Here is a 57,671-nt window from a genome sequence, read left to right as displayed (position 1 = left end):
GACGCGATAATCATGAAAGCGGTAGTCAATACCTTGAGCCTCCAACCAGCGTCTGGCTTTTTTAATCGTGTCGCAATTCTTAATGCCGTAAAGGGTGATCATTTGAATCCTTATTGACGTAATTTGAATATTTATTCTTTTATTCTGTGACAATGAATAATACATATTGTCATTCAATCGTTATAGAAAAATATAACATTGTTGAACAACAGTGAATAATGATTCCTGAAAGTTCCAAAAATACCGTATAACTAAAAATCAGAATCAGCCTGTTTGCATCAGCCTGTTTTTCCATCAGAATTGCAAAAGTAGTAGATGATGTATGAATATTTCAAAATATTGCAGTAAGTCACATAAAATTTATGGATATAGCGCATAGTGATCACATAAACCCCAAACACTGGAGGAATCAATCACAACCATCGGTTAAATTGCCTTCTTTTAAAGATGATGATTTCGTAGAATACCCATAATAATAAGAGAGGTTGTTATGATTGAACGTGAACTGGGGAACTGGAAAGACTTTATCGAAGTGATGCTTCGTAAATAATTTTCTGGAAGAAATTCATATCCTGTAAAGGATAAAAAAAGGCGACTCAACGTAAGTCGCCTTTTTTGTGTCCGATTATTCTGGGCGTGGCTTCAATGGGAAGCGTCTTCGCACCAGCACAAAGAACAGGGGAACGAAGTAAATCGCCAGGATAGTAGCTGAAATCATCCCGCCCATTACGCCTGTCCCCACCGCATGTTGACCGCCAGAACCAGCGCCACTGCTGATGGTCATCGGCAGCACCCCGAAGATAAACGCCAGTGAAGTCATCAGAATCGGGCGTAAACGTTGGCGGCAGGCGTGGAGCGTAGCGTCGAGCAGATCGTGCCCTTTCTCGTTCATCTCATTGGCGAATTCAACAATCAATATTGCGTTCTTCGCCGATAGCCCGATAACGGTAAGTAACCCGACCTGGAAATACACGTCGTTTTCCAGACCGCGCATCCAGGTTGCCAGTAGCGCGCCAATGACCCCCAGCGGTACAACCAGCATGACGGAGAAAGGAACAGACCAGCTTTCGTACAGGGCCGCCAGACACAGGAATACCACCAGCAGAGAAATGGCATACAGGGCGGGAGCCTGAGAACCTGACAGCCGTTCCTGATAAGACATCGCAGTCCATTCGAGGCCAAACCCAGTCGGCAACTGGTGCACCAGCGATTCCATTATGTCCATTGCCGTACCGGTGCTGACACCGGGCGCAGCTTCGCCGACAATCTCGACCGCGGAGTACCCGTTATAGCGTTCCAGACGCGGTGAACCGGTCTCCCAGCGCGATGTGGCAAAGGCCGAGAAAGGCACCATGCCGCCGCTATTGTTGCGGACGTACCACAGGTTGATGTCGTCCGGGAGCATGCGATATTTTGCTGCCGCCTGCACGTAAACCTTCTTCACGCGGCCCCGGTCCATAAAGTCATTGACGTAGCTGGAGCCCCAGGCCGTTTGCAATGTGTCGTTGATATCGTCGATGGAAACGCCCAGCGCCTGGGCTTTGCGCTGATCGATATCAATTTGCAACTGCGGGCTGTCGTCCAGACCGTTATGACGAACGCGGGTCAGGGACGTGTCTTTCCCGGCCAGCTCAATGAGTTTGTCGCGCGCGGCCATTAACGCATCATGGCCCGCACCGGCGTGATCCTGCAGCTCCATATCGAAACCGGCAGAGCTTCCGAGGCCGCTGATAGCCGGAGGGCTGCTGGCGAAGACGCGGGCTTCTTTAATCTTATTAAAGGCTTTGGTCGCACGTTCGATGATGGCGAAAGAGGTTCCGGTAGTGGTGTCGCGCTCATCCCAGTCTTTTAAGCGGACAAACATACGTGCCACGTTTTGACCGTTCCCGCCAGGGCCAGAACCGACCGTGGAAAAGACTGACATAATGTTGTCTTTCTCATGGGTGAAGTAATACTTCTCCACTTCCTCAACCACTTTCAATGTTTGCTGCTGTGTGGAGCCGCTGGGCAGCTGGACCGAGGTGGTAAACATGCCGCGGTCTTCCAGCGGCAGGAAGGAGGTTGGCAGGCGCAGGAACAGGAAAACCATCCCACCGAGCAGCAGGCCGTAGATCAGTATCCAGCGCAGACTGCGGTGCAGGATCCTGGCAACGCCTTTTTCGTAGCGCTCGGCGTTGCGATTAAACATCCGGTTAAACCAGCCGAAGAAACCAGTTTGTCCGTGATGCTCGCCCTTATGCAGCGGTTTGAGCAGGGTGGCGCACAGAGCGGGGGTCAGGATCATCGCCACCAGAACAGACAGCACCATCGCGGAGACGATGGTAATCGAGAACTGGCGGTAAATTGCCCCGGTGGTGCCGCCGAAGAAGGCCATCGGGATAAACACTGCCGACAGCACCATGGCAATACCGACCAGTGCGCCCTGGATTTGCCCCATCGATTTCCGCGTCGCTTCCCGCGGCGTGAGCCCTTCCTCACTCATAATACGCTCGACGTTTTCCACGACTACAATGGCGTCATCGACCAGCAGGCCGATCGCCAGCACCATCGCAAACATCGTCAAGGTGTTAACGCTATAGCCAAAGGCATAAAGCACGGAGAAGGTACCCATCAGGACGACGGGAACGGCGATGGTGGGAATCAGCGTGGCGCGGAAGTTTTGCAGGAACAGGTACATCACGAGGAATACCAGCGCGATCGCTTCCAGCAGGGTTTTTACCACGTCGATGATTGAGGCTTTGACAAAGGAGGTGGTTTCATATGCCACCTTATATTCCAGCCCGTGTGGAAAATATTGTGACAGCTCGTTCAGACGGTTGATAACCAGCTCCGCCGTCGCCATTTCATTGGCGCCTGAAGCCAGCTTCACGCCCAGGCCGGAGGCAGGATTTCCATTAAAGCGGCTGAGGTAATCATACTTTTCAGCACCCATTTCGACCGTCGCCACATCGCCCAGTTTAACTTCTGAGCCATCCTGGTTGACGCGTAGCGTAATGGCGCGGAATTCATCCGGAGTCTGTAGTAGCGACTGGGCGTTGATCGTCGCGTTCAGCGCCTGCTTGTCCACCGAAGGCGTACCGCCAAGTTGTCCGACGGCAATCTGCGCATTCTGTGACTCGATAGCGTCGGTCACATCTTTAGCGGTCATCTGGAAACTGTTCAGTTTGGCCGGGTCAAGCCAGATACGCATGGAGTACTGTGAGCCGTAAGCGTCAATATCTCCCACGCCGTTAATACGGCTGAGCGGATCCTGAATGTTACTGGCGACATAGTCGGCGATGTCCTGCTTATCCATTGAGCCATCGGTAGAGACAAAGGCGATAGTCAGAATATTGGTGTCCCCGGTCTTACGCACCGTGACCCCCTGATCCTGTACCGCCTGCGGCAGTTTACGCATTGCCGATTGCAGCTGGTTTTGCACCTGCTGGACGGCCTCGTCAGGATCGGTTCCGGCAACGAAGCTCAACGTAACCGTAGCCTGACCTGTCCCGCTGCTCTGCGATGACATGTACATCAGGTTATCGAGACCGGTCATGTTCTGCTCGATAACCTGGGTGACGGTGTTTTCCAGAGTCTGAGCCGAGGCGCCAGGATAGTTGGCGGTGACCCGCACGTTTGGCGGTGCCAGATCGGGATATTGTTCAACGGGCAGTGAAAAAATAGCCAGGGCTCCTGTCAGGCACAACAGGATAGCTAACACCCAGGCAAAAATGGGGCGATCGATGAAAAAATTCGCCATTAAAAGAGGACCTCGTGTTTCTGCGTATCGTTATGGGTATGGCTTGCTTCACTTTAGCGGCAAGGTACGGGTCAAACGTGGAGAAAAAAAGAAGATAATGTAAATTATCATGCCCGTTTACAGCATACCTTTCGTGCCAACGCCGTCAGGCCTGGATCCAGACCCGACGGCGCTTTGCGGTTCTTTACGTTAGCTCACCGTCTGATTCAGCTGAACGGAAACTGATACTCACCAGCGTGCCCCCTCCGGAGGGTTGAGAGAAGGTCAGCGTGCCGCTCAGTCTTTCCGCCCGCTCACGCATAATATTTAGTCCATAGTGCCCTGTAGGCTCATGCGGCTCGCCAATGCCGATGCCGTTATCGCGGATATAAACCGTGTGGTTGCCGTCCGGAGCCGTTACGCAGCTGACGGCAATTTCGCTCGCACTGGCATGCTTAATGGCATTCAGCACCGCTTCGCGGATGATCTGCAACAGGTGCACCTGCATTTGCGCATCCAACGCCAGGGTGGGTAACCGACAGTCGAGTGTGAGTTTAGCTGAGGTTTGATTTTGCAGCGTTTCCAGCATTTCATGTAAGGCGGAGGGTAAGTCTGCCTGCTGTAAGGTCAGACGGAAGGTGGTGAGCAGTTCGCGTAGCTGACGGTAGGCATCGTTCAGCGCCTGGGAGAAATCCGCCATAATGCTTTGCGCCGGGGCGTTATCTTCCGGAATTGAACGCTTCAGCAGCGTGAGCTGAATGCGTAAATAAGAGAGCACCTGCGCCAGTGAGTCGTGCAGTTCGCGTGCAATCGTCGCTCGCTCCTCCATTAACAACAGCTGCTGAAAATGTTTTTGTGCCTGGTTGAAGTACAACCCGCGTCCCAACATCGAGGAGACGCTGTTGAGCAGCGGAGTAGAAGCATTGATGTTGGGACTTTGCCAGTGCAGTTCGCCGTAGACGGTTTCCTGCATGGTGACCGGCAGGATCTGCATCGGCAGCTCGGGGCTTTTAGCCCCTTCGCTAATCCGCCAGTTATCACCGACGGTGAGCTCAAGGAAATACGCGGCGTCATGTTCGCGGACGATCTGTAAAATATGGCGGAAGCAGTGCACGTCAATCTGGCTGGTATTTAAAGCCTGGGAGCACTGATACAACACCTCCAGACGGCGATTGGCTTCGTGGAGATCGTGAGTTTTCTCGGCAACAGATGCTTCCAGCGAGCGATACAGCTTGTGTAATTCACTCGACATCTGGCTAAACGTTTTGCCCAGCAACCCCAGTTCATTGGGCAAATCTGTATCCAGCGGTGGAATATCAAACTGACCGTGTTCAATTTGCTGACTGGCCATCACCAGTTTATTCAGTGGACGCACCACCTGCTGGCGAATGCGCCGCAGGGTAAAGAAGACGAGGGTGAATATGCCGATCCCGCCCGCCAGCGAGATGCCAAATACCAGCATTACTTTACGCTCGGCATAATGCTGCAACGCCAGCACGAAGAGATCGATTTGATCGACGTAGTTGTTGATATTGGCCTGGTACCATTTTAAATCGCCGTCGACCAAGCGTGCGTTCATTTCCAGCCAGTTAGCATGCAGACGCCCATAGCGGCTTTTTACCGCTTGTGGCACATACCACGCGTTCAGATTCTGTAGTGCTGGCGAGTTTAGCGCCTGCTGGAAAAGCTGGCGGTGGGCATTAAGCTGCTGGCTCTGGCTTTGTAGATCGTAACCCAGACGGTAGCTTTGCATGCGCAATGAGCCAGCAACGTTGATGGCTTCGGCATCTCGCAAGCTGCTGGTCAGCGTGAGCAGCGCAATACCCGTTGAGAGAATTGACAACAGCACTATGTAGAAAAAAGCTTTAGCCAGACTGGCCGAGACCGGACGCTTTACCGTCACTTGTGCATCCTCACACAATACACGTCGCGCCTGAAAACAGCGTGAACAATGCGGTGTATTTGATAAATGTTAATAAAACGCCATGAAACTGGATGGTAACTGAAACACAATTTCATATGCGATGAAATAAATTGATCTGCCACAGGTTCTGGATAAATAGTTGTGCTTCCTGGGCAAATGAACATTGCCGCTTCCTTCCGTGTCGGTTAATAACACTCTTATAAAGAATAAGGTTTTTGCAACCAAAAAAGAAGGAAGCCATGAATCGTTTTATTATGGTCAATAGCCAGCAGTGCCTGGGATGCCATGCCTGTGAGGTCGCCTGCGTCATGGCTCACAATGGCGAACAGCATGTCCTGGACCAACGGCATTTTCAGCCCCGAATTACCGTCATTAAGCATCAGCAGCAGCGCAGCGCGGTGACCTGTCACCACTGCGAAGATGCACCCTGCGCCAGAAGTTGCCCAAACGGGGCAATTAGCCATGATAACGACAGCGTTCAGGTGAACCCGCAAAAGTGCATTGGCTGTAAATCGTGCGTCGTTGCCTGTCCTTTCGGCACGATGCAGATCGTACTCACTCCCGTCGCCAAAGGGAAGGTGAAAGCCACGGCGCACAAATGCGATCTGTGCCAGGGGCGTGAACAGGGGCCCGCCTGCGTAGAGAACTGTCCGGCGCAGGCGTTACAACTGGTGACGGAAAATTCGCTTACCGGTCTGTCAAAAGCGCGCAGGCTGCGTACCGCAAGTCTGGAAAGCCAGCCATGGCATACCAGCACTACCGATTTTGTTCCACATATCATCACCAAACGTGAGCAAATGCAGGCGACGCCTGCGCGTGGTGAACCGGATAAACTGGCGATTGAGGCCCGGAAAACCAGCTTTGAAGAGATCTATCTGCCGTTTCGTACGGCGCAGGCGGAGCGCGAAGCCTCTCGCTGCCTGAAATGCGGCGACCACAGTATCTGCGAATGGACCTGTCCGTTGCATAACCATATTCCGCAGTGGATTGAACTGGTCAAAGCCGGGAATATCGACGCGGCGGTTGAGCTTTCACACCAAACCAACTGCCTGCCGGAGGTGACCGGACGTGTATGCCCGCAGGATCGACTCTGCGAAGGGGCATGCACGGTGCGTAGCGAGCATGGCGCAGTCACCATCGGTAATATTGAGCGTTACATCTCCGATCGGGCGCTGAGTAAAGGATGGCGACCGGACTTAAGCCATGTGCAGAAAGTGGACAAGCGTGTTGCCATCATCGGTGCGGGTCCGGCGGGTCTGGCCTGTGCGGATGTGCTTGCGCGCAGCGGCGTCAGCGCCACCGTTTACGATCGCCATCCTGAAATTGGCGGTTTGCTGACGTTCGGTATTCCGGCCTTCAAGCTGGACAAATCGCTGCTGGCGCGTCGCCGTGAAATCTTCAGCGCCATGGGCATCCATTTTGAACTTAACTGCGAAGTGGGTAAGGATGTCGCGCTTGAAAAGCTGCTGGAGGATTACGATGCCGTGTTCGTGGGCGTAGGAACCTATCGTTCCATGAAAGCGGACCTGCCAAATGAAGACGCGCCAGGCGTATATGATGCGCTGCCGTTCCTGATTGCCAACACCAAGCAGGTGATGGGGCTGGAGGAACTGCCTGAAGAGCCGTTTATCAATACCGCAGGATTGAACGTGGTTGTGCTGGGCGGAGGCGATACGGCAATGGACTGCGTGCGAACCGCGCTGCGTCATGGCGCAAGCCAGGTGACCTGCGCTTATCGCCGTGATGAGGCCAACATGCCCGGCTCGAAAAAAGAGGTGAAGAACGCCCGGGAAGAGGGGGCAAACTTCGAGTTTAACGTTCAGCCGGTTGAGCTGGTGTTGCATGCCGATGGGCGAGTCAGCGGCGTGCGTTTCTTACGTACCCAACTTGGTGAACCTGATGCGCAGGGCCGTCGTCGCCCGGTTCCCATCGCCGGGAGTGAGTTTGTCATGCCCGCAGATGCGGTGATCATGGCGTTTGGCTTTCACCCACACGGCATGCCGTGGCTGGAGTCGCATGGCGTTAAGGTCGATAACTGGGGGCGTATTGCCGCCGATGTTGAAAGCGCATACCGTTATCAAACCAGTAACCCGAAAATCTTTGCCGGTGGCGACGCGGTACGCGGTGCAGACCTGGTGGTGACGGCCATGGCGGAAGGGCGGCATGCTGCCCAGGGGATTGTCGACTGGCTGGGTGTAAAATCAGTCAAATCTCATTAGCCTAAGGTCAAGACAAACCCGGTTTCACGGCGTAGTATTATTTCTCACTTCTTGCTGTGGAGCCGGTATGTCGCAAAAAATTACCCTCATCAAAGATAAAGTCCTCTCCGATAACTACTTCATCCTGCGCAATATCACCTATGACCTGACCCGTAGCACTGGGGAGGTGATTCGCCATAAACGCGAGGTTTACGATCGCGGTAACGGCGCCACAATCTTGCTGTATAACCCGGAGAAGAAAACGGTGGTGTTAATCCGCCAGTTCCGCGTCGCCACCTGGGTCAACGGTAATGAAGATGGTCAACTGATTGAAACCTGCGCCGGGCTGTTGGATAACGACGAACCGGAAGCGTGCATTCGCAAAGAGGCCATTGAAGAAACCGGCTTTGAAGTGGGCGAGGTGCGAAAACTGTTTGAGTTATACATGTCGCCGGGCGGCGTGACGGAAATAATCCACTTCTTCATCGCACAATACAGTGACAGCCAGCGAGCAAATGCCGGCGGCGGTGTGGAAGATGAAGATATTGAAGTTCTGGAACTGCCGTTCACCCAGGCGCTGAAAATGATCAAAACGGGTGAGATCCGTGACGGTAAAACGGTGCTATTGCTGAACTATTTGCAGTCATCGCATCTCATGGACTAATGCACGGAATTTATATTTCTTTACAAATTTACGGCCAATCCGACAATTCTTATTGAGCCACATCAGTCGCGCAAGGAAGATACCGCTTAGGCTGTGTGTTTTGACTTCGGGGTTGTACCGCCCATGCGCTATCGCGTTATTCTCCTTTTCCTGCTCGGGTTGCTACCAGCCCGTTTGCTGTGGGCTGCGCCCGCGCAACAGGCGTTTTCTGACTGGCAGGTGACGTGTAATAACCAAAATTTTTGCGTGGCGCGCAATACCGGAGAGCACCACGGCCTGGTCATGACCTTGAGCCGCAGCGCCGGGGCACATACCGACGCCGTATTGCGTATTGAGCTGGGCGGGCTGGAGTCTTCTAACGTCAAAGAGAACGATATTGCGCCGCGTCTGCTGTTGGATGGTGCGCCGCTCTCGCTGAGCGGCGAACACTGGCGTGTTACCCCCAGGCAGCTGACGACCGATGATCCCGCCACCATTAGCGCATTTTTACAAACAGTACAGGACGCGAAGGCGATTACCCTGCAAAAAGGTGCGCAAAACCTGTCGTTGGTCGGGCTAAAAGCCGCATTGTTGTTTATCGACGCCCAGCAAAAACGCGTGGGGAGTGAAACCGCATGGATCGAAAAAGGCGACGAGCCACCGCTCAGTGTACCTCCGGCCCCCGCGCTGAAAGGTGTAGCAGTCATTAATCCAACGCCAACGCCTCTCACACAGCAGGAGCGCAGTGAACTGCTGGACTATGGTAACTGGCGAATCAACGGTATTCGCTGCTCTATCGATCCGCTGCGTCGCGAGATGCGCGTCACGGCCCTAACGGATGATAAAGCGCTGCTGATGATTGGCTGTGAGGCCGGGGCGTATAACACTATCGATCTGGCGTGGGTGGTTTCACGTACTACTCCGTTGACTTCACGCGCGGTACGTTTAAGCCTGCCTTTTAAAACGGAGGCGGAAAGTCGCGATATGGAGCTGACCAACGCTACGTTTGACGAGAAGTCGCGGGAGCTGGTTACCCTCGCTAAAGGACGAGGGTTGGCAGATTGCGGTATCCAGACCCGCTGGCGCTACGACGGGCAACGTTTTCGCCTGGTGCGCTATGCCCAGGAGCCAAGTTGTGATAACTGGCATGGGCCAGATGCCTGGCCCACGCTGTGGATCACGCGTTAAGCACCTTGTGCGCTTTGTTGACGATGTTATCTACCGTAAAGCCAAAGAACGGGAACAGCTTGTCCGCCGGAGCCGACTCCCCATAACCCGTCATCCCAACAATCGCCCCTTTCAGTCCGACGTATTTGTACCAGTAGTCGGCAACCCCTGCTTCTACCGCCACGCGCGCGCTGACGTTTGCTGGCAGGACCGATTCCCGGTACGCCTCATCCTGGGCGTCGAAGATATCGGTTGAGGGCAGAGACACCACCCGCACGTTACGACCTTCGCCGGTCAGTTTTTCCGCCGCCAGCAGCGTAATTTCCATTTCTGAACCGGTAGCAATCAAAATAATATCTGGCTTACCGCCGCCATCCTTCAGCACATAGCCGCCGCGGGCAATTTGCTGCACCTGCTCAGGCGTGCGCTCAACTTGCGCCAGATTCTGCCGCGAGAGGATCAGCGCCGTTGGCCCGTCATGGCGTTCGACTGCCAGCTTCCAGCCTACCGCCGCCTCAACCTGATCGCATGGTCGCCAGGTGCTGAAATTAGGCGTCAGACGCAGGCTGGCGAGCTGTTCAACGGCCTGGTGCGTAGGACCATCTTCCCCCAGGCCAATCGAGTCGTGGGTATAAACCATGATTTGTCGGGCTTTCATCAGCGCCGCCATGCGCGCGGCATTACGGGCATATTCGACAAACATCAGGAACGTAGCGGTGTACGGTATGAAGCCCCCATGGTGCGCGATACCGTTGGCAATCGCGGTCATGCCAAATTCACGCACGCCGTAGTGGATGTAGTTTCCTGCATGATCCTCTTTAAGAGAGGAGGAGCCTTTCCAGATGGTCAGGTTGCTGGGCGCCAGATCCGCCGATCCGCCAAGCAGCTCAGGCAGTACAGGCCCGTAGGCGTTAAGGGTATTTTGCGAGGCCTTACGGGTGGCGATTTTGGCCGGATTGGCCTGCAGCTCGGTAATATATTTCTGGGTTGTTGCCTCCCACTCCTTCGGCAGTCCACCGCTCATCCGGCGAGAAAACTCTGCCGCCAGTTCCGGGTAGGCTTGTTGGTAAGCTGCGAATTTCTCCTTCCAGCCCTGTTGCGCTTTTTCGCCTTTCTCACGTGCGTCCCACGCCCGGTAAATCTCTTTGGGGATCTCAAAAGCCGGATGATGCCACCCCAGTTTCTGCCGGGTCAGCGCCACCTCTTCTTCGCCCAGCGCAGCGCCGTGCGCTTCCTCTTTTCCGGCTTTATTTGGTGATCCAAAACCAATCACCGTACGGCAGATAATCAGCGACGGTTTATCGGTAACAGCCTGCGCTTCCTGAATGGCTTTTTTCACCGCCTCAGGGTCATGACCGTCAATCTCGTGCACCACATGCCAGTGATAAGCCTCAAAGCGTTTTGCAGTATCGTCGGTAAACCAGCCATCGGTTTCACCGTCAATCGAGATGCCGTTGTGATCGTAGAAGCCGATGAGTTTGCCAAGCCCCAGCGTGCCCGCCAGCGAACAAGCCTCGTGTGAAATACCCTCCATCAGACAGCCGTCGCCCATAAAGACCCAGGTAAAGTGGTCAACAATCTCATGGTCCGGCTGGTTAAACTGTGCTGCCAGCGTGCGCTCGGCAATGGCCATGCCGACGGCGTTGGCTAACCCCTGGCCCAGCGGTCCGGTGGTGGTTTCCACGCCCGGCGTGTAGCCAATTTCCGGGTGACCTGGCGTTTTCGAATGGAGCTGACGGAAGTTCTTTAATTCTTCGATCGACAGGTCGTAACCGGAAAGATGCAACAGGCTGTAAAGCAGCATTGAGGCGTGGCCGTTGGACAGAATAAACCGGTCACGATCGTACCAGGTGGGATCGGTCGGGTTATGGCGTAGAAAATCGTTCCACAGCACTTCGGCGATATCGGCCATCCCCATTGGTGCTCCAGGGTGGCCGGAGTTAGCTTTTTGGACGGCATCCATACTTAGCGCACGAATGGCATTGGCAAGCTCTTTACGGGTCATAGGAAATACTCCTTGAAAAGTAAAGTGTTAGATGCGTGTTGTGATTCACACTTTTGGGAAAATTGTGGGCGTTGTCAGCAAAAAGCATAGCAGACAAGCATGGTATTGCTGGATTAAGCAGGTAACATGGCTGTTATAAATTGATAACAAATTCTTTCTTTGAATGGTGAGAGTTTGGGGACCTTCAAAGTTTGTGCCGTTGACTGAGGTGATAATGTGCGGCTCAGTAGAATGGTTACCCGCGCCACTTTTTTGATAGATACGTGAAAGGAACAACAAGATGGATGACCAGTTAAAACAAAGCGCTCTCGATTTCCACGAATTTCCGGTACCCGGTAAAATCCAGGTTTCTCCGACCAAGCCTCTGGCAACGCAGCGCGACCTGGCGCTGGCCTATTCGCCGGGCGTGGCTGCGCCGTGTCTTGAAATTGAAAAGGACCCGCTGGCGGCCTACAAATACACCGCGCGCGGCAACCTGGTTGCGGTTATTTCCAACGGTACAGCGGTGCTGGGTCTCGGCAACATTGGCGCGTTGGCCGGCAAACCGGTGATGGAAGGTAAAGGCGTTCTGTTTAAGAAATTCGCCGGGATCGATGTGTTCGACATTGAAGTCGATGAACTCGATCCGGATAAATTTATCAATGTGGTTGCGGCCCTGGAACCCACGTTTGGCGGTATCAACCTCGAAGATATTAAAGCGCCGGAGTGCTTCTACATTGAGCAAAAATTGCGCGAACGCATGAATATTCCGGTCTTCCACGATGACCAGCACGGTACGGCAATCATCAGTACTGCTGCAATTTTGAACGGTCTGCGGGTGGTAGAGAAAAATATCTCTGACGTGCGCATGGTGGTGTCTGGCGCAGGCGCGGCGGCGATTGCCTGTATGAACCTGCTGGTAGCGCTGGGTATGCAGAAACACAATATTGTGGTCTGTGACTCCAAAGGTGTGATTTACAAAGACCGCGAACCGAACATGGCGGAAACCAAAGCGGCTTACGCTGTGGTGGATGACGGTAAGCGTACGCTGGATGATGTCATTGATGGCGCAGATATTTTCCTCGGCTGCTCGGGCCCGAAAGTGCTGACCCAGGAAATGGTTAAGAAGATGGCGCGTGCGCCAATGATTCTGGCACTCGCCAACCCGGAACCGGAAATCCTGCCGCCGCTGGCAAAAGAGGTGCGTTCCGACGCCATCATCTGTACCGGGCGTTCAGACTACCCGAACCAGGTTAACAACGTCCTGTGCTTCCCGTTCATCTTCCGCGGTGCGCTGGATGTCGGTGCGACGGCCATTAACGAAGAGATGAAACTGGCGGCGGTACACGCCATTGCTGAGCTGGCGCATGCCGAGCAGAGTGAAGTGGTGGCCTCTGCTTATGGCGATCAGGACCTGAGCTTCGGCCCGGAATATATCATTCCGAAACCGTTCGACCCGCGTCTGATCGTCAAAATTGCCCCTGCGGTGGCGAAAGCGGCGATGGACTCCGGCGTGGCAACGCGTCCGATAGCCGACTTTGACGCTTACATCGATAAGCTGACCGAATTCGTCTACAAAACCAACCTGTTCATGAAGCCGATTTTCTCCCTGGCACGCAAAGCGCCGAAGCGCGTGGTGCTGACCGAAGGGGAAGAGGCGCGCGTACTGCATGCTACTCAGGAGCTGATTACTTTAGGGCTGGCAAAACCGATCCTGATCGGTCGTCCAAGCGTTATTGAAATGCGTATCCAGAAACTGGGGCTGCAGATCAAAGCGGGCGTCGATTTTGAAATCGTCAACAATGAGTCCGATCCGCGCTTTAAAGAGTACTGGAGCGAGTACTACCAGATTATGAAGCGTCGTGGGATTACCCAGGAGCAGGCGCAGCGTGCGGTGATCGCCAACACCACGGTGATCGGCGCAATCATGGTACAGCGTGGCGAAGCGGATGCGATGATCTGCGGTACGATTGGCGACTACCATGAGCACTTCAGCGTGGTGAAAGAGGTGTTTGGTCATCGTGATGGCGTGCATACTGCCGGAGCGATGAACGCCTTGCTGCTGCCAAGTGGTAACACCTTTATCGCCGATACTTACGTCAACGACGATCCTACGCCTGAGCAACTGGCTGAAATCGCCGTGATGGCGGCAGAGACCGTGCGTCGCTTTGGTATTGAACCGAAGGTAGCGTTGCTCTCGCACTCCAACTTTGGTTCCTCTGACTGCCCGTCGGCCAGCAAAATGCGCGAAGCGCTGGAGCTGATTAAGGCGCGTGCGCCAGAGTTGATGATTGACGGCGAAATGCACGGCGATGCTGCGCTGGTGGAAAGCATCCGTAATGACCGCATGCCGGACAGTCCGTTGAAAGGCTCTGCAAATATTCTGGTGATGCCGAATATGGAAGCGGCCCGTATTAGTTACAACTTACTACGCGTTTCCAGTTCTGAAGGCGTAACGGTGGGCCCGGTGCTTATGGGGGTTGCGAAACCTGTTCATGTATTAACGCCGATCGCCTCTGTTCGTCGTATCGTTAATATGGTGGCGCTGGCGGTTGTAGAAGCTCAAACACAGCCGCTGTAATTTCACTTTAATTTATTTCCGGCGCGGGTTTCTCCCGCGCCTTTTTATTTTCCCTTTCTTAGTGATCTACTTCACCTTTTAAACCTGGTTGCCGAATTTTGTTATTTACTCTGACAAAAAATTGCCACGATGAGGGCAGTTTTAGCGGAGGCGGTGAGCAATGGAAAAAGAACGCATTATTCAGGAATTTGTGCCGGGGAAACAGGTCACGCTGGCGCATCTCATTGCGCACCCCGGCGAGGAATTAGCGAAAAAGATCGGCGTTCCCGAAGCGGGCGCTATCGGCATCATGACGCTGACGCCAGGCGAAACCGCGATGATTGCCGGTGACTTAGCCATGAAGGCGGCGGATGTACATATCGGCTTTCTCGATAGATTCAGCGGCGCACTGGTGATCTACGGCTCGGTAGGCGCAGTAGAAGAAGCGTTATTACAGACGGTAAGCGGTCTGGGTCGATTATTAAATTTCACTTTGTGTAACCTGACAAAAAGTTAATCAGAGGCGGCGATGAAACGTATTGCGTTTGTCGGTACGGTGGGGGCGGGGAAAACAACGCTCTTTAATGCGCTACAGGGGAATTATTCCCTCGCCAGAAAAACACAGGCCGTGGAGTTTAATGAAAATGGCGATATCGATACGCCAGGGGAATATTTTAGCCATCCGCGCTGGTATCACGCCTTAATTACCACGCTGCAGGATGTCGATACGTTGATTTATATACACGCGGCAAATGATAAAGAAAGTCGCTTACCTGCCGGGCTGTTGGATATCGGCGCCAGTAAACGACAAATCGCCGTTATCAGTAAAACGGACATGCCGGATGCCGACGTCGCCGCAACGCGACAACTACTTCGTGGGATGGGGTTTCAGGAGCCGATTTTTGAGCTCAATAGCCATGACCCGCGCAGCGTGCAGCACCTGGTGGATTATCTGACTGAGCTCAGCCAAAAGGAGGAAAGGGCAGGTGAAAAAACTCATCACAGCTAACGATATTCGTGCGGCCCACGCACGCGGCGAACAGGAAATGTCGGTTGTTCTGCGCGCCAGCATCATCACCCCGGAGGCGCGCGAAGTTGCGGAGCTGCTGGGCGTTACCATCAGTGAATGCGATGAATCCGCGCCAAACGCCGCAGCCGCCGCCGCTCCGGCTGCGGTGGATGATGGCAAAACGGAAAGCCAGCGTATTCGCGAAACCATCATTGCGCAGTTACCCGAAGGGCAGTTTACCGAAAGCCTGGTCGCCCAACTGATGGACAAAGTTATGAAGGAGAAGCAGTCGCTGGAGCAGGGCGGAATGCAGCCGAGCTTTAACTCGGTGACCGGCAAAGGCGGCGTCAAAGTCATCGATGGCAGCAGCGTGAAGTTTGGTCGTTTTGACGGCGCGCAGCCGCACTGTGTGGGCTTAACCGATCTGGTGACCGACCAGGACGGTAGCAGTATGGCCGCCGGGTTCATGCAGTGGGATAACGCCTTTTTCCCATGGACGCTGAACTACGACGAAATCGACATGATTCTGGAAGGCGAGCTGCACGTTCGCCACGAAGGCGAAACCATGATTGCAAAAGCCGGGGATGTAATGTTTATCCCGAAAGGTTCCAGCATCGAATTTGGTACGCCATCGACGGTGAAATTTCTGTATGTGGCCTGGCCTGCGAACTGGCAGTCCTGCTAAGGCGGATGTATGAAGGATTTCATTACCGAAGCATGGCTCAGAGCGAATCATACGCTCAGCGAAGGGGCTGAAATTCATCTCCCCGCTGACGCTCGCCTGACGCCGTCTGCCCGGGAATTACTGGAAAGCCGACATCTGCGTATTAAGTTTATTGACGAGCAGGGCAGCCTGTTTATTGATGACGAAGAACAGCAGCCGCAGCCGGTGCATGGATTAACCAGCAGTGATACGCATCCACAGGCCAGCTGCGAACTGTGCCATCAACCGGTGGCGAAGAAACCAGACACCCTGACGCATCTGACGGCGGACAAGATGGTCGCCAAAAGTGACCCTCGGCTGGGATTTCGCGCCGCGCTGGACAGCACCATCGCCCTGGCCGTGTGGTTGCAGATTGAGATGGCAGAACCATGGCAGCCGTGGCTGGCGGATATCCGCTCGCGCCTGGGCAATACTATGCGCGCTGACGCCATGGATGAGCCGCTGGCAGCACAAGCTGTCGTGGGTTTAAGTGACGAAGATTTACACCGTCTTTCGCATCAACCGCTGCGCTATCTGGACCACGACCATCTGGTGCCTGAAGCCAGTCATGGACGTGATTGCGCACTGCTTAATCTGCTGCGTACCAAAGTCCGTGAAACGGAGACGGTGGCGGCCCAGGTGTTCATCACTCGCAGTTTTGAGGTTATGCGACCGGACATTATGCAGGCGCTCAACCGCCTTTCCAGTACGGTCTACGTGATGATGATTCTGAGCGTTGCGAAGCATCCGCTGACGGTTAACCAAATTCAACAGCGACTGGGGGAGAAGCAATGATCATTGAACGTGCTCGTCAACTCGCCCAACGCTCACCGGCACGGGTGGTGTTCCCGGATGCGCTGGATGTCCGGGTGCTGAAGGCGGCGAATTACCTGCACCAGCACGGTCTGGCACATCCCATTCTCGTCGCCAGTCCGTTTGCGCTGCGCCAGTTTGCCCTCAGTCACCGGGTGGCAATGGATGGCATTCAGGTTATCGATCCGCAAAGCAATCAGCCAATGCGCGAAGAGTTTGCGCTGCGCTGGCTGGTCCGCGCGGGAGATAAAACGCCTGCGGATGCGCTGGAAAAACTCAACGATCCGCTGATGTTCGCCGCGGCAATGGTCAGCGCGGGTAAAGCTGACGTCTGCATTGCGGGCAATCTCTCATCAACAGCGAACGTGCTGCGTGCCGGATTACGCATTATCGGGCTACAGCCTGGCTGTAAAACGCTGTCGTCAATTTTCCTGATGCTGCCGCAGTACCTTGGGCCGTCATTAGGGTTTGCCGATTGCAGCGTCGTGCCGCAGCCCACCGCCGCACAGTTGGCGGATATTGCGATTGCCAGCGCACAGACATGGCAGGCGATCACTGGTGAAGAGCCGCGCGTGGCCATGCTGTCGTTTTCAAGTAATGGCAGTGCTCGCCATCCTAACGTCGCTAACGTGCAGCAGGCGACCGAGATCGTTCGTGAGCGTGCCCCGCAGCTTACCGTGGACGGAGAACTGCAATTTGATGCCGCCTTTGTTCCGGATGTTGCTGCGCAAAAAGCGCCCGCCAGTCCGTTAAAGGGCAATGCCAATGTGATGGTCTTCCCATCGCTGGAGGCCGGCAATATTGGCTACAAAATCGCTCAGCGTCTGGGAGGGTATCGCGCAGTAGGTCCGTTGATTCAAGGGCTTGCCGCACCGCTTCACGACCTCTCTCGTGGCTGTAGCGTACAGGAAATTATCGAACTGGCGTTGGTGGCAGCAGTGCCGCGCCAGACTGACGTGAGTCGTGAAAACGCCTCGCACACACTGGTTAATACACAAAATCATTCGCGCAGCGTCGAGGCGGCAAGTGCGGGAACCTCAGGAGCTTACTTAAGTAAGTGACTGAGGTGAGCAAACGCAGCCAACAAAGAGGCGGTGTGAAGGATGAAGTGTATGTATAGGTCCCGTTCTGGACCCCTTAATGAGAGGAAAACACAATGGAAGCATTAGGAATGATTGAAACCCGGGGCCTGGTTGCACTGATTGAGGCTTCTGACGCAATGGTTAAAGCGGCACGCGTGAAACTGGTTGGCGTGAAGCAGATCGGCGGCGGTCTGGTCACTGCCATGGTTCGTGGCGACGTAGCGGCATGTAAAGCTGCAACGGACGCAGGTGCTGCGGCTGCACAGCGTATTGGCGAGCTGGTTTCCGTACACGTGATCCCACGTCCGCACGGCGATCTGGAAGAAGTGTTCCCGATCAGCTTTAAAGGCGACAGCAACGACATGTAAGTCGTCCATGTGACGCCACAGACTTCATTGCTGGCGTCACCCTCTCTCCTTTTCACATTACCTTCTGCGGAGGGTAGGGGGAGGTTTTACCTGAAATATGCCACGGAGGCGCGTATGAAACTGGCAATCGTTACAGGACAAATTGTTTGTACCGTACGCCATCAGGGGCTCGCGCACGACAAGTTGCTGATGGTGGAAATGATTGACGCCCAGGGAAATCCCGACGGGCAATGTGCTGTTGCTATCGACAGCATCGGGGCGGGAACCGGAGAGTGGGTGCTGCTGGTCAGCGGAAGCTCCGCCCGTCAGGCGCACCGGAATGAATCATCGCCTGTCGATCTGTGCGTGATTGGCATTGTCGATGAAGTGGTGGCAGGTGGTCAGGTGATCTTCCATAAATAAGGCAGAAAATCATGAATCAACAGGATATTGAACAGGTCGTGAAAGCGGTACTGCTGAAAATGAAAGACAGCAGCCAACCCGTCAGTGCCGTTCAAGAAATGGGCGTTTTTGCCTCCCTGGATGACGCAGTGGCGGCAGCAAAACTGGCCCAGCAGGGGCTGAAAAGCGTCGCCATGCGCCAACTGGCTATCACGGCTCTACGTGAGGCGGGCGAAAAGCACGCCAGAGAATTAGCGGAACTTGCCGTCACTGAAACCGGCATGGGACGCGTCGAAGATAAATTTGCCAAAAACGTGGCGCAGGCGCGCGGCACGCCGGGGGTGGAATGCCTGTCTCCACAGGTTCTGACCGGTGATAACGGTCTGACGCTGATTGAAAACGCGCCGTGGGGCGTGGTGGCCTCAGTAACCCCATCCACCAACCCGGCCGCGACCGTCATTAACAACGCCATTAGCCTGATTGCCGCTGGTAACAGCGTGGTCTTCGCACCGCATCCGGCGGCGAAAAAAGTTTCTCAGCGCGCTATCACTCTGCTTAACCAGGCGGTAGTTGCCGCAGGCGGTCCGGCAAACCTGTTGGTAACGGTTGCCAACCCGGATATCGAGACTGCCCAGCGTCTGTTCAAGTACCCAGGTATCGGCCTGCTGGTGGTGACCGGCGGTGAGGCCGTAGTGGACGCCGCGCGTAAGCACACCAACAAACGTCTGATTGCCGCTGGTGCGGGTAATCCGCCAGTGGTGGTTGATGAAACGGCTGACCTAGCACGCGCGGCGCAGTCGATAGTCAAAGGTGCATCGTTTGACAACAACATCATCTGCGCCGACGAAAAAGTGCTGATCGTGGTCGATAGCGTCGCCGATGAACTGATGCGTCTGATGGAAAGCCAGCATGCGGTGAAACTGACCGCGGCTCAGGCCGAACAGCTGCAGCCGGTGCTGCTGAAAAATATCGATGAGCGCGGTAAAGGCACAGTCAGTCGTGACTGGGTCGGACGTGATGCCGGAAAAATCGCTGCGGTGATTGGTCTGAACGTACCGGAGCAAACCCGTCTGTTGTTCGTCGAAACCTCCGCGACGCATCCGTTTGCCGTTACCGAACTGATGATGCCGGTGCTGCCGGTCGTACGGGTTACCAACGTCGATGAAGCCATTGAACTGGCGGTCAAGCTTGAAGGCGGCTGCCACCATACGGCGGCGATGCACTCACGCAATATCGACAACATGAACCGTATGGCAAACGCCATTGATACCAGCATCTTCGTTAAAAACGGACCGTGCATTGCCGGTCTTGGGCTGGGCGGTGAAGGCTGGACCACGATGACCATTACCACACCAACCGGGGAAGGGGTGACCAGTGCGCGTACGTTTGTGCGTCTGCGTCGCTGTGTGTTGGTAGACGCCTTCAGAATTGTATAAGGAGTAAATGAGATGGCGCACGACGAACAACGTTGGTTGACACCCAGACTGCTAAAAGCGGCAACGCTATGTAACCAGACGCCCGCAAAGAGCGAATCACCGCTGTGGTTGGGCATTGATTTGGGAACGTGTGATGTGGTGTCGATGGTTGTGGACAGTGACGGACAGCCGGTCGCGGTTTGCCTGGACTGGGCCGATGTCGTGCGCGATGGCATCGTCTGGGATTTCTTTGGTGCGGTGACCATCGTTCGTCGCCATCTCGATACGCTCGAACAACAGCTGGGTTGCCGCTTTACCCATGCGGCAACCTCATTTCCGCCGGGAACTGACCCACGCATCTCTATTAACGTGCTGGAGTCTGCCGGGCTTGAAGTGAGCCAGGTGCTCGACGAACCAACTGCGGTGGCGGATCTGTTGCAGCTCGATAACGCGGGCGTGGTGGATATTGGCGGTGGCACTACCGGGATTGCGATTGTTAAACAGGGCAAGGTGACCTACTCCGCCGATGAAGCAACCGGTGGGCACCATATCTCTCTGACGCTGGCCGGGAACCGTCGTATCCAGTTGGAAGAAGCCGAGCAGTACAAACGCAGCAACGGCAAAGAAATCTGGCCGGTGGTGAAGCCTGTCTACGAAAAGATGGCGGAAATCGTGGCGCACCATATTGCCGGACAGGATGTCGCTGATTTGTGGCTGGCCGGTGGTTCCTGTATGCAGCCGGGCGTTGATGAACTGTTCCGTAAGCGTTTCCCGGAACTGCAGGTGCATTTACCCCAGCACAGCCTGTTTATGACTCCGCTGGCGATTGCAAATAGCGGAAAAGAAAAAGCGGAAGGAATCTATGCAACCTGAATTGCAGACCGCGCTCTTTCAGGCATTCGATACCCTGAATCTGCAACGCGTAAAAACGTTTAGCGTTCCCCCGGTTACGTTATGTGGACTGGGAGCGCTCAGTACCTGCGGACAGGAAGCACAAACGCGCGGACTGACGCATATGTTCGTCATGGTTGACAGCTTTCTGCATCAGGCGGGGATGACCGCCGCACTGGAGCGCAGCCTGGCGATGAAAGGTGTGGCAATGACGCTGTGGCCATGTCCGGTAGGCGAGCCGTGCATTACGGACGTCTGCGCGGCAGTCGCGCAACTGCGTGAATCGAAGTGTGATGGCGTTGTGGCCTTCGGCGGTGGCTCCGTACTGGATGCCGCCAAGGCAGTGGCGTTGCTGGTGACGAATCCCACCCAGACGCTGGCTGACATGGACGAGCACAGCGCGTTACGCCCGCGTCTGCCGCTGATTGCCGTACCGACTACCGCCGGAACGGGCTCAGAAACCACGAACGTCACGGTGATTATCGACGCCGCGACCGGACTCAAAAAAGTGCTGGCCCACGCAACCTTGATGCCGGATGTGGCGATCCTTGACGCCGCATTGACGGAAGGTGTGCCTGCACACGTAACGGCGATGACCGGGATTGATGCACTGACGCACGCCGTTGAAGCGTATAGCGCGCTGAACGCGACGCCGTTTACCGACAGCCTGGCGATTGGCGCGATTGCGATGATCGGTAAATCGCTGCCGAAGGCCGTCGGCTACGGTCAGGATCTGGCGGCGCGCGAAAGCATGCTGCTGGCTTCCTGTATGGCCGGGATGGCGTTTTCCAGCGCAGGGCTGGGCCTGTGCCACGCGATGGCGCACCAGCCGGGGGCGACGTTGCACATCCCGCACGGACAGGCTAACGCCATGCTGCTTCCTACGGTAATGGGTTTCAACCGTATGGTGTGTCGTGAGCGCTTCAGCCATATCGGACGGGCGTTAACCAACAAGAAATCGGACGATCGCGATGCCATCAACGCGGTCGGTGAGTTGATTAGCGAAGTGGGCCAGACCAAACGACTCTCTGACGTTGGGGCAAAGCCCGAGCATTACAGCGCATGGGCTCACGCCGCGCTGGAGGATATTTGTATTCGCAGTAACCCACGGACCGCCACGCAGGCACAGATCATCGACCTGTACGCGGCTGCCGGGTAATGCCTGTAGGCCGGATAAGGTGCTCGCACCGCCATCCGGCAATAACACGGCGTTAATGCCGGAGGCGACGTAAACGTCTTATCCGGCCTACAAATCACAAATGACAGGGAGTAGGGGCTATGGGAATTAACGAAATCATCATGTACATCATGATGTTCTTTATGCTGATTGCCGCCGTGGACAGGATCCTGTCGCAGTTCGGCGGTTCGGCACGCTTCCTCGGTAAGTTCGGTAAGAGTATTGAGGGATCGGGCGGCCAGTTTGAAGAAGGCTTTATGGCGATGGGCGCACTGGGCCTGGCGATGGTTGGTATGACCGCGCTGGCGCCGGTACTGGCGCATGTGCTCGGGCCAGTGATTATTCCGCTGTATGAAATGTTGGGCGCGAACCCGTCGATGTTTGCCGGAACGCTGCTGGCGTGCGATATGGGCGGCTTCTTCCTGGCGAAAGAACTGGCGGGCGGCGACGTTGCGGCGTGGCTGTACTCTGGCCTGATCCTCGGGGCGATGATGGGGCCGACGCTGGTCTTCTCCATTCCGGTTGCACTGGGGATTATTGAACCGTCTGACCGCCGTTATCTGGCGCTGGGCGTGCTGGCGGGTATCGTCACCATTCCGATTGGTTGTATTGCGGGCGGTTTGATTGCGATGTACTCCGGCGTCGAAATCAACGGACAGCCGGTGGAATTCACCTTCGCGCTGATCCTGATGAATATGATCCCGGTGTTGATCGTGGCTGTGCTGGTGGCGCTGGGACTGAAATTCATCCCGGAAAAAATGATCAACGGCTTCCAGATCTTCGCGAAATTCCTGGTGGCGCTGATCACCATCGGCCTGGCAGCAGCGGTGGTTAAATTCCTGCTCGGCTGGGAGCTGATCCCAGGTCTTGATCCTATCTTCATGGCTCCGGGCGACAAGCCGGGTGAAGTGATGCGCGCCATCGAAGTTATCGGTTCTATTTCCTGCGTACTGCTCGGCGCGTACCCAATGGTGTTGCTGCTGACTCGCTGGTTTGAAAAACCACTGATGAGCGTCGGTAACCTGTTAAAAATCAATAATATTGCGGCTGCTGGTATGGTCGCGACGCTGGCGAACAACATCCCAATGTTCGGCATGATGAAGAACATGGATACCCGCGGCAAAGTGATCAACTGCGCCTTTGCGGTCTCCGCGGCCTTTGCATTGGGTGACCACTTAGGCTTCGCCGCCGCCAACATGAACGCGATGATCTTCCCGATGATTGTCGGCAAGCTGATTGGCGGTGTGACGGCGATTGGTGTGGCTATGCTGTTGGTACCGAAAGATGAAGATGTGCCAGCTGAAGTAGAAACCAACCCGGAGGCGCAATCGTGAATACTCGCCAGCTACTGAGCGTCGGTATCGATATCGGCACCACCACCACTCAGGTCATTTTCTCGCGCCTTGAGCTGGTCAACCGTGCGGCAGTGTCGCAGGTGCCGCGCTACGAATTCATCAAACGCGAAATTAGCTGGCAAAGCCCGGTGTTCTTTACCCCCGTTGATAAGAAGGGCGGGTTAAAAGAGGCCGAACTTAAGGCGCTAATCCTCGCCCAGTATCAGGCGGCGGGTATTGCGCCTGAGACTGTCGATTCCGGCGCGATCATCATCACCGGAGAAAGTGCCAAAACCCGTAATGCGCGTCCGGCGGTGATGGCGCTCTCTCAGTCTCTGGGGGACTTCGTGGTTGCCAGCGCCGGTCCGCATCTGGAATCGGTGATTGCCGGTCACGGCGCGGGGGCACAAACCCTGTCCGAGCAGAAGTTGTGCCGCGTACTGAATATCGACATCGGTGGCGGTACGTCGAACTACGTTCTGTTCGATGCCGGAAAGGTCAGCGGTTCGGCTTGCCTCAACGTCGGCGGACGACTGCTGGAAACGGACGGCCAGGGGCGAGTAGTGCATGCGCATCAGCCGGGGCAGATGATTGTTGATGACGTATTTGGTCCGGGCACTGATGCCCGAACTCTCAATGCGGCGCAGCTTGTTCAGGTAGCCCGACGGATGGCGGCGCTGATTGTGGAGGTGATCGACGGCACGTTATCACCGCTGGCACAGGCGCTGATGCAAACCGGCCTGTTACCGGCGGGCGTGAAACCGGAAGTGATTACGTTGTCCGGCGGGGTGGGCGAGTGCTACCGCAACCAACCAGCCGATCCGTTCTGTTTTTCCGACATTGGCCCGCTGTTAGCGACGGCTCTGCATGAACATCCGCGCCTGCGTGAGATGAACGTGCAGTTCCCGGCGCAAACCGTGCGCGCCACGGTGATTGGCGCCGGTGCGCATACGCTGTCGCTTTCGGGCAGCACCATCTGGCTGGAAGGTGTGGCGCTTCCGCTGCGCAATCTGCCGGTGGCGATTCCGGTTGATGAGGCTGATTTGGTGGCCGCCTGGCAACAGGCGCTAATGCAGCTCGATCTGGACCCGCAAACAGACGCTTACGTTCTGGCGCTGCCCGGTTCACTGCCGGTGCGCTACGCCGCGCTGTTAACGGTGATTGATGCGCTGCTGGCCTTCGTCGCGCGCTATCCGAATCCGCATCCCCTGCTGGTGGTAGCCGAGCAGGATTTTGGTAAGGCCCTGGGCATGCTGTTACGCCCACAGTTACAGCAACACCCGCTGGCAGTCATCGATGAGGTGGTTGTCCGGGCGGGGGACTATATCGACATTGGTACGCCTCTTTTTGGCGGATCGGTTGTGCCGGTGACGGTGAAATCACTCGCATTTCCTTCCTGAGGGAACGACTTATGAAACTAAAGACCACATTGTTCGGCAATGTTTATCAGTTTAAGGATGTTAAAGAGGTGCTGGCAAAAGCCAACGAACTGCGTTCGGGGGATGTGCTGGCAGGAGTGGCCGCAACCAGTTCGCAGGAACGCGTGGCGGCCAAGCAGGTACTGTCGGAAATGACGGTGGCGGATATCCGCAATAACCCGGTGATTTCCTATGAAGAGGACTGTGTAACGCGTCTGATTCAGGATGACGTCAACGAAACGGCCTATAACCGCATCAAAAACTGGAGCATCAGCGAGCTGCGTGAGTACGTGTTGAGCGATGAAACCTCCGTGGATGACATTGCGTTTACGCGTAAAGGGCTAACGTCGGAAGTGGTCGCCGCGGTAGCAAAAATTTGCTCCAACGCGGACCTGATCTACGGCGGTAAGAAAATGCCGGTGATCAAAAAGGCCAATACCACCATCGGTCTGCCGGGCACCTTTAGCTGCCGTTTGCAGCCGAACGACACCCGTGATGACGTGCAGAGTATTGCCGCACAAATCTACGAAGGGTTGTCCTTCGGGGCGGGCGATGCGGTGATTGGTGTAAACCCGGTAACGGATGACGTGGAAAACTTAAGCCGCGTACTGGATACCGTGTACGGCGTCATCGACAAATTCAACATCCCGACCCAGGGCTGCGTACTGGCACACGTGACTACCCAGATCGAAGCGATTCGTCGCGGTGCGCCGGGCGGGCTGATTTTCCAGAGTATCTGCGGCAGCGAGAAAGGCTTAAAAGAGTTTGGCGTTGAGCTGGCCATGCTGGATGAAGCGCGCGCAGTGGGCGCGGAGTTCAACCGTATCGCCGGGGAAAACTGCCTGTACTTCGAAACCGGGCAAGGGTCTGCGCTTTCCGCGGGCGCGAACTTCGGTGCCGATCAGGTGACGATGGAAGCGCGTAACTACGGGCTGGCGCGCCACTACGATCCGTTCCTGGTGAACACCGTGGTGGGCTTTATCGGGCCGGAGTATCTCTACAACGACCGTCAGATTATTCGTGCCGGTCTGGAAGATCACTTCATGGGCAAGCTGAGCGGCATCTCAATGGGCTGCGACTGCTGCTACACCAACCATGCTGATGCTGACCAGAACCTTAACGAAAACCTGATGATTCTGCTCGCCACCGCTGGCTGCAATTACATCATGGGCATGCCGCTCGGTGACGACATCATGCTCAACTATCAGACTACCGCCTTCCACGACACCGCGACCGTGCGTCAGCTGCTGAACCTGCGTCCGTCGCCGGAGTTTGAACGCTGGCTGGAAACCATGGGCATTATGGCAAACGGTCGCCTGACCAAACGGGCGGGCGATCCGTCACTGTTCTTCTGATGACGCGGGGATGACACACGATGGATCAAAAACAGATTGAAGAAATTGTACGCAGCGTAATGGCGTCAATGGGTGAGTCTCAACCGCAGGCTCAAGAACCGTCAGCACCAGCAAAATGCAGTACCACGCAGTGCGCCGCGCCGACCGGTGAAAGCTGTGCGATGGACTTAGGCTCAGCCGAAGCCAAAGCGTGGATTGGCGTTGAGAATCCGCACCGCGCAGAGGTATTGACCGAACTGCGCCGTAGCACCGCTGCGCGTGTATGTACCGGTCGTGCTGGTCCACGTCCGCGTACCCAGGCGCTGCTGCGTTTCCTGGCTGACCACTCGCGTTCGAAAGATACGGTATTGAAAGAAGTGCCGGAAGAGTGGGTGAAAGCTCAAGGGCTGCTGGAAGTGCGTTCGGAAATCAGCGACAAAAACCTGTATCTGACGCGTCCGGACATGGGGCGTCGTCTGAGTGCGGAAGCCATTGAAGCACTGAAATCACAGTGTGTAATGAATCCGGATGTGCAGGTGATTATTTCTGACGGCCTGTCTACCGACGCGATTACCGCTAACTACGAAGAGATCCTGCCGCCGCTGTTGTCGGGCTTAAAACAGGCTGGATTGAAGGTCGGGACGCCGTTCTTTGTTCGCTATGGGCGCGTGAAAATTGAAGATCAGATCGGCGAACTGCTGGGTGCGAAAGCGGTGATCCTGCTGGTTGGTGAACGTCCGGGCCTCGGTCAGTCGGAAAGTCTTTCTTGCTACGCCGTCTATTCGCCGCGTGTGGCGACCACCGTTGAGGCTGACCGTACCTGTATCTCGAACATTCACCAGGGCGGTACGCCACCGGTTGAAGCGGCGGCGGTGATTGTGGATTTGGCCAAGCGCATGCTGGAGCAAAAAGCATCCGGCATCAATATGACCCGTTAAGGAGGCATCATGCCAGCATTAGATTTAATTAGACCTTCAGTCACCGCGATGCGTGTGATTGCCTCGGTAAATGACGGTTTTGCCCGCGAACTTAAATTACCGCCACATATACGTAGCCTCGGACTCATCACAGCAGATTCTGATGACGTGGCGTATATTGCCGCAGACGAAGCGACAAAACAGGCAATGGTCGAAGTGGTTTATGGCCGCTCGCTGTATGCCGGTGCGGCGCACAGTCCCTCTCCAACCTCGGGCGAAGTGCTGATTATGCTCGGTGGACCAAACCCAGCTGAAGTTCGCGCAGGTCTGGACGCGATGGTGGCCAATATTGAAAGCGGGGCGGCATTCCAGTGGGCGAATGACGCAGAAGATACCGCCTTCCTGGCGCATGTGGTTTCGCGTACCGGTTCGTATCTTTCCGCGACCGCGGGATGCCGACTAGGCGATCCGATGGCGTATCTGGTGGCGCCGCCGCTGGAAGCGACATTTGGTATTGATGCCGCGCTGAAATCTGCCGATGTACAACTGGTGACCTATGTACCACCGCCGTCAGAAACCAACTATTCAGCAGCGTTTTTGACCGGTAGCCAGGCTGCTTGTAAAGCCGCATGTAACGCCTTTGCCGATGCCGTTCTGGATATTGCCCGTAATCCAATCCAGCGCGCGTAAGAGAGGTAGTGATGATCAATGCACTGGGATTACTGGAAGTGGATGGCATGGTGGCTGCCGTGGACGCGGCGGATGCCATGCTGAAAGCCGCGAACGTGCGCCTGCTTAGCCACGAAGTGCTCGATCCTGGTCGGCTGACGCTGGTGGTGGAAGGCGATCTGGCGGCATGCCGCGCAGCGCTGGATGCTGGCAGTGCAGCCGCAGCGCGTACGGGCCGTGTTATCAGCCGTAAGGAAATAGGCCGGCCGGACGATGACACCCAGTGGCTGATCGGCGGTTTTAAACGCCAGCCGAAGAAATCTGAACAGAAGCCAGAAGCGAAAACAGAAGTGAAACCAGAGAAGACGCAAGACGCCCCAGTGACGTCTGAATCCTCTGCCCAACTTCTGACGCTGTTAGCATCGGTCCGTCAAGGAATGACGGCAGGGGAAGTGGCCGCCCACTTTGGCTGGTCACTTGATGAAGCCAGAAAGGCGCTGGAACAGCTCTTTTCTGACGGAGCGTTGCGTAAACGCAGTAGTCGCTATCGCTTAAAAAATTAACCTGTCGGAGGGCCGGGGGCTTCGTTGAAGCTTCCGGCTTAAAAGATCATGAAAAAGAAACGTACTGCAAACCTGCACCATCTTTATCATGAAGCATTACCCGAAGACGTTAAACTGACGCCGAAAGTGGAGGTGGATAACGTTCACCAGCGGCGAACAACGGATGTGTATGAGCATGCTCTGACGATAACTGCCTGGCAGCAGATCTACGACCAGCTGCATCCGGGGAAATTTCATGGCGAGTTCACGGAAATCCTGCTCGACGATATTCAGGTGTTCCGTGAATACACCGGACTGGCGCTGCGTCAGTCGTGCCTTGTCTGGCCAAACTCATTTTGGTTTGGCATTCCGGCCACGCGCGGCGAGCAGGGATTTATTGGTACCCAGTGTTTGGGTAGCGCTGAAATTGCCACCCGCCCAGGCGGGACAGAGTTTGAACTGAGTACACCGGATGACTACACCATTTTGGGTGTCGTCATTTCGGAAGAGGCCATTGCCCGTCAGGCCAATTTCCTGCATAACCCGGAAAGGGTGTTGCATATGCTGCGCAATCAGTCGGCGCTGGAAGTTAAAGAACAACATAAAGCCGCGCTATGGGGCTTTGTGCAGCAGGCGCTGGCGACGTTTAGCGAAAACCCGGAAAACCTCCATCAACCTGCGGTACGTAAGGTCTTAGGCGATAATCTGCTGCTGGCGATGGGCACCATGCTGGAAGAAGCGCAGCCGATTATGACTGCGGAGAGCATCAGCCATCAGAGCTATCGTCGCTTGCTGTCGCGTGCGCGCGAATATGTGCTGGAAAATATGTCAGAGCCGCTGACCGTGCTCGACTTATGCAATCAGCTGCACGTTAGCCGCCGGACGTTGCAAAACGCCTTTCACGCGATCCTCGGTATCGGTCCGAATGCCTGGCTGAAACGTATTCGCCTGAACGCCGTGCGTCGTGAGTTGATAAGCCCGTGGTCGCAGAGTGCGACGGTGAAAGACGCCGCCATGCAGTGGGGATTCTGGCATTTAGGGCAGTTTGCCACCGACTACCAGCAGCTGTTTGCGGAGAAACCGTCGTTGACGCTGCATCAGCGTATGCGCCAGTGGGCATGATGAGATTATTGTGCCGGATGCGGCGCTAACGCGTTATATCCGGCCTACGGGTTTTGCCGTTGCTGTATGCCTGATAAGCGTAGCGCCACCAGGCAATTACACCCAGTCGCGGACCTGAATAAATTCGCTAAGGGCAGCTTCCGGGCTGTTCGCTTCCGGCTGCCAGTCATACTCCCAGCGTACCAGCGGCGGCATCGACATCAGAATCGATTCCGTGCGCCCGCCGGTTTGCAAACCGAACAACGTGCCGCGATCCCACACCAGATTAAATTCCACATAGCGCCCACGACGATAAAGCTGGAAATTACGCTCGCGCTCGCCCCAGCTCATCATTTTTCGGCGTTCGACGATGGGCAGATACGCCTCGGTGTAACCTTGACCTACTGCCTGCATAAAGGCGAAGCAGTGGTCGAAATCAGGGGTATTCAAATCATCGAAAAACAGCCCGCCAATGCCGCGCTGCTCGTTGCGGTGCTTGAGGAAGAAGTAGTCATCGCACCACTTTTTGTAACGTGGATAAACCTCGTCGCCAAACGGCTGGCACAGATCACGCGCCGTGCGATGCCAGTGAACCGCATCCTCATCAAAGCCGTAGTAGGGCGTTAAGTCAAAGCCGCCGCCAAACCACCACACGGGATCGGCCCCCGGTTTTTCCGCGATAAAAAACCGTACGTTGGCATGGCTGGTTGGAATGTAGGGATTCTGTGGATGCACCACCAGCGAGACGCCCATTGCTTCAAAACTGCGTCCGGCAAGCTCCGGGCGATGCGCGGTAGCCGAGGCCGGCATTGCATCGCCGTGGACGTGGGAGAAGTTGACGCCTGCTTGCTCGAAAATACCGCCGTTACGCAATACCCGACTGCGCCCGCCGCCGCCCGCTTCACGCTGCCAGTTATCCTCAACAAATTCGCTGCCGTCTACGGTGGATAACTGCTGACAAATCTCATCCTGCAGGCTGAGCAGGAACTGTTTTACACGCTGTGCATCGGGCTTCATGGTTAACGTTTCTTCGAGTGGGCTTTCTGGTTATCAAACCAGTGGAAATAGCTGATGATGCCATTGGCAATCGCGGTGGCGATTTTCTGACGAAACGCTGCCGTACCCAGTAATCGTTCTTCTTCCGGGTTGGTGATGAACGAGGTTTCGACCAGTACTGACGGAATTGATGGTGATTTTAGCACCACGAAGGCGGCCTGTTCCGTGCTGCGGCTGTGCAGACGGTGTACCGGCTTGATCTTCTTAAGAATATGCGAGCCTAACGTCAGGCTGTTTTTTATGGTGTCAGTTTGCACCAGATCGAACAGCACCTGCTGCAACAAATGATCTTTGTCGGTGGCCTTCTTCCCGGCGACTTCATCGGCCCGGTTTTCACGATCGGACAGATATTTCGCCATGGCGCTACTGGCGCCGCGATTGGATAAGGCAAAGACCGAAGCACCCGCAGCGCTCGGATTGGTAAAACCGTCGGCGTGGATCGACATGAACAGGTCGGCACCATGTTTGTGGGCGATCTCGACGCGATCGTAGAGCGGAATAAACGTATCGCCGGAGCGGGTCAGGCGTGCATCAATCCCCTGGTTACGAAGGATCGAGCGCACGTTTTTGGCAATTGCCAGCACCACGTGCTTTTCTTTCGACCCGTTGCGACCAATTGCGCCGGTATCAATCCCTCCGTGCCCCGGATCAAGGACAACAACGCGCTTAGCGCCGGATTTTTTCGCTTTCGGTTTGCTGTGTCCATTACTGGTCTTTAGCGCTTCTTCTTTAGCGATGGCTTGCGACATGCCTGACAGCGTCAGGGCGGCCAGCCCGGCTTTCAGCACCTGGCGGCGCGATGTGAGTGTTTTTAGTGGTTTAAAAGTGCTCATACGGCCTGAGTTGTAAAAAAAAGGTTCTAAACGTTATATCGTATCGCGTAGTCCGTTGCGACGGATCGAGATAAGAATTGTTTTACTTTTCATTTCAATACGTGACAATTCCGTATTATGCCATTTTTTCCGCCGCTTCGCGTCAGATATTGGCTAAATCAGCCGTTCGCGCCATAATCGCTTTTTAACGTCCTGAAAAGGTACCCAATACCATGGAAATACGCGTTTTTCGCCAGGAAGATTTCGAAGAGGTGATCACCCTCTGGGAGCGTTGTGATTTGCTGCGTCCATGGAACGACCCTGAAATGGACATCGAACGTAAAGTCAATCATGACGTCAGCTTGTTCCTCGTCGCTGAAGTGAACGGTGAGGTGGTCGGTACGGTGATGGGTGGATACGACGGGCATCGCGGTTCCGCCTATTACCTCGGCGTGCATCCTGAGTTTCGCGGTCGCGGTATTGCCAATGCGCTGCTCAACCGGCTGGAGAAAAAGCTCATTGCCCGCGGTTGTCCGAAGATTCAAATCATGGTGCGTGACGATAATGACGTTGTACAGGGCATGTATGAACGTCTGGGCTATGAACATGCGGATGTACTCAATCTGGGCAAACGTTTGATCGAAGATGAAGAGTACTGAGTTTCATCCGGCCGACTATGACGGTCATGGGCGTCTGCGCCTGCCTTTTCTCTTCTGGTGCGTACTGCTATTGCAGGCACGCACCTGGGTTTTGTTTGTGATTGCCGGTTCTTCCCGTGAGCAGGGCAACACCTTGCTGAATCTGTTTTATCCCGATCATGACGCATTCTGGCTGGGGTTGCTCCCCGGCGTTCCCGCCGTGTTGGCGTTTTTACTCAGCGGGCGACGCTTTGCGTTTCCGGTGATTTGGCGCTGGCTGCGCGGATTATTGATTCTCGCTCAACTGGTGCTGCTGTGCTGGCAGCCGGTGATGTGGCTGGCAGGCGATCCGCTCAACGGCGTCGGGCTGGCGCTGCTGGTGGCGGATATCGTCGCGCTGATCTGGCTGTTAACCAATCAACGTCTGCGCGCCTGTTTTTCCCTTGAGAAAGAATAACGGCACTTTTTGGGGAAACCGGACTCCAAGCAACGTTGATAAATAAGGAAGGAAGTGAAATGAAATCACTGCGTTTGACTTTATGCGCGATGCCGCTGCTACTGGCCGGGTGTTCAACGTTGTCCTCGGTGAACTGGTCTGCCGCCAATCCGTGGAACTGGTTTGGTTCTTCAACGCAGGTCACAGAGCAGGGCGTCGGAGCGTTAACGAGCGCTACGCCGCTGGATGAGAAAGCCATTGCTGATGCGCTGGACGGTGATTACCGCCTGCGTAGCGGAATGAAGACCGATAACGGTAATGTGGTGCGCTTCTATGAAGCGATGAAAGACGACAAGCTGGCGATAGTCATCAATGGCAGCCAGGGAACCATCAATCGTATTGATGTATTAGACCACGATATTTCGTCAGCCGCGGGTGTCGAAATCGGTACACCGTTTAGCGACCTTTACACTAAAGCTTTCGGTAATTGCCAAAAAGCAACCGGCGATGATAGTGCGGGCGTTGAGTGTAAAGCTGAGGGAAGTCAACATATTAGCTATATTTTTTCCGGCGAATGGAGCGGGCCTGAGGACATAATGCCGTCTGACGACACGCTGAAAGCGTGGAAAGTAAGCAAAATTATCTGGCGGCGTTAATTTGCGTCTGAACAAATCGGCTTGTTAAAAAAACAGGTAGAATAGCGCCCATCAATGCCACGATGTCGTGGCATCTTTTTTTCAGGAGGAACAATGTCTCAGGTTCAGAGTGGCATTTTGCCAGAACATTGCCGTGCGGCGATTTGGATTGAAGCCAATGTTAAAGGCGACGTTGAGGCCCTGCGTGCGGCCAGCAAAACCTTCGCCGATAAGCTGGCGACCTTTGAAGCTAAGTTCCCGGATGCGCATCTGGGCGCGGTTGTCGCTTTTGGCAACACCACCTGGCGTGCATTGAGCGGCGGCGTTGGCGCTGAAGAGTTAAAAGACTTTATCCCTTACGGTAAAGGTCTGGCACCAGCAACCCAATATGACGTGTTGATCCATATTCTCTCTTTGCGTCATGACGTGAATTTCTCCGTTGCGCAGGCGGCAATGGAAGCATTTGGCGACTGTATTGAAGTCAAAGAAGAAATCCACGGTTTCCGTTGGGTCGAAGAGCGCGATCTCAGCGGCTTTGTTGACGGTACGGAAAACCCGGCAGGTGAAGAGACGCGCCGTGAAGTTGCCGTTATCAAAGATGGTGTAGATGCCGGTGGCAGCTATGTGTTTGTGCAGCGTTGGGAACATAACCTGAAGCAGCTTAATCGCATGAGCATCCATGACCAGGAAATGATGATTGGTCGCACCAAGGAAGCCAACGAAGAGATCGACGGTGATGACCGTCCGGTCACCTCTCACCTGAGCCGTGTTGACCTCAAAGAAGACGGTAAAGGGCTGAAAATTGTGCGCCAGAGCCTGCCATACGGTACTGCCAGCGGCACGCATGGTCTCTATTTCTGCGCCTACTGCGCCCGTCTGCACAACATTGAACAACAGTTGCTGAGCATGTTTGGTGACACCGACGGTAAGCGCGACGCGATGCTGCGCTTCACCAAACCGGTAACTGGCGGCTATTACTTTGCCCCATCGCTGGACCGTTTGCTGGCACTGTAATTTTTTGTGCCAGATGGCCTGACGCCGCCATCTGGCACAAAATAGCTATCCCCCCCAAACCACACAGCGCCTGCCATGCCGATAATGCACCCGCATTGACGCTCATCCTGGATATCTCTCCCCAAGCTCAGTGCTATTACCCTGCCAGTTTATTTGTATAACAACAGTATTAATTGCAATTATTTAGAATCAATAAGCTATTAATTCCACTTTATTACTTTAAAAATTCTGAATATATCTGAATTAAACCATGGTTTAAATGTGATAAAGATCTGGTTTTTTCGTGCAATTTATAAAAAATAAAACGATTAATAAGTGTAATTAATCCCTGTATAAATTGATTTAATGGCTTCATTTGTTGACAATTAAAATGACAGTCTTGTAATCTGAAAATGACCGAAAAATAACGGAATTTTTATTTAACTATTTTGCAACAAAACTCCCTGGAGGTTTTATGTCTACAAAATTATGGGGTGGGCGCTTTGATATGCCTACAAATAAACTGGTCGAATCCTATAACGCAACAATTATGTTGGAACAGCGTCTCTGCCCTTTCGATATTCAGGGAAGTATTGCCCATGCCACTATGTTGGGCCGTCAGGGAATTATCACGCAGGATGAAGCGAATAAGATTATTGGTGGCTTAAGGCAAGTAGATAAAGAAATTAAGGAAGGGCAGTTCGTTTTTGATACCGTTGATGAAGATATTCATATGGCGATTGAGAGACGTATGACAGAAATAATCGGTCCTGTTGGTGGGAAGTTACATACAGGTCGAAGCCGTAATGACCAGACGACTGTTGATTCTAAAATGCATATGAGATCAACTATTCGAGAAATTCAGCAGGATATTATTTATCTGCAAAAAGTGATTATCAGCAAAGCTGAAAATAACATTAATGCGATTATGCCCGGCTATACACATTTACAGACCGGGCAGCCCATTCTTCTGTCGCACTGGATAATGGCATATTATTGGATGTTACGCCGTGACTGGACTCGTTTTGAAGACCTTTATCAACGCATGGGGGAATGCCCTTTAGGTTCAGCAGCCCTTGCTGGCACTACTTTCCCCATTGATCGTGATTTCACGGCTCAAGAGCTTGGTTTTGATAAGCCGACTGAAAATAGTATTGATTCTGTCAGCGATCGTGACCATATGGTTGAATTCACTGCTGCAGCTGCTATGTGCTTTATGCATCTTACCCGTTTGTCTGAAGAACTGGTTTTATTCTCAAGTCAGGATTTTAAATTTATTGAGCTTTCAGATGATTTCTGCACCGGTTCCAGCATCATGCCACAGAAGAAAAACCCCGACGTAGCCGAAAAAATGCGTGGTAAAGGTGGTCGTATGTACGGAAATCTAATGGCGATGCTGACCATTATGAAAGGCATCCCTCTCGCCTATAATACTGATATGAGTGAGGATAAAGAGCAGGTCTATGACTCGATGGATACCTTACAGACCAGTCTGAAAATTATGGCACCGATGCTCGAAAAAATGGTTATTCTCTCAGAGAATACTCGCAGCGCTGCGGCAAGAGGATTCTCAAATGCGACCGATATGGCTGACTACCTGGTTCGTAAAGGAATCCCTTTCAGGGAAGCTCACCATATTGTTGGCAGTGCCGTTAATTACTGTATAAAACATAGAAAAATGTTGGAAGAACTTACTCTGGATGAATTCCACTCATTTGATGATAAAATTGATAATGATATTTATGAGAGTATATCTCTCGAGGCCTGTATTAAATCAAGAATGTCTTATGGTGGAACTGGCACTGACGCTGTTAAAAAACAGATCGAAGTTGCTAAATCATATTTAAACTAATCCTGAGCATAATAATTAATATCTCCCGGATGCAATATCCGGGAGATGCTTAGAGGTGAAAAATGGATGCTTTATTTTTTATACAATTATTTATTGTACTCGCCTGTATTGGTATAGGCGGGCGTTATGGCGGAATGGGGCTTGGTGCTGGTGGAGGGCTTGGCGTTGCAATATTAGTTCTGGGTTTTGGGCTTAAGCCCTCCACACCATCCATTACTGCAATGTTAATTATTATTTGTGTAATTGGCGCTGTCAGCGTATTACAAGCCGCTGGTGGACTTGATTATCTTGTGCGTGTGGCTGAAAAATTACTGCGTAAAAAACCACAGGCTATTACTTTTGTTGCCCCAATATTAACTTCCATATTTACACTATTCTGTGGCACTACTTACGTTGCTTTCTCTTTGTATCCGGTTGTCGCTGAGGTTGCTGCTGAAGCAAAGGTCCGTCCGGAGCGAGCGTTATCCGCAACAGTTATTGCGGCCAGTGTCGCGGTTGCAGCCAGTCCGATGAGTGCCGCAACCGCGGGGATGCTGGCTATCCTGCATGAATATGCTGGGATTACTCTTGGGCAAATACTGACAATTGCTCTCCCTTCATTCTTTTTGGCTGCCATTGTTACCAGCTTTTCAGTTTATAAACGCGGAAAAGAGCTAGAGGATGATCCGGAATTTCAGAGGAGAGTTGCCGCTGGCGAATATGAGTTCATGCATACTGAGCAGAAAAAAGAATTCGTTGCGTCGGCTGGCGCTAAAAAAGGCGTTGTGATCTTTGCCATTGGCGTAGTACTGGTGCTTATTTTAGGTTCTTTTACTGGGTTACTCCCTTCCTGGGATGGAAAAAGACTGTCAACCCCAATGGTTATCCAAATGATCATGTTGACAGCAGCTTTGTTTATTATGATCGTCAGTAAAGTACCAAGTAGTAGCTTGAACAGTGGTTCCGTCTTTCGTGCTGGTTTGATGGGGGTGGTAGCCATTCTTGGTGTTTCATGGATGACGGCGACATTTTTTGATGCCTACCAGCCTGAACTGATTAAGGTCTTTGGTGGCATTGTAAATGGCGCTCCAATGCTTTTTGGTGTAGTTGTCTTTTTGTTCTCTCTGGTCATTATGAGCCCCGCGGCGACGGTAGCTGCCATCATGCCACTAGGTGTTACCTTAGGTATACCAGCTCCGTTTCTTATCGCTATTTTTGCCTGTACCTGTGGTGACTTCATTATCCCGGGAGCAAATCAGATCGGTTGTGTTGCATTTGACCGAACAGGTACCACAAAGATTGGACGCTTTGTTGTCAACCATAGCTATATTCGCCCGGGATTTGTCATGGTTATCTCTCAGGTCATTTTTGCTTATCTGATTGCTCAGGTTGTTCTGTAAAGTACATTCTTTAGAAAATAGCGATGGCGATATTCAAAAGTGAGTAATGGGCATCCTCTCTGAGCTCGTTCAGGGAGGATGCTATGAAGAAAAGGTATTACCACAATTAATTTGCTCTCTCGTGCTACATCAGCATTCTGGAAAAAAGGAAGCAAAAAAGGGTTGATGCTACAACGGTAACAAGGCCTGGTAGCATGTAGCTGTGATTAACCACATACTTGCCAATTCGAGTTGTTCCGGTTCGATCAAACGCCACACAGCCGATCTGTGCCCCTCCAGGAATAATGAACGATCCGCAAGTAAGCGGGAGCAGGGCGACCAGGGTCTCTGCCGGATATCCCATTAACACCCCAGCGGGGAGTAGCGCTACAGCCGTCGCTGCTGGGCTATAAATTACGGCGGAAAGGCCAAAAACAATAATGCCAAACAATACTGGATTCTGAAAACCGTGGAAGGCAGTGTTAAATAATTCGTGCCATGCCTCAAAAAAGGAGTTCATCATCCATGACAGACCAAATATGGCGACGACACCTACAAGACCTGCTTTAAAAACTGAACCTGAATCGAGTTTTGACGGAGAAATTCGGCACACCATCATAATAATACATGCTGTTGTCAGCATAACTATTTGCAGCGTGGTTGGGATACTCATACGCTCCATTCCGCTACCGTTATTCCACTGAGGACGTAATTCAGGAATTGAACCCATAAGTACGACCAGAATGATACCGGTAAGGAAAATCAGCAATCCTCTCTTTGCCTCTTTTGTCACGATATTGGCTGTTCGCTCTTCAGCTTTTACTGATTCAAACTCACCTTCAGCAACCCTGCGTTGGAATTCTGGATCATTTTTAAGCTCATGACCTCTTTTAAAGACGAACAGGCAGCCAACAATACAGCCCAGAAACGTTCCGGGAACGGTGACCAACAAGATATCTAACGCAGAGACATGTAATCCAGCGAGGACAGCAATTGTCCCTGTAACGACCGCACTGACAGGGCTGGCAATGAGGCCAAAATTGGCAGCGATTACTGACATAGACATGGCCCTCTCTGGCCGTACCCTGGCATCTGCTGCAATTTCAGCAATTACTGGATAAACGGAAAAGGCAACATACCCTGTTCCGCAGATAGCAGTAAAAAGGTAAGCGACTGCTGGGCCGAGAAAAGTAATAGCGCCCGGCCACTTTCTGAGGATTCGTTCTGCCATCGTAACGAATAAATCAAGTCCACCGGCCGCCTGGAGGATTGTGATGCATGTGATCACCGCGAGGATAATAGAAATAACAGTAATAGGAGGCGAGTCGGGTGGGAGTCCAAAACCAAAAGTCAGGATAGCGAGTCCTAACCCGCCAGCAGCCCCGAGGCCAATCCCGCCAAAACGCCCACCTATACCGATACATATAAGTACTATCGCAAACTGAGTTACGAATAACACCATAATTAATTCCTTTTTATTAACAAATGACCTGATATAATTTGAATAATAGGGGCTATAATCTTACCATAACAGTATATTAATCAATCTAACTTATTAGATTATTTATACTCATGATTTTTACAGCACTTTAATCAGAGAGTGTTTATGGATAACAAAAACGAACTGTTTGAAAGCATTAAAAATTATCTGCTTGATGATGCTAACCGCAATGCTGATGGTCGCATTGAAACTGAAACTGAACTTGCCGTTCGTTTTAATACATCAAGATATAAAGTTCGTCAGGCGCTCAGCACGCTGGTACAGATGGGAATGCTTGAACGCTCTCCCCGTCGTGGTAGCGTCTTGAAAAATTTGGAACAGCACAACATAAATCACCAGTTGTTAATGCAGTTTGATTTGTCCGGGTTTGATATCACGGAATTTACAGAGGCAAGGATCCTGATTGAGTGTGCGATTATCCCTCTGGCAACGCGTAGAATTTTCCCGGCTATGCTCTCCAAACTTGAAAATGAGCTAAGGCTTATTGAAGAAAATGCGGATAACCCCCTGGTGGCCGATCGTCACGATAGAGATTTTCATTTGCTCTTGCTACAGGCGAGTGGCAATCGAGTGCTGCAGGTTTTCTCCGATGTCCTGATTACTTATTTTGAGAAAACAAGGGCGTCGTTACCTGCGAACGATCGTCAGTATTTCCTTGATACGGCGACAAAACAGAGGGAAATACTGCTTCATATTAAAAAAGGGGATGCGCAGATGGCATCGGAGTTGATGAGAGCTCATTTGCTGGAAAAACGGCTGTAAGTCTTCTGTTAACGTAGTCAGAGCATGTTTGCTGTTGAGTCCCCGCATCGTCGGGGATTTTTTTTACCTGAAATTAACCTGATTTAGTGAGCTATTCCTCAGCACTAATTTGTTATTGCTGTATCTTCTGCGTGAATGAAGCGAAGGCTTCATATTCAAAAGGAGAATATTGAAATGGGAAAACTCACGGGCAAAACAGCATTGATTACGGGCGCATCTCAGGGTATTGGCGAGGGTATCGCCAGAACGTTTGCCCGCCATGGCGCGAACTTAATCCTGCTGGATATCTCCGATGAGATTGAAAAACTGGCGGATGAGCTGGCTGGGCGTGGGCACCGTTGTACAGCCGTTCACGCTGACGTCAGAGATTTTGCGTCGGTCAAGGAAGCGGTGACGCGCGCGAAGCAGATTGAAGGCAAAATCGATATTCTGGTGAACAATGCCGGCGTATGCCGCCTCGGCAACTTCCTTGATATGAGCGATGAAGATCGCGATTTCCACATTGATATCAACATTAAAGGCGTCTGGAACGTGACGAAAGCCGTTCTGCCGGAGATGATTGCGCGCAAAGACGGGCGCATCGTGATGATGTCATCAGTGACCGGCGATATGGTTGCCGACCCGGGCGAAACGGCCTACGCGCTGTCGAAAGCCGCGATCATCGGTTTGACCAAATCCCTGGCGGTAGAATATGCGCAGTCCGGCATTCGCGTGAATGCCATTTGCCCAGGCTACGTTCGTACGCCGATGGCGGAAAGCATTGCGCGTCAGTCTAACCCGGAAGATCCTGAATCCGTATTAGTCGAAATGGCGAAAGCGATCCCGATGCGTCGTCTGGCCTGCCCGCTTGAAGTCGGTGAACTGGCGGCGTTCCTGGCATCGGATGAGTCCAGTTATTTAACTGGCACGCAAAACGTGATTGATGGCGGCAGCACTTTGCCTGAAAGCGTAAGCGTTGGCGTCTGATCGACGCCTATCTCCTCCCCGGTAAATCTGGGGAGGTCTTCCTTATTCTCTTTTCAACTTTCAAATCATCAAACGGTATATAAAACCGTTACTCCTTTAGCACTGGTTATAAATATGATGACCATAAGAAAGTCATTTAATTTATAAGGGTGCGCAATGGCCGTTAACTTACTGAAAAAAAGAACACTGACGCTGGCAGCCATGCTGTTGCTGGTGGGGCAGGCGCAGGCAACGGAACTGCTGAACAGTTCATACGATGTTTCCCGCGAGCTGTTTGCCGCCCTTAATCCGCCGTTTGAACAGCAATGGGCGAAGGATAACGGCGGCGACAAACTGACGATTAAACAATCTCATGCCGGGTCATCAAAACAGGCGCTGGCGATTCTGCAAGGGCTGAAAGCCGATGTGGTGACCTATAACCAGGTGACTGACGTGCAGATCCTGCATGACAAAGGCAAGCTGATCCCTGCCGACTGGCAAAGCCGCCTGCCGAATAACAGTTCGCCATTCTATTCCACCATGGCGTTTTTGGTGCGTAAGGGAAACCCGAAGAATATCCACGAATGGAACGACCTGGTTCGCCCGGACGTGAAACTGATTTTCCCTAACCCGAAAACCTCCGGAAACGCACGCTATACCTATCTGGCAGCATGGGGCGCGGCAGATAAAGCGGATGGGGGAGATAAAGCCAAAACCGAACAGTTCATGACCCAGTTTCTGAAAAACGTGGAAGTGTTTGATACCGGCGGTCGTGGTGCAACCACCACCTTCGTGGAGCGCGGTCTGGGCGACGTACTGATTACCTTTGAATCGGAAGTGAACAACATCCGTAAACAGTATGAAGACCAGGGCTTCGAAGTGGTGGTGCCGAAGGTCAATATTCTGGCGGAGTTCCCGGTGGCCTGGGTAGATAAAAATGTGCAAGCCAACGGTACTGAAAAAGCGGCGAAAGCTTACCTGAACTGGCTGTACAGCCCGCAGGCGCAAACCATCATTACCGATTTCTACTATCGCGTGAATAACCCACAGGTAATGGACAAGCTGAAAGATAAATTCCCGCAGACCGAATTGTTCCGTGTGGAAGATAAGTTTGGCTCGTGGCCTGAAGTGATGAAAACGCACTTTGTCAGCGGCGGTGAGCTGGACAAACTGCTGGCGGCGGGGCGTAAGTAAATGTTTGCTGTTTCTTCCCGACGCGTGCTGCCCGGCTTCACTTTGAGCCTGGGCACCAGCTTACTGTTTGTCTGCCTGATATTGCTGCTGCCGCTGAGCGCGCTGGTGATGCAATTGGCGCAAATGAGCTGGGCGCAATACTGGGATGTGATTACCAATCCGCAGGTGGTGGCGGCTTATAAAGTGACGCTGCTGTCGGCGTTTGTGGCGTCGATTTTTAACGGCGTGTTCGGTTTGCTGATGGCGTGGATCTTAACCCGCTATCGCTTTCCGGGCCGTACGCTGTTGGATGCGCTGATGGATCTGCCGTTTGCGCTGCCTACAGCGGTGGCGGGTCTGACGCTGGCGTCACTGTTTTCGGTTAATGGCTTCTACGGCGAGTGGCTGGCGAAGCTGGATATCAAGGTGACCTACACCTGGCTCGGTATCGCGGTAGCGATGGCGTTTACCAGTATTCCGTTTGTAGTGCGTACCGTGCAACCGGTACTGGAAGAGTTAGGCCCGGAATATGAAGAAGCGGCAGAAACGCTCGGTGCTACGCGCTGGCAGAGTTTCCGTAAAGTGGTGCTGCCGGAGCTGTCACCCGCACTGGTGGCGGGCGTTGCGCTGTCGTTTACCCGCAGCCTCGGTGAGTTTGGCGCGGTTATTTTTATCGCCGGAAACATCGCGTGGAAAACGGAAGTGACCTCGCTGATGATTTTTGTTCGCCTGCAGGAGTTTGACTATCCGGCCGCCAGCGCGATTGCTTCTGTGATCCTCGGGGCTTCGTTGTTGCTGCTGTTTTCAATTAACACCCTGCAAAGTCGCTTTGGTCGACGCGTGGTAGGTCACTGATGGCAGACATTACCCAATTGAAACGCTATGGTGCACCCCGCATCAACTGGGGGAAATGGTTTTTAATCGGCACGGGCATGCTGGTCTCCGCGTTTATTTTGCTGGTGCCGATGATTTACATCTTCGTGCAGGCGTTCAGCAAGGGGTTAATGCCGGTATTACAGAACCTGGCGGACCCGGACATGCTGCATGCGATCTGGCTTACGGTGCTGATTGCGCTGATTGCGGTGCCGGTGAACCTGGTGTTTGGCGTGTTGCTGGCCTGGCTGGTGACTCGCTTCAACTTCCCAGGACGCCAACTCCTGCTGACGTTACTGGATATTCCGTTTGCTGTCTCGCCGGTGGTCGCCGGTCTGGTCTATCTGCTGTTTTACGGCTCTAACGGCCCGCTTGGCGGATGGTTGGATGAGCATAACCTGCAAATTATGTTTGCCTGGCCGGGGATGGTGCTGGTGACAGTGTTCGTGACCTGTCCGTTTGTAGTGCGTGAGCTGGTGCCGGTGATGTTAAGCCAGGGCAGCAATGAAGATGAAGCGGCTGTGCTGCTTGGCGCGTCCGGCTGGCAGATGTTCCGACGCGTGACGTTGCCGAATATCCGTTGGGCATTGCTGTACGGTGTGGTGTTGACCAACGCCCGTGCGATTGGTGAGTTTGGTGCGGTGTCGGTGGTTTCCGGCTCGATTCGCGGCGAAACCTTATCGTTGCCATTACAGATTGAATTACTGGAGCAGGACTACAACACGGTCGGCTCCTTTACCGCCGCGGCGCTATTAACGCTGATGGCGATTATTACCCTGTTTTTGAAGAGCATGTTGCAATGGCGTCTGGAGAACCAGGAAAAACGCGCGCAGCAGGAGGAAAATCATGAGCATTGAGATTGCCAATATTAAGAAGTCTTTTGGTCGCACCCAGGTGCTGAACGATATCTCGCTGGATATTCCTTCAGGTCAGATGGTTGCGCTGCTGGGGCCGTCTGGCTCGGGCAAAACCACGCTGCTGCGCATTATTGCCGGGCTGGAGCATCAGTCCAGCGGGCATATCCGTTTTCACGGTACCGACGTCAGCCGTTTGCATGCTCGCGACCGTAAAGTGGGGTTCGTGTTCCAGCACTATGCGCTGTTTCGCCATATGACCGTTTTCGACAATATCGCGTTTGGTCTGACGGTCCTGCCACGGCGTGAACGCCCGAATGCGGCGGCCATCAAAGCAAAAGTGACCAAACTTCTGGAAATGGTTCAACTGGCTCATCTGGCGGACCGTTTCCCGGCACAGCTCTCCGGCGGACAAAAGCAGCGTGTGGCATTGGCGCGTGCGCTGGCGGTGGAGCCGCAGATTTTATTGCTCGACGAGCCGTTCGGCGCGCTTGATGCGCAGGTGCGTAAAGAGCTGCGTCGCTGGCTGCGCCAGCTGCATGAAGAGCTGAAGTTTACCAGCGTGTTTGTGACCCACGACCAGGAAGAAGCAACGGAAGTCGCAGACCGCGTGGTGGTGATGAGCCAGGGTCATATCGAACAGGCTGATGCGCCGGATCAGGTATGGCGCGAACCGGCTACCCGTTTTGTTCTGGAATTTATGGGTGAGGTTAACCGCCTGCAGGGGACGATTCGTGGCGGCCAATTCCACGTGGGCGCGCACCGCTGGCCGCTGGGTTATACGCCTGGCTATCAGGGACCGGTGGATCTGTTCCTGCGCCCGTGGGAAGTGGACGTCAGCCGTCGTACCAGCCTGGATTCACCATTGCCGGTACAGGTGCTGGAAGCCAGTCCGAAAGGACACTACACCCAATTAGTTGTGCAACCCCTGGGGTGGTATAACGAACCGCTGACGGTCATCATGCAGGGCGATGCTTCCCCAAGCCGCGGCGAACGTCTGTTTGTCGGGCTGCAAAATGCGCGTCTGTATAACGGCGACCAGCGTATTGAAACGCGTGAAGAGGAACTTGCCCTGGCGCAAAGTGCCTGATAGGTTAATTCGTATAGTTATCATCCGGTGGCGCTGTGCTTACCGGGCTTACCAGGTGCAGCATGACCTGTAGGCCGGGTAAGCACAGCGCCACCCGGCATTTTTATTGAGCTGAAAACGTGAACACATTAGAACAAACAATTGGCAATACGCCTCTGGTGAAATTACAACGTCTGGCGCCGGATAACGGCAGTGAAATTTGGGTCAAGCTGGAAGGCAATAATCCCGCGGGTTCGGTGAAAGACCGCGCCGCGTTGTCGATGATCGTCGAAGCGGAAAAGCGCGGAGAAATTAAGCCCGGCGACGTGCTGATTGAGGCGACCAGCGGTAATACTGGTATTGCGCTGGCAATGATCGCCGCGCTGAAAGGCTACCGCATGAAGCTGCTGATGCCAGACAACATGAGCCAGGAGCGACGTGCGGCGATGCGTGCTTACGGGGCTGAACTGGTTCTGGTGACCAAAGAACAGGGGATGGAAGGCGCGCGCGATTTAGCCCTTGAGATGGCGCAGCGTGGAGAAGGTAAGCTGCTGGATCAGTTTAATAATCCGGATAACCCGTACGCGCATTACACCACCACGGGACCGGAAATCTGGCAGCAGACGTCAGGTCGTATCACCCACTTTGTCTCCAGTATGGGAACGACAGGCACCATTACCGGCGTGTCACGTTTTCTGCGTGAGCAAGAAAAAGCGGTAACTATCGTTGGCCTGCAGCCGGAAGAGGGCAGTAGTATTCCGGGAATTCGCCGCTGGCCTGCGGAATATATGCCGGGTATTTTTAACGCCTCGCTGGTGGATGAAGTGCTGGATATTCATCAGAATGATGCGGAAAACACCATGCGTGAACTGGCCGTGCGTGAAGGGATTTTCTGTGGTGTCAGTTCTGGCGGCGCGGTAGCGGGGGCGCTACGCGTGGCGCGCGCGACACCGGGGGCAGTGGTGGTGGCGATCATCTGCGATCGCGGCGATCGCTACCTTTCAACCGGCGTGTTTGGTGAAGAGCACTTTAACCAGGGATTGGGGATTTAGTTTGTAGGCCTGATAAGCATAGCGACATCAGGCAAACGCATGACACGATCGCCGGATGACGACGTAAAGCGTCTTATCCGGCCTGCCATGATCAATCGTTACGTTTTTCTACCAGTTTATCAAGGAATTGCCACAGCTTTTCATTCATCTGCTGGTAATCCCAGGTACGCATCTCTTCCACAGTGCGGATGAAGCGCTTGCCTTTAGCTTCCGCCAGTTCTTGTTCGGAGTGTTGAATCAGCCCTTCAATTGCATCAGCCGTAAACTCCATATGGTACTGAAAACCATAAACAAAATTACCGTATTGTACGATTTGTCGTGGACAGCCCTCGCTTGCGGCAAGAATAGTCGCCTGGTCGGTTAGCCCTGGCATGTCGTTGTGCCAGTGACCGACGGTGAGCGGTGAGCCGAAATGGCTGAACAACGGGTGCTGTTGGCCTGCCTCGGTCAGGGCGATCGGGTAGTGACCAATCTCTTTTTCCGGGCTTTGGCATACTTTCGCACCCAGCGCTTCGCCGATTAACTGCGACCCCAGACAGATCCCCACCACAATTTTACGTGCCGCAATCGCCTGGTTGATCAGATGCTGCTCGGCCTGAGAATCAAAGTACGGGCACTCTGCCAGTGTGGTTCGTGGTGACTGCGGACCGCCAAATACCACCAGCATATCGAAGCCATCGGCATTAGCCGGGACCGCTTCTCCGGCATAAACGCGCGACCAGCTGAGGGTATAGCCGCGTGATTCGGCCCACGGCAGATACGCGCCAGCAGATTCAAAAGACTCATGAATAACAAAATGAACTCGCACTTTTTCTCTCCTGTTAGCGCTTTAGCGCCTGATGGATATCAGCCGCCAGCTTATCAATGTCGCTGTCAGTTAAGGTTGACAGCGTAATACGCAGGCCGTGAGCAGGCGTATTGACGCCAAACACTTCGCCCTCCCGCACCAGCCAGCCGGACTTTGCCAGCGCAAAAGCGATCGCCTGGCTGTTATCTTCCAGCGGTAGCCACATATTCAGACCGTCACCAACGGGCAACTCAATGCCATGTCGCCGCAGAGCAGCCGTCAGCTTTTGCTGTTGGGCTGCGTAAAACTGCTGAGTTTGCGCCAGCGTGTGCTGATAAGTCTCATCGCTCAGGCAGGCGCAGGCCAGATCCTGCAGCAGATGGCTGACCCATTGACTGCCGGAGTTGAGTCGTAAACGCAGTTTTCCGGAAGTGAGCGGATCGCTGGCCACGATGGCGAGGCGTAAATCCGGACCTAACGTTTTTGACATCGAACGGACAATCGCCCAGTGCGTGGTTTCCTTCGCAATTACCGGATACCAGTGGCAAGCAGATAGCAGCGCAAAGTGGTCGTCGACGATCACCAACGTCTGCGGATAGCGGGCCAGGATTTCCTGCAATTGCGCCGCGCGGGATGCGCTCAGACTGCATCCTGTGGGGTTATGCGCGCGCGGTGTCAGAATTACTGCCCGCGCGCCTTTCTGTAGCGCGAGTTCCAGTTGGTCCGGCAGCATGCCTTCGTGGTCGACGTTGGCCGGGTTTGCTGAGAATCCGGCATAGCGCAGCATGTTGATGCTGCTCAAAAAGCATGGATCTTCTACGACAACGCTATCACCAGGCAGTAAATGGGCGCACAGTAGCCGTTCGATAGCATCAATGGCGCCGCTGGTGATATCAATTTCCCCTTTGCCGGGCATAGCATCCTGCATCCACTGCGCTGCCCATGCCTTAAGTCCAGGTGATACAGCGGCATCGCCGTACAAGCGCGGATTCTTATTTATCTTTGCGAAATAACTACTCAGGTCAGGAAGACGCGAGGGCGCTGGATTACCGCCGGAAAGATCGATAAGCGGGGTATCCGGATTACCACCTTCCAGCGCAGCGGGGGCCGTAATTCCCTTAATCACCGTGCCATTGCGTCCCTGGCTCTGTGCCAACCCGGAGGTGACCAGGCGTTTGTAAGCCGCCGCGACAGTATTGCGGTTCACGTTTAATTCCGTTGCCAGTTCCCGCACTGGCGGCAACGTTTCTCCCGCTGCCAGCGTGCCTGTAGTGACATGTTGACGGATACTGTCAAAAATTTCGTTAGCGGTTTTTCCGTCGATCATTATTGACCTATGACAAAATGAATTTTAGCATATGACGATAATAGTGAGGCGTAGGCCCGCTGTCCAGCGAGAGGAGAAATTTATGGAGCAGGAGAGTGATATCCAGTCAGTGCTCTTTGACGGCACGCATCGGGCGTTACAGACCGATATTGTCGCCGTCCAGTCACAGGTGGTGTATGGCAGCGTAGGCAACAGCATCGCTGTCCCGGCCATTAAAGCGCAGGGGTTACGTGTGACGGCAGTGCCCACGGTGCTGTTCAGTAATACCCCGCATTATGAAACCTTTTACGGCGGCGTTATTCCGCCCGACTGGTTTAGCGGCTATCTCCGCGCCTTAAGCGAGCGTGATGCCCTGCGCGAGCTAAAGGCGGTGACTACAGGGTACATGGGCAGCGCGGAGCAAATCGCCTTGCTGGCACAGTGGCTGGAAACCGTTCGGGCCACGCATCCGGAGCTGTGCATTTTGGTCGACCCTGTGATTGGCGATACGGATAGCGGCATGTATGTGAAAGCCGAAATCCCGCAAGCTTATCGTCAGCACCTGCTGCCGCTGGCACAGGGGCTGACTCCAAATGTGTTTGAGCTGCAAATGCTGAGCGGAAAGCCGTGTCGTACGCTTGATGAATCCATTACCGCGGCACAATCACTGCTCACTGACACCCTGAAATGGGTGGTGATTACCAGCGCGCCGGGCGACACCGAAGAGATTATTAACGTTGCGGTGGTGACGGCTGAAACGGTTGAGGTGTTAGCTCATCCACGAGTGAAAACGGATCTGAAGGGGACTGGCGATCTGTTTTGTGCAGAGCTGGTGAGCGGCCTTGTACTGGGGAAAACGCTGACGACCGCGACGTACGACGCCGCGCAGCGGGTGCTGGACGTGATGACGTGGACGCACCTGTGCGGTTGTGATGAATTAATTTTGCCACCGGCAGGGGAGACGCGATGAAGAGTTACCGGCTGGTGATTCGCCAGAATGGACGTATGGTTGGACATTTTGACACCAACGGGGCAGCAGCACTGGAAGATATCTGTGTAGCGCGGGCCATGTTTGGTATTGCGGGTGGCTACGACTGTGAATTGTTAGTGGCGGACTCGGAGCGACGGATGCTGGAAAGCGGGCCGGAAGGGATGAAAATTCTGATGCGCGAGGCGTGTTACCGACCGGTCACCTCACAGATTTAATGCCGGATGGCGGCACATATGCCTTAGCCGGCCTACGTTACGGAGTTCGTTGTAGGCCGGATAAGCGTAGCGCCATCCGGCAGGGTTTTGATATCCATCAGATAAAAAAAATGGCGCCTGATGGCGCCATTTTTCTCTGCAAAAAGAATTACTTCTTGATGCGGATAACCGGAGTCTCACCCACTGTCACGCTACCGGACAGTTTGATCAGCTCTTTGATTTCGTCCATGTTGGAGATAACAACCGGAGTCAGGGTAGACTTGGCTTTTTCTTCCAGCAGCGGCAGATCGAATTCAATAACCGGGTCGCCCACTTTCACGCGCTGACCTTCTTCAGCGATGCGTTTGAAGCCTTCGCCTTTCAGTTCAACGGTATCAATACCGAAGTGAACAAACAGCTCAATGCCGCTGTCGGATTCGATAGAGAAAGCGTGGTTGGTTTCAAAGATTTTGCCGATGGTGCCATCAACAGGGGCAACCATTTTGTTACCGGTTGGTTTGATAGCGATGCCATCACCAACGATTTTTTCAGCAAAAACTACATCCGGCACGTCTTCGATGTTGACGATCTCGCCAGAGAGCGGAGCAACGATCTCAATAGTTCCGGTGTCTTTCTTATCATCAGAAACCAGAGATTTCAGTTTATCGAACAAACCCATGATCTTCTCCTAAGCAGTAAATTGGGCCGCATCTCGTGGATTAGCAGATTGTTTTTTCTTCAATGAACTTGTTAACCAGCGTCATTAACTCGTCCGTTGTCGGTTGAGCAAGAGCCTGCTCTGCTAACACCTTCGCATCTTCGAAGTTCGTGTTACGGATAATCTTCTTAATGCGCGGGATAGAAATGGCGCTCATAGAGAATTCGTCCAGACCCATCCCCAGCAACAGAAGTGTAGCACGTTCGTCGCCTGCAAGCTCACCACACATGCCAGTCCATTTGCCTTCAGCATGAGAAGCATCAATAACTTGCTTGATCAGCGTCAGCACAGATGGCGACATTGGTTGGTAAAGGTGTGAAATCATATCATTACCACGGTCAACTGCCAGGGTGTACTGCGTTAAATCATTGGTGCCGATACTAAAGAAATCAACTTCTTTGGCTAAATGACGCGCAATTGTTGCCGCAGCCGGTGTTTCCACCATCACGCCAATCTCAATGCTCTCGTCAAATGCTTTACCTTCGTCGCGCAGTTCCTGTTTGTAGATTTCGATCTCTTTGCGGAGTGCACGCACTTCTTCAACAGAGATGATCATTGGGAACATGATGCGCAGTTTGCCGAAAGCAGAGGCGCGCAGAATAGCGCGAACCTGGTCACGCAGGATCTCTTTACGATCCATGGCGATACGCACGGCACGCCAGCCCAGGAACGGGTTCTCTTCTTTCGGGAAGTTCATGTACGGCAGCTCTTTATCGCCGCCGATGTCCATGGTACGGACGATGACCGCCTGAGAGCCACAGGCTTCAGCAACGGCTTTATACGCAGCAAACTGTTCTTCTTCAGTTGGCAGCGATTCACGGTCCATGAACAGGAATTCGGTGCGGTACAGACCCACACCTTCAGCGCCGTTACGCTCAGCGCCTTCAACGTCACGAACGGTACCGATATTGGCGCAAACTTCAACCTGATGTCCGTCCAGCGTGATAGCCGGCAGATCTTTCAGCTTAGCGAGTTCTGCTTTCTCGGTAGCAACCTGCTCCTGAACGGCACGCAGTTGCTCGATAACGTCGTTGGTCGGATTGACGTAAACCTGGTTGTTTACGGCATCCAGAATCAGATAGTCGTCGTTTTTCACCTGAGAGGTGACGCTACCCGTACCTACGATGGCAGGCAGTTCCAGAGAACGCGCCATGATAGAGGTATGGGAAGTACGTCCGCCCGCGTCAGTAATGAAACCCAGCACCTTGTTCAGGTTCAGCTGTGCAGTTTCTGACGGGGTCAGGTCTGCGGCTACCAGGATAACTTCGTCCTGAATAGCGCTCAGGTCGATAATTGCCAGACCCAGGATGTTACGCAGCAGGCGTTTACCGATGTCGCGTACGTCAGCCGCACGTTCTTTCAGGTATTCATCATCCAGCTCTTCCAGGGCTGTGGCCTGACCTTCGATAACTTCATGCGCAGCTGCATCAGCCGTCATGTTCTTATCTTTAATCAGGGCTATGATTTCCTGCTCCAGCTCCTCATCTTCGAGCAGCATGATATGCCCTTCAAAGATGGCTTCTTTTTCTTCACCGAACGTTTCACCAGCTTTGGTTTTGATCGCTTCCAGTTGCGCAGATGCCTTGGCACGACCGCTCAGAAAACGTTCAACTTCCTGATCAACCTTGTCGGCAGAAATTTTTTTCCGGTCAATGACGATCTCGTCTTCTTTCAGCAGCAATGCTTTACCGAAAGCGATACCCGGGGATGCTAAAATGCCTGAAATCATAACCCTACCTTACTTGTGACTGATATTTAAAAGAACTCGTTGAACTTACTCGAGTTCAGCCATCAGTTTAACCAGATGCTCAACTGCTTTCTGCTCGTCTTCACCTTCTGCGGACAGGGTGACAACGGTACCCTGAGTCAGGCCCAGAGTCTGCAGTTTAAACAGGCTTTTGGCGCTAGCGCTTTTGCCGTTAGAAGTCACAGTAATATCAGAAGTAAAGCCTTTTGCTTCTTTAACAAACTGAGCAGCAGGGCGAGTATGCAGACCGTTCGGAGCGGTAATGGTAACTTCTTGCTGGAACATTATATTTCCCCAACTTATAGGTTTAGTGTTGTGGAACTAAAGTCTAGCCTGGCGGCTTAACTTTAGCCTGTATTGTTAGCATCGGCGTAAACTGGACGCGACACAAAAGGAGTTCGGTGCAATCCGTTGCTGGCAACTTCTTGCCGCTGACGTTTCGTTCGTCATTAAACATTATGCCGCGAAAGGAAGAGTTGAACCAAATCATAAAATCGATTCAGCTAGCGCTTTTCCTGTAACGATTAATTTCGCGCATCAAAATAATTAGTTTGGTTAAATACCAGTTCCGGCGGGCTGAATCAATGCCAGGCGAGTTGAAACTTTGAAGCAGGCCACAAAAAAGCACCCAAAAGGGTGCTTTTTTACGCGTTTTTAACATGCTGGCACTACTGTTGCAGTTCTTTCTCTGTGAAGAGATCGGCAAACAGTGCAGTGCTCAGATAACGCTCACCCGATGACGGTAGAATAACCACTATATTCTTATTGGTAAAGGTTTCATCTTCCTGGAGCTTAAGCGCGGCAGCAACTGCTGCACCGGAAGAGATCCCAGCCAGAATACCTTCTTCTTCCATCAGACGACGCGCAGTAGAAATAGCTTCATCATTAGTGATGGCAACGACTTTATCGATAAGCTTCAGATCAAGGTTACCAGGAATGAAGCCTGCGCCAATGCCCTGAATTTTATGCGGGCCTGGTTTGAGTTCTTCACCTGCCAGCGCCTGAGCGATAACAGGGGAGTCGGTAGGTTCAACCGCGACGGTGATCAGATCGGTTTTGCCTTTAGTGCCTTTAATGTAACGGGTCACACCAGTCAACGTACCGCCGGTACCGACGCCGGAAATAAAGACATCAACCTGGCCATCGGTATCTTCCCAGATTTCCGGGCCGGTGGTTTTTTCGTGGATTTCCGGGTTTGCCGGGTTGCTGAACTGCTGCAGCAGCAAGAATTTCTCCGGATCGCTGGCCACAATTTCTTCCGCTTTCTGAATCGCGCCCTTCATGCCTTTTGCACCTTCGGTCAGCACCAGGTTAGCGCCCAGCGCTTTTAAGAGTTTGCGGCGCTCAATGCTCATAGTTTCAGGCATGGTCAGAGTCAGTTTGTAACCGCGAGCGGCGGCAACGTAGGCCAGCGCGATCCCTGTGTTGCCGCTGGTTGGTTCGACCAGCTCTACACCCGGTTTCAGTACACCACGTTTTTCGGCATCCCAAATCATGTTGGCACCGATACGGCATTTGACGCTAAAGCTCGGGTTGCGTGATTCCACCTTCGCCAGAATGCGTCCGTTACCGATACGGTTCAGTCGAACCAGCGGCGTATGACCGATAGTCAGCGAGTTGTCTTCAAAAATCTTACTCATGGCCTGTCCTTAACTGTATGAAATTGGGATACCGCTTCAGCATACCTGTTGAGAAAGTATGGGGAAGTAAGGAATTCGTATATCTATATGCCACCAGGAAATAATGCGTTGCAGTATGGAATAAGAGCGGGCATAAGCCAGCCCGCTTTTACACATTTTTGCATTACTTCCATAACGCGTGCTTAGCACGATAGCAGTCTACCCACATCGCCGTGGCACCACAAACCGCGACCGGCATGATGAACAGATTGAGCACCGGAATCATGGTGAACAGGCTGGTCAATGCGCCAAATTGCATATTGGTGACCTTGCGTGTGCGCAGCGCGACGCGCATCTCCTTAAAAGGCACCTTATGGTTATCAAACGGATAATCGCAGTACTGAATGGCCAGCATCCACGCGCTGAACAGGAACCACAGCACTGGGGCGACAGTCTGCCCAATACCCGGAATGAAATAGAGGATCAGCAACACGACGGCGCGCGGGAGATACCACGCCAGTTTTTGCCATTCACGTTTCATAATACGGGGAACATCTTTCATGATACCGAGAACGCCGGTATCAGGCGGTGTCGCACCTGTTAAGCGCGCTTCCAGTTGTTCAGCCAGCAGACCGTTAAACGGCGCGGCAATCCAGTTGGCTATGGTGGAAAACAGGTAGCCGAACACCAGTAGTACGGAGATAGTGACAATCGGCCACAGCAAGTAGCTGAGCCACTGAAGCCAGTCAGGGACGTGGCTCATCAGCGCGGGGATCCAGCTATCGAGTTGTGTGAATAGCCACCAGAATGCGCCGCCCATCAGCAGGATATTCACCAGCAAAGGCAGGATGACAAAGCGACGAATGCCCGGTTGGCTGATGAGCTTCCATCCCTGTGAAAAGTAATAAAGGCCGCTGCGAGGTACGACTGCAGATGATGAAACCATGGTCAGGACATACTCCTTGTTATATAAGCTCTGGTAAACTTTGCGTATCTTACCGGGTTGTTGAGCGTTAAGCTGTTCAGAAATGTTCGAAAAAACAGCAAAAAGCACAATTTTGTTCATCTTTATGCCGTGAAAGCCAAGAGTGCACTTGCACTTGGCGTAATCGACAAATACTCTTAGTGAGTAAATGTTTGCCGTGGTGGCAAGGTGTTAGAACAACAGAGAATATAATGATGCAGGATTTGCGTCTGATATTAATCATTGTTGGCGCGATCGCCATAATCGCTTTACTGGTACATGGTTTTTGGACTAGCCGTAAAGAGCGGTCTTCTATATTCCGCGATCGCCCACTGAAACGCATGAAGTCTAAACGTGAAGACGAGGATTCGTTCGACGACAACGTCGAGGAAGACGAAGGCGTGGGCGAAGTTCGCGTTCATCGTGTGAATCATGCTCCCGGTAACGTGCAGGAACATGGTGTTCCTCCTCAGTCGCCGCAACACCAGTACCAGCCGCCTTATGCGTCTGCTCAGCCGCGTCAACCCGCGCCGCAGCCTGCACAAGCGCCGGTACCGCCGCCGCATGCTCAGCAGCAGCCGCAGCCTGTACAACCGCAGCAGCCGGTGCAACATCAGCCTGTTCAGCAGCAACCTGTGCAGCAGCCGATGCAGCATCAGCCCGTTGCTCCGCAGGTTCAGCAGCCCGTGCAGCAAGCACCGCAACCTGCGCCGCAGACTTTCCAGCCCGCAGAGCCTGCCGTTGAACATCAACCGCAGCCTGAGCCGGTAGTTGAAAAAGCACCTGTTGCTGAAAAACCGCAGCGTAAAGAAGCGGTCATTATTATGAACGTTGCGGCGCATCACGGTAGCGAGCTCAACGGTGAAGTGCTGCTCAACAGCATTCAGCAAGCCGGTTTTAAATTTGGCGATATGAATATTTTCCATCGTCATTTGAGCCCGGATGGCAGCGGTCCGTCGCTGTTCAGCCTTGCCAATATGGTTAACCCAGGAACGTTTGATCCCGAAATGACGGGTGATTTCAGCACCCCTGGCGTGACTATTTTCATGCAGGTTCCGTCCTATGGGGACGAGCTGCAAAACTTTAAGCTGATGCTGCAGTCCGCACAGCACATCGCCGATGAAGTGGGTGGTGTGGTGCTCGACGATCAACGTCGCATGATGACGCCGCAGAAACTGCGCGAGTATCAGGACCGCATCCGCGAAGTTAAAGAATCTCACGCCTGATTCTCCTCTGGCGTGACATCTCCTTGCTAAACCCCCGCCTGTCGGGGGTTTTTTATCATTGATGGTGCGATATGGAATCAATCGAACAACAACTGACAGAACTGCGAACCACGCTTCGCCATCATGAGTATCTCTACCATGTGATGGATGCGCCGGAAATTCCCGATGCGGAATATGATCGCCTGATGCGTGAACTGCGCGAGCTGGAAGCGCAGCATCCGGAACTTATCACCCCCGACTCACCAACCCAGCGTGTTGGCGCCGCCCCGTTAGCAGCGTTCAGCCAGATTCGCCATGAAGTGCCAATGCTGTCGCTGGATAACGTGTTTGATGAAGAGAGTTTTCTCGCCTTCAACAAGCGCGTGCAGGACAGACTGAAGAGTACGGACAAACTAACCTGGTGCTGCGAACTGAAGCTGGACGGACTGGCGGTCAGTATCCTGTATGAAAACGGTGTGCTGGTCAGTGCTGCAACGCGTGGTGATGGTACTACGGGTGAGGATATTACCTCGAACGTGCGCACCATTCGTGCGATCCCGTTAAAACTGCGTGGCAATAACATTCCGACGCGTCTGGAAGTGCGCGGTGAAGTGTTCCTGCCGCAGGCCGGATTTGAAAAAATTAACGAAGAGGCCCGCCGCACTGGCAACAAAGTGTTTGCTAACCCGCGTAACGCGGCGGCCGGGTCATTGCGCCAGCTCGATCCGCGTATCACAGCGAAGCGACCGCTTACTTTCTTCTGCTATGGCGTTGGTGTGCTGGAAGGTGGTGTGTTGCCTGATACCCACCTGGGCCGTCTGCTGCAATTTAAAGAGTGGGGATTGCCGGTGAGCGACAGAGTTACGCTTTGCGACTCTCCGGAGGAAGTACTTGCTTACTATCACAAGGTTGAAGAAGACCGACCGACGCTGGGATTCGATATCGACGGTGTGGTGATCAAAGTCAATTCCATGGCGTTGCAGGAGCAACTGGGTTTTGTCGCTCGCGCGCCGCGCTGGGCTGTGGCCTTCAAGTTCCCGGCGCAGGAGCAAATGACCTTCGTACGCGATGTTGAGTTTCAGGTTGGACGCACCGGGGCGATTACACCCGTGGCTCGCCTTGAGCCAGTTCAGGTTGCCGGGGTGTTGGTCAGTAACGCCACCTTGCACAATGCGGATGAAATTGAGCGTCTTGGTTTGCGTATTGGCGATAAAGTCGTCATTCGCCGTGCGGGCGATGTCATCCCGCAGGTAGTGAACGTCGTGCTTTCCGAACGCCCGGACGATACGCGTGAAATTGAGTTTCCCACCCACTGTCCGGTATGTAACTCTGACGTTGAGCGTGTGGAAGGTGAAGCGGTCACTCGCTGTACCGGTGGTTTAATCTGCGGAGCGCAGCGTAAGGAATCGCTGAAACACTTCGTTTCCCGCCGCGCGCTGGACGTTGACGGCATGGGCGACAAAATTATCGATCAACTGGTCGAGAAAGAGTATGTCCACACACCAGCGGATCTCTTCACGCTGACCGCAGGTAAGCTGACCGGTCTTGATCGCATGGGACCGAAATCGGCGCAAAACGTGGTGAATGCGCTGGAAAAAGCAAAAGAAACGACGTTTGCCCGTTTCCTCTACGCGCTGGGTATTCGCGAAGTCGGCGAAGCTACGGCGGCTGGTCTTGCGGCGTATTTTGGCACCCTTGAGGCGCTGGAAGCGGCTTCCATTGAAGAGCTGCAAAAAGTGCCGGATGTCGGCATCGTGGTAGCGACCCACGTGTTTAATTTCTTTGCCGAAGAGAGTAACCGCGAGGTGATCGTCCAGCTTTTGGAGCAGGGGATTCACTGGCCAGCGCCGGTGGTTATCAACGCTGAAGAAATCGACAGCCCCTTCGCGGGTAAAACGGTAGTGCTGACCGGGAGTCTGAGCCAGATGTCGCGTGATGACGCCAAAGCGCGACTGACCGAGTTGGGTGCAAAAGTGGCCGGTAGCGTATCGAAGAAAACCGACCTGGTGATTGCCGGTGAAGCGGCGGGGTCGAAACTGGCAAAAGCGCAGGAACTGGGTATTGCCGTGATCGATGAAGCTGAAATGATCCGCTTACTGGGTGCCTGAGATGGAAAAAGAGCAGCTGGTTGAAATCGCCAATACCGTGATGCCCTTTGGCAAATATAAAGGGCGTCGGCTGATTGATGTACCGGAAGAGTATCTGCTGTGGTTTGACCGTAAGGATGAATTCCCGCCGGGCAAGCTCGGCGAGCTGATGCAAATCACGCTGCTGATTAAAACAGAGGGGCTGACCCAACTGGTGCAGCCCCTGAAACGCCCACTCTAAGCTTTTGCGGCGCGGCTTTTCTGCTGCGCCTGCAATGCGTCCGTTTGTTGCTTGTAGCGACGTGCCAGCACGGCACACACCATCAGCTGAATTTGATGGAAGATCATCAACGGCAGCACCATCATTCCTATCACTGAGGTCGGGAACAGAATATTTGCCATTGGGATCCCATTCGCCAGGCTCTTTTTCGATCCGCAAAAGACAATGGTGATCTCATCGGCTTTGTTGAAGCCGCATTTACGCGCAACAAAGACGTTGATACCAATCACGATTGCCAGCAATACGATGCTGACCACCACGATAAACAGCAGCGAGCCAATCCCCACTTTGTGCCAGATCCCGTTAACCACGGCTTCACTGAAGGCGGAGTACACCACCAGCAAGATGGAGGATTGGTCCGTTTTGGCGATCCATTTTTTATGTCGGGACACCCAGTTACCAATCCACGGACGTGA

54 protein-coding genes and 1 pseudogene (2 of these 55 cut by a window edge) are annotated in these 57,671 nt (G+C 53.5%); 40 read left to right on the top strand and 15 right to left on the bottom strand.

Going from position 1 to position 57,671, the window contains the following annotated elements:
* Positions 1-102 carry the 5' portion of an ArsC family reductase gene (locus BZK41_RS19020; RefSeq protein WP_003835078.1) on the bottom strand. It extends 255 nt beyond the left edge of the window, so 102 of the gene's 357 nt are visible here — the first part of the coding sequence; it begins with the start codon at positions 100-102; its stop codon lies beyond the left edge, outside the window.
* Positions 103-490: 388 nt separating this feature from the next.
* On the opposite strand from BZK41_RS19020, the gene ypfM reads away from it, so the two are divergent.
* Positions 491-550: a protein YpfM gene (gene ypfM, locus BZK41_RS27025; RefSeq protein ID WP_001386977.1), complete on the top strand. Its 60-nt coding sequence runs from the start codon at positions 491-493 to the stop codon at positions 548-550.
* 75 nt (positions 551-625) lie between these two features.
* On the opposite strand, the gene acrD is transcribed toward ypfM, so the two are convergent.
* Positions 626-3,739 carry a multidrug efflux RND transporter permease AcrD gene (acrD, locus tag BZK41_RS19015; RefSeq protein WP_079939165.1) on the bottom strand — a complete coding sequence of 1,038 codons (3,114 nt, stop codon included), beginning with the start codon at positions 3,737-3,739 and terminating at the stop codon, positions 626-628.
* A gap of 184 nt (positions 3,740-3,923) precedes the next feature.
* Positions 3,924-5,621, bottom strand: coding sequence for a nitrate/nitrite two-component system sensor histidine kinase NarQ (gene narQ, locus BZK41_RS19010; protein ID WP_079939164.1), 1,698 nt, complete (start codon positions 5,619-5,621; stop codon positions 3,924-3,926).
* A 260-nt stretch (positions 5,622-5,881) separates the two neighbouring features.
* Here narQ and aegA point away from each other — a divergent pair, with 260 nt between their 5' ends.
* From aegA to BZK41_RS18995, 3 genes are all read left to right on the top strand, one after another.
* Positions 5,882-7,861: a formate-dependent uric acid utilization protein AegA gene (gene aegA / locus BZK41_RS19005; RefSeq protein ID WP_079939163.1), complete on the top strand. Its 1,980-nt coding sequence runs from the start codon at positions 5,882-5,884 to the stop codon at positions 7,859-7,861.
* A gap of 67 nt (positions 7,862-7,928) precedes the next feature.
* Positions 7,929-8,504, top strand: coding sequence for a GDP-mannose pyrophosphatase NudK (nudK, locus tag BZK41_RS19000; protein WP_079939162.1), 576 nt, complete (start codon positions 7,929-7,931; stop codon positions 8,502-8,504).
* Positions 8,505-8,627: 123 nt separating this feature from the next.
* Entirely contained in the window at positions 8,628-9,671 is a 1,044-nt protein-coding gene (locus tag BZK41_RS18995) for a DUF1176 domain-containing protein (RefSeq protein ID WP_079939182.1), read from the top strand.
* Here the strand turns inward: BZK41_RS18995 and tkt are convergent.
* Positions 9,661-11,655, bottom strand: coding sequence for a transketolase (gene tkt, locus BZK41_RS18990; RefSeq protein WP_079939161.1), 1,995 nt, complete (start codon positions 11,653-11,655; stop codon positions 9,661-9,663). The two genes, BZK41_RS18995 and tkt, sit on opposite strands and share 11 nt — an antisense overlap.
* Positions 11,656-11,935: 280 nt before the next feature.
* On the opposite strand from tkt, the gene maeB reads away from it, so the two are divergent.
* The 18 genes and pseudogenes from maeB (at position 11,936) to eutR (ending at position 29,369) form a co-directional block, all read left to right on the top strand.
* On the top strand, positions 11,936-14,215 hold the full coding sequence (gene maeB, locus BZK41_RS18980) for an NADP-dependent oxaloacetate-decarboxylating malate dehydrogenase (protein WP_003838520.1): 2,280 nt from the start codon (positions 11,936-11,938) through the stop codon (positions 14,213-14,215).
* A gap of 160 nt (positions 14,216-14,375) precedes the next feature.
* Positions 14,376-14,711, top strand: coding sequence for an ethanolamine utilization microcompartment protein EutS (gene eutS / locus BZK41_RS18975; protein WP_003037995.1), 336 nt, complete (start codon positions 14,376-14,378; stop codon positions 14,709-14,711).
* A 12-nt stretch (positions 14,712-14,723) separates the two neighbouring features.
* Complete coding sequence (gene eutP, locus BZK41_RS18970) at positions 14,724-15,203, top strand: ethanolamine utilization acetate kinase EutP (RefSeq protein ID WP_003037998.1); 480 nt, start codon at positions 14,724-14,726, stop codon at positions 15,201-15,203.
* Positions 15,181-15,888 carry an ethanolamine utilization acetate kinase EutQ gene (gene eutQ / locus BZK41_RS18965; protein ID WP_079939159.1) on the top strand — a complete coding sequence of 236 codons (708 nt, stop codon included), beginning with the start codon at positions 15,181-15,183 and terminating at the stop codon, positions 15,886-15,888. Before eutP ends, eutQ begins: the two co-directional genes overlap by 23 nt.
* Before the next feature lie 9 nt (positions 15,889-15,897).
* On the top strand, positions 15,898-16,701 hold the full coding sequence (gene eutT, locus BZK41_RS18960) for an ethanolamine utilization cob(I)yrinic acid a,c-diamide adenosyltransferase EutT (protein ID WP_079939158.1): 804 nt from the start codon (positions 15,898-15,900) through the stop codon (positions 16,699-16,701).
* Positions 16,698-17,693 (top strand): annotated as a pseudogene (gene pta, locus BZK41_RS18955) (phosphate acetyltransferase); the annotation flags it as partial. The gene eutT and the pseudogene pta, both read left to right, overlap by 4 nt.
* A 182-nt stretch (positions 17,694-17,875) precedes the next feature.
* A complete protein-coding gene (gene eutM, locus BZK41_RS18950; protein ID WP_003835054.1) occupies positions 17,876-18,169 on the top strand; it encodes an ethanolamine utilization microcompartment protein EutM in 294 nt (97 codons plus the stop codon).
* A 114-nt stretch (positions 18,170-18,283) separates the two neighbouring features.
* A complete protein-coding gene (gene eutN / locus BZK41_RS18945; protein WP_003038011.1) occupies positions 18,284-18,571 on the top strand; it encodes an ethanolamine utilization microcompartment protein EutN in 288 nt (95 codons plus the stop codon).
* 11 nt (positions 18,572-18,582) lie between these two features.
* The gene (locus BZK41_RS18940) at positions 18,583-19,986 is read left to right on the top strand and encodes an aldehyde dehydrogenase family protein (protein WP_079939157.1); all 1,404 of its coding nucleotides are present in this window, start codon (positions 18,583-18,585) and stop codon (positions 19,984-19,986) included.
* A gap of 12 nt (positions 19,987-19,998) precedes the next feature.
* Positions 19,999-20,838 (top strand): ethanolamine utilization protein EutJ, encoded by an 840-nt coding sequence (gene eutJ / locus BZK41_RS18935; RefSeq protein ID WP_079939156.1) that lies wholly within the window; start codon positions 19,999-20,001, stop codon positions 20,836-20,838.
* On the top strand, positions 20,828-22,015 hold the full coding sequence (eutG, locus tag BZK41_RS18930; protein WP_079939155.1) for an ethanolamine utilization ethanol dehydrogenase EutG: 1,188 nt from the start codon (positions 20,828-20,830) through the stop codon (positions 22,013-22,015). Before eutJ ends, eutG begins: the two co-directional genes overlap by 11 nt.
* A 119-nt stretch (positions 22,016-22,134) precedes the next feature.
* Complete coding sequence (gene eutH / locus BZK41_RS18925; protein ID WP_003835043.1) at positions 22,135-23,367, top strand: ethanolamine utilization protein EutH; 1,233 nt, start codon at positions 22,135-22,137, stop codon at positions 23,365-23,367.
* The gene (eutA, locus tag BZK41_RS18920) at positions 23,364-24,767 is read left to right on the top strand and encodes an ethanolamine ammonia-lyase reactivating factor EutA (protein WP_079939154.1); all 1,404 of its coding nucleotides are present in this window, start codon (positions 23,364-23,366) and stop codon (positions 24,765-24,767) included. Before eutH ends, eutA begins: the two co-directional genes overlap by 4 nt.
* Before the next feature lie 11 nt (positions 24,768-24,778).
* Positions 24,779-26,140, top strand: a complete 1,362-nt coding sequence (gene eutB / locus BZK41_RS18915; protein WP_003038029.1) for an ethanolamine ammonia-lyase subunit alpha — start codon at positions 24,779-24,781, stop codon at positions 26,138-26,140.
* A gap of 20 nt (positions 26,141-26,160) precedes the next feature.
* On the top strand, positions 26,161-27,057 hold the full coding sequence (eutC, locus tag BZK41_RS18910) for an ethanolamine ammonia-lyase subunit EutC (protein WP_008785418.1): 897 nt from the start codon (positions 26,161-26,163) through the stop codon (positions 27,055-27,057).
* Positions 27,058-27,066: 9 nt separating this feature from the next.
* Positions 27,067-27,726, top strand: a complete 660-nt coding sequence (gene eutL / locus BZK41_RS18905; protein WP_003838537.1) for an ethanolamine utilization microcompartment protein EutL — start codon at positions 27,067-27,069, stop codon at positions 27,724-27,726.
* 11 nt (positions 27,727-27,737) lie between these two features.
* On the top strand, positions 27,738-28,268 hold the full coding sequence (gene eutK, locus BZK41_RS18900) for an ethanolamine utilization microcompartment protein EutK (protein WP_079939153.1): 531 nt from the start codon (positions 27,738-27,740) through the stop codon (positions 28,266-28,268).
* A 48-nt stretch (positions 28,269-28,316) separates the two neighbouring features.
* Positions 28,317-29,369 carry an HTH-type transcriptional regulator EutR gene (gene eutR / locus BZK41_RS18895; protein ID WP_079939152.1) on the top strand — a complete coding sequence of 351 codons (1,053 nt, stop codon included), beginning with the start codon at positions 28,317-28,319 and terminating at the stop codon, positions 29,367-29,369.
* Between the two features lie 96 nt (positions 29,370-29,465).
* Here eutR and hemF read toward each other — a convergent pair whose 3' ends face one another.
* Complete coding sequence (gene hemF / locus BZK41_RS18890; protein WP_079939151.1) at positions 29,466-30,365, bottom strand: oxygen-dependent coproporphyrinogen oxidase; 900 nt, start codon at positions 30,363-30,365, stop codon at positions 29,466-29,468.
* Between the two features lie 2 nt (positions 30,366-30,367).
* Positions 30,368-31,237 carry an N-acetylmuramoyl-L-alanine amidase AmiA gene (gene amiA, locus BZK41_RS18885; protein WP_003038046.1) on the bottom strand — a complete coding sequence of 290 codons (870 nt, stop codon included), beginning with the start codon at positions 31,235-31,237 and terminating at the stop codon, positions 30,368-30,370.
* Positions 31,238-31,449: 212 nt separating this feature from the next.
* Here amiA and BZK41_RS18880 point away from each other — a divergent pair, with 212 nt between their 5' ends.
* The 6 genes from BZK41_RS18880 to BZK41_RS18855 all read left to right on the top strand — a co-directional run bounded on the left by BZK41_RS18880 (position 31,450) and on the right by BZK41_RS18855 (position 37,149).
* A complete protein-coding gene (locus BZK41_RS18880; RefSeq protein ID WP_003038048.1) occupies positions 31,450-31,875 on the top strand; it encodes a GNAT family acetyltransferase in 426 nt (141 codons plus the stop codon).
* A complete protein-coding gene (locus tag BZK41_RS18875; RefSeq protein ID WP_003835027.1) occupies positions 31,862-32,311 on the top strand; it encodes a DUF2919 domain-containing protein in 450 nt (149 codons plus the stop codon). The genes BZK41_RS18880 and BZK41_RS18875 overlap by 14 nt, the downstream gene beginning before the upstream one ends.
* 59 nt (positions 32,312-32,370) lie before the next feature.
* Positions 32,371-32,946 carry an RpoE-regulated lipoprotein gene (locus BZK41_RS18870; protein WP_079939150.1) on the top strand — a complete coding sequence of 192 codons (576 nt, stop codon included), beginning with the start codon at positions 32,371-32,373 and terminating at the stop codon, positions 32,944-32,946.
* 93 nt (positions 32,947-33,039) lie between these two features.
* Positions 33,040-33,939 carry a porphyrinogen peroxidase gene (gene yfeX, locus BZK41_RS18865; protein ID WP_079939149.1) on the top strand — a complete coding sequence of 300 codons (900 nt, stop codon included), beginning with the start codon at positions 33,040-33,042 and terminating at the stop codon, positions 33,937-33,939.
* A 454-nt stretch (positions 33,940-34,393) separates the two neighbouring features.
* Positions 34,394-35,770 (top strand): argininosuccinate lyase, encoded by a 1,377-nt coding sequence (argH, locus tag BZK41_RS18860; protein ID WP_079939148.1) that lies wholly within the window; start codon positions 34,394-34,396, stop codon positions 35,768-35,770.
* Between the two features lie 62 nt (positions 35,771-35,832).
* On the top strand, positions 35,833-37,149 hold the full coding sequence (locus BZK41_RS18855) for an anaerobic C4-dicarboxylate transporter family protein (RefSeq protein ID WP_079939147.1): 1,317 nt from the start codon (positions 35,833-35,835) through the stop codon (positions 37,147-37,149).
* A gap of 124 nt (positions 37,150-37,273) precedes the next feature.
* Here BZK41_RS18855 and BZK41_RS18850 read toward each other — a convergent pair whose 3' ends face one another.
* Entirely contained in the window at positions 37,274-38,590 is a 1,317-nt protein-coding gene (locus BZK41_RS18850; RefSeq protein WP_043017138.1) for an anaerobic C4-dicarboxylate transporter family protein, read from the bottom strand.
* 144 nt (positions 38,591-38,734) lie between these two features.
* Between BZK41_RS18850 and BZK41_RS18845 the strand changes: the two genes are divergently transcribed.
* The 7 genes from BZK41_RS18845 (at position 38,735) to cysM (ending at position 45,357) form a co-directional block, all read left to right on the top strand.
* The gene (locus BZK41_RS18845) at positions 38,735-39,391 is read left to right on the top strand and encodes an FCD domain-containing protein (protein ID WP_079939146.1); all 657 of its coding nucleotides are present in this window, start codon (positions 38,735-38,737) and stop codon (positions 39,389-39,391) included.
* Between the two features lie 174 nt (positions 39,392-39,565).
* A complete protein-coding gene (gene ucpA / locus BZK41_RS18840) occupies positions 39,566-40,357 on the top strand; it encodes an SDR family oxidoreductase UcpA (protein WP_003835020.1) in 792 nt (263 codons plus the stop codon).
* Between the two features lie 156 nt (positions 40,358-40,513).
* Entirely contained in the window at positions 40,514-41,530 is a 1,017-nt protein-coding gene (gene cysP, locus BZK41_RS18835; protein WP_003835019.1) for a thiosulfate/sulfate ABC transporter substrate-binding protein CysP, read from the top strand.
* Complete coding sequence (gene cysT / locus BZK41_RS18830) at positions 41,531-42,364, top strand: sulfate/thiosulfate ABC transporter permease CysT (protein ID WP_003038061.1); 834 nt, start codon at positions 41,531-41,533, stop codon at positions 42,362-42,364.
* Entirely contained in the window at positions 42,364-43,239 is an 876-nt protein-coding gene (gene cysW, locus BZK41_RS18825) for a sulfate/thiosulfate ABC transporter permease CysW (protein WP_003038064.1), read from the top strand. Before cysT ends, cysW begins: the two co-directional genes overlap by 1 nt.
* The gene (cysA, locus tag BZK41_RS18820; RefSeq protein WP_079939145.1) at positions 43,229-44,326 is read left to right on the top strand and encodes a sulfate/thiosulfate ABC transporter ATP-binding protein CysA; all 1,098 of its coding nucleotides are present in this window, start codon (positions 43,229-43,231) and stop codon (positions 44,324-44,326) included. The genes cysW and cysA overlap by 11 nt, the downstream gene beginning before the upstream one ends.
* A gap of 119 nt (positions 44,327-44,445) precedes the next feature.
* A complete protein-coding gene (cysM, locus tag BZK41_RS18815; protein WP_079939144.1) occupies positions 44,446-45,357 on the top strand; it encodes a cysteine synthase CysM in 912 nt (303 codons plus the stop codon).
* Positions 45,358-45,448: 91 nt separating this feature from the next.
* Here cysM and BZK41_RS18810 read toward each other — a convergent pair whose 3' ends face one another.
* On the bottom strand, positions 45,449-46,165 hold the full coding sequence (locus tag BZK41_RS18810) for a type 1 glutamine amidotransferase (protein WP_079939143.1): 717 nt from the start codon (positions 46,163-46,165) through the stop codon (positions 45,449-45,451).
* A gap of 13 nt (positions 46,166-46,178) precedes the next feature.
* Entirely contained in the window at positions 46,179-47,471 is a 1,293-nt protein-coding gene (ptsJ, locus tag BZK41_RS18805; protein ID WP_079939142.1) for a transcriptional regulator PtsJ, read from the bottom strand.
* An 82-nt stretch (positions 47,472-47,553) separates the two neighbouring features.
* On the opposite strand from ptsJ, the gene pdxK reads away from it, so the two are divergent.
* Positions 47,554-48,420, top strand: a complete 867-nt coding sequence (pdxK, locus tag BZK41_RS18800) for a pyridoxine/pyridoxal/pyridoxamine kinase (protein WP_079939141.1) — start codon at positions 47,554-47,556, stop codon at positions 48,418-48,420.
* The gene (locus BZK41_RS18795) at positions 48,417-48,656 is read left to right on the top strand and encodes a cytoplasmic protein (protein WP_079939140.1); all 240 of its coding nucleotides are present in this window, start codon (positions 48,417-48,419) and stop codon (positions 48,654-48,656) included. Before pdxK ends, BZK41_RS18795 begins: the two co-directional genes overlap by 4 nt.
* 148 nt (positions 48,657-48,804) lie before the next feature.
* Here BZK41_RS18795 and crr read toward each other — a convergent pair whose 3' ends face one another.
* From crr to cysZ, 5 genes are all read right to left on the bottom strand, one after another.
* A complete protein-coding gene (gene crr / locus BZK41_RS18790; protein ID WP_000522253.1) occupies positions 48,805-49,314 on the bottom strand; it encodes a PTS glucose transporter subunit IIA in 510 nt (169 codons plus the stop codon).
* A gap of 40 nt (positions 49,315-49,354) precedes the next feature.
* Positions 49,355-51,082 carry a phosphoenolpyruvate-protein phosphotransferase PtsI gene (gene ptsI / locus BZK41_RS18785; protein WP_079939139.1) on the bottom strand — a complete coding sequence of 576 codons (1,728 nt, stop codon included), beginning with the start codon at positions 51,080-51,082 and terminating at the stop codon, positions 49,355-49,357.
* Between the two features lie 45 nt (positions 51,083-51,127).
* Positions 51,128-51,385, bottom strand: a complete 258-nt coding sequence (gene ptsH, locus BZK41_RS18780; protein ID WP_003038086.1) for a phosphocarrier protein Hpr — start codon at positions 51,383-51,385, stop codon at positions 51,128-51,130.
* 383 nt (positions 51,386-51,768) lie between these two features.
* The gene (gene cysK, locus BZK41_RS18775; RefSeq protein WP_003038091.1) at positions 51,769-52,740 is read right to left on the bottom strand and encodes a cysteine synthase A; all 972 of its coding nucleotides are present in this window, start codon (positions 52,738-52,740) and stop codon (positions 51,769-51,771) included.
* A 163-nt stretch (positions 52,741-52,903) separates the two neighbouring features.
* Positions 52,904-53,665 carry a sulfate transporter CysZ gene (cysZ, locus tag BZK41_RS18770; protein WP_123267674.1) on the bottom strand — a complete coding sequence of 254 codons (762 nt, stop codon included), beginning with the start codon at positions 53,663-53,665 and terminating at the stop codon, positions 52,904-52,906.
* A gap of 230 nt (positions 53,666-53,895) precedes the next feature.
* Between cysZ and zipA the strand changes: the two genes are divergently transcribed.
* From zipA to BZK41_RS18755, 3 genes are all read left to right on the top strand, one after another.
* On the top strand, positions 53,896-54,909 hold the full coding sequence (gene zipA / locus BZK41_RS18765) for a cell division protein ZipA (RefSeq protein WP_079939137.1): 1,014 nt from the start codon (positions 53,896-53,898) through the stop codon (positions 54,907-54,909).
* A 71-nt stretch (positions 54,910-54,980) separates the two neighbouring features.
* Positions 54,981-56,996 carry an NAD-dependent DNA ligase LigA gene (gene ligA, locus BZK41_RS18760; protein WP_079939136.1) on the top strand — a complete coding sequence of 672 codons (2,016 nt, stop codon included), beginning with the start codon at positions 54,981-54,983 and terminating at the stop codon, positions 56,994-56,996.
* A 1-nt stretch (position 56,997) separates the two neighbouring features.
* Positions 56,998-57,216 carry a DUF3820 family protein gene (locus tag BZK41_RS18755; protein WP_079939135.1) on the top strand — a complete coding sequence of 73 codons (219 nt, stop codon included), beginning with the start codon at positions 56,998-57,000 and terminating at the stop codon, positions 57,214-57,216.
* On the opposite strand, the gene BZK41_RS18750 is transcribed toward BZK41_RS18755, so the two are convergent.
* On the bottom strand, positions 57,213-57,671 hold the 3' end of the coding sequence (locus BZK41_RS18750; RefSeq protein ID WP_079939134.1) for a bile acid:sodium symporter family protein. It continues 540 nt past the right edge of the window; 459 of the gene's 999 nt are visible here — the last part of the coding sequence; its start codon lies off the right edge, out of view — the gene reads right to left on this strand; it ends in the stop codon at positions 57,213-57,215. The genes BZK41_RS18755 and BZK41_RS18750 overlap by 4 nt on opposite strands.

The organism is Citrobacter sp. A316 (assembly GCF_002042945.1).
Classification (GTDB): Bacteria; Pseudomonadota; Gammaproteobacteria; order Enterobacterales; family Enterobacteriaceae; genus Citrobacter; species Citrobacter portucalensis.
Note: the sequence above shows the minus strand (reverse complement) of the source record. Positions and strands in the feature narration are given on the sequence as shown.

Coding starts and splice junctions, on each gene's coding strand:
- acrD (WP_079939165.1), bottom strand. CDS start 3,739: ATGGCGAATTTTTTCATCGATCGCCCCATTTTTGCCTGGGTGTTAGCT.
- aegA (WP_079939163.1), top strand. CDS start 5,882: ATGAATCGTTTTATTATGGTCAATAGCCAGCAGTGCCTGGGATGCCAT.
- nudK (WP_079939162.1), top strand. CDS start 7,929: ATGTCGCAAAAAATTACCCTCATCAAAGATAAAGTCCTCTCCGATAAC.
- BZK41_RS18995 (WP_079939182.1), top strand. CDS start 8,628: ATGCGCTATCGCGTTATTCTCCTTTTCCTGCTCGGGTTGCTACCAGCC.
- tkt (WP_079939161.1), bottom strand. CDS start 11,655: ATGACCCGTAAAGAGCTTGCCAATGCCATTCGTGCGCTAAGTATGGAT.
- maeB (WP_003838520.1), top strand. CDS start 11,936: ATGGATGACCAGTTAAAACAAAGCGCTCTCGATTTCCACGAATTTCCG.
- eutS (WP_003037995.1), top strand. CDS start 14,376: ATGGAAAAAGAACGCATTATTCAGGAATTTGTGCCGGGGAAACAGGTC.
- eutP (WP_003037998.1), top strand. CDS start 14,724: ATGAAACGTATTGCGTTTGTCGGTACGGTGGGGGCGGGGAAAACAACG.
- eutT (WP_079939158.1), top strand. CDS start 15,898: ATGAAGGATTTCATTACCGAAGCATGGCTCAGAGCGAATCATACGCTC.
- eutM (WP_003835054.1), top strand. CDS start 17,876: ATGGAAGCATTAGGAATGATTGAAACCCGGGGCCTGGTTGCACTGATT.
- eutN (WP_003038011.1), top strand. CDS start 18,284: ATGAAACTGGCAATCGTTACAGGACAAATTGTTTGTACCGTACGCCAT.
- BZK41_RS18940 (WP_079939157.1), top strand. CDS start 18,583: ATGAATCAACAGGATATTGAACAGGTCGTGAAAGCGGTACTGCTGAAA.
- eutJ (WP_079939156.1), top strand. CDS start 19,999: ATGGCGCACGACGAACAACGTTGGTTGACACCCAGACTGCTAAAAGCG.
- eutG (WP_079939155.1), top strand. CDS start 20,828: ATGCAACCTGAATTGCAGACCGCGCTCTTTCAGGCATTCGATACCCTG.
- eutH (WP_003835043.1), top strand. CDS start 22,135: ATGGGAATTAACGAAATCATCATGTACATCATGATGTTCTTTATGCTG.
- eutB (WP_003038029.1), top strand. CDS start 24,779: ATGAAACTAAAGACCACATTGTTCGGCAATGTTTATCAGTTTAAGGAT.
- eutC (WP_008785418.1), top strand. CDS start 26,161: ATGGATCAAAAACAGATTGAAGAAATTGTACGCAGCGTAATGGCGTCA.
- eutL (WP_003838537.1), top strand. CDS start 27,067: ATGCCAGCATTAGATTTAATTAGACCTTCAGTCACCGCGATGCGTGTG.
- eutK (WP_079939153.1), top strand. CDS start 27,738: ATGATCAATGCACTGGGATTACTGGAAGTGGATGGCATGGTGGCTGCC.
- eutR (WP_079939152.1), top strand. CDS start 28,317: ATGAAAAAGAAACGTACTGCAAACCTGCACCATCTTTATCATGAAGCA.
- hemF (WP_079939151.1), bottom strand. CDS start 30,365: ATGAAGCCCGATGCACAGCGTGTAAAACAGTTCCTGCTCAGCCTGCAG.
- amiA (WP_003038046.1), bottom strand. CDS start 31,237: ATGAGCACTTTTAAACCACTAAAAACACTCACATCGCGCCGCCAGGTG.
- BZK41_RS18880 (WP_003038048.1), top strand. CDS start 31,450: ATGGAAATACGCGTTTTTCGCCAGGAAGATTTCGAAGAGGTGATCACC.
- BZK41_RS18875 (WP_003835027.1), top strand. CDS start 31,862: ATGAAGAGTACTGAGTTTCATCCGGCCGACTATGACGGTCATGGGCGT.
- BZK41_RS18870 (WP_079939150.1), top strand. CDS start 32,371: ATGAAATCACTGCGTTTGACTTTATGCGCGATGCCGCTGCTACTGGCC.
- yfeX (WP_079939149.1), top strand. CDS start 33,040: ATGTCTCAGGTTCAGAGTGGCATTTTGCCAGAACATTGCCGTGCGGCG.
- argH (WP_079939148.1), top strand. CDS start 34,394: ATGTCTACAAAATTATGGGGTGGGCGCTTTGATATGCCTACAAATAAA.
- BZK41_RS18855 (WP_079939147.1), top strand. CDS start 35,833: ATGGATGCTTTATTTTTTATACAATTATTTATTGTACTCGCCTGTATT.
- BZK41_RS18850 (WP_043017138.1), bottom strand. CDS start 38,590: ATGGTGTTATTCGTAACTCAGTTTGCGATAGTACTTATATGTATCGGT.
- BZK41_RS18845 (WP_079939146.1), top strand. CDS start 38,735: ATGGATAACAAAAACGAACTGTTTGAAAGCATTAAAAATTATCTGCTT.
- ucpA (WP_003835020.1), top strand. CDS start 39,566: ATGGGAAAACTCACGGGCAAAACAGCATTGATTACGGGCGCATCTCAG.
- cysP (WP_003835019.1), top strand. CDS start 40,514: ATGGCCGTTAACTTACTGAAAAAAAGAACACTGACGCTGGCAGCCATG.
- cysT (WP_003038061.1), top strand. CDS start 41,531: ATGTTTGCTGTTTCTTCCCGACGCGTGCTGCCCGGCTTCACTTTGAGC.
- cysW (WP_003038064.1), top strand. CDS start 42,364: ATGGCAGACATTACCCAATTGAAACGCTATGGTGCACCCCGCATCAAC.
- cysA (WP_079939145.1), top strand. CDS start 43,229: ATGAGCATTGAGATTGCCAATATTAAGAAGTCTTTTGGTCGCACCCAG.
- ptsJ (WP_079939142.1), bottom strand. CDS start 47,471: ATGATCGACGGAAAAACCGCTAACGAAATTTTTGACAGTATCCGTCAA.
- pdxK (WP_079939141.1), top strand. CDS start 47,554: ATGGAGCAGGAGAGTGATATCCAGTCAGTGCTCTTTGACGGCACGCAT.
- BZK41_RS18795 (WP_079939140.1), top strand. CDS start 48,417: ATGAAGAGTTACCGGCTGGTGATTCGCCAGAATGGACGTATGGTTGGA.
- crr (WP_000522253.1), bottom strand. CDS start 49,314: ATGGGTTTGTTCGATAAACTGAAATCTCTGGTTTCTGATGATAAGAAA.
- ptsI (WP_079939139.1), bottom strand. CDS start 51,082: ATGATTTCAGGCATTTTAGCATCCCCGGGTATCGCTTTCGGTAAAGCA.
- ptsH (WP_003038086.1), bottom strand. CDS start 51,385: ATGTTCCAGCAAGAAGTTACCATTACCGCTCCGAACGGTCTGCATACT.
- cysK (WP_003038091.1), bottom strand. CDS start 52,740: ATGAGTAAGATTTTTGAAGACAACTCGCTGACTATCGGTCATACGCCG.
- cysZ (WP_123267674.1), bottom strand. CDS start 53,665: ATGGTTTCATCATCTGCAGTCGTACCTCGCAGCGGCCTTTATTACTTT.
- zipA (WP_079939137.1), top strand. CDS start 53,896: ATGATGCAGGATTTGCGTCTGATATTAATCATTGTTGGCGCGATCGCC.
- ligA (WP_079939136.1), top strand. CDS start 54,981: ATGGAATCAATCGAACAACAACTGACAGAACTGCGAACCACGCTTCGC.
- BZK41_RS18755 (WP_079939135.1), top strand. CDS start 56,998: ATGGAAAAAGAGCAGCTGGTTGAAATCGCCAATACCGTGATGCCCTTT.